Source organism: Candidatus Methanomethylophilus sp. 1R26 (assembly GCF_001481295.1).
Classification (GTDB): Archaea; Thermoplasmatota; Thermoplasmata; order Methanomassiliicoccales; family Methanomethylophilaceae; genus Methanomethylophilus.
In genome coordinates, this window is sequence record NZ_LOPS01000037.1 from 1 (window position 1) to 53,675 (window position 53,675).

62 protein-coding genes and 10 pseudogenes (1 of these 72 running past the window's edge) are annotated in these 53,675 nt (G+C 60.0%); 31 read left to right on the plus strand and 41 right to left on the minus strand.

The annotated features are described in order from the left end of the window. Positions 1-227: 227 nt before the first annotated feature. Entirely contained in the window at positions 228-542 is a 315-nt protein-coding gene (locus tag AUQ37_RS06425; protein WP_058747893.1) for a hypothetical protein, read from the minus strand. A 113-nt stretch (positions 543-655) separates the two neighbouring features. Between AUQ37_RS06425 and AUQ37_RS06430 the strand changes: the two genes are divergently transcribed. After that, positions 656-1,381, plus strand: a complete 726-nt coding sequence (locus tag AUQ37_RS06430) for an RNA methyltransferase (protein ID WP_058747894.1) — start codon at positions 656-658, stop codon at positions 1,379-1,381. Here the strand turns inward: AUQ37_RS06430 and AUQ37_RS06435 are convergent. The 5 genes from AUQ37_RS06435 to AUQ37_RS06455 all read right to left on the minus strand — a co-directional run bounded on the left by AUQ37_RS06435 (position 1,344) and on the right by AUQ37_RS06455 (position 4,525). Further along, positions 1,344-2,186, minus strand: coding sequence for a hypothetical protein (locus AUQ37_RS06435; protein WP_058747895.1), 843 nt, complete (start codon positions 2,184-2,186; stop codon positions 1,344-1,346). The two genes, AUQ37_RS06430 and AUQ37_RS06435, sit on opposite strands and share 38 nt — an antisense overlap. After that, positions 2,183-2,458: a ribbon-helix-helix domain-containing protein gene (locus tag AUQ37_RS06440; protein WP_157844323.1), complete on the minus strand. Its 276-nt coding sequence runs from the start codon at positions 2,456-2,458 to the stop codon at positions 2,183-2,185. The genes AUQ37_RS06435 and AUQ37_RS06440 overlap by 4 nt, the downstream gene beginning before the upstream one ends. Before the next feature lie 83 nt (positions 2,459-2,541). Beyond that, on the minus strand, positions 2,542-2,853 hold the full coding sequence (rpl12p, locus tag AUQ37_RS06445; protein ID WP_058747897.1) for a 50S ribosomal protein P1: 312 nt from the start codon (positions 2,851-2,853) through the stop codon (positions 2,542-2,544). Positions 2,854-2,868: 15 nt separating this feature from the next. Continuing rightward, complete coding sequence (locus AUQ37_RS06450) at positions 2,869-3,873, minus strand: 50S ribosomal protein L10 (RefSeq protein ID WP_058747898.1); 1,005 nt, start codon at positions 3,871-3,873, stop codon at positions 2,869-2,871. A gap of 13 nt (positions 3,874-3,886) precedes the next feature. Next, on the minus strand, positions 3,887-4,525 hold the full coding sequence (locus tag AUQ37_RS06455) for a 50S ribosomal protein L1 (protein WP_058747899.1): 639 nt from the start codon (positions 4,523-4,525) through the stop codon (positions 3,887-3,889). A 30-nt stretch (positions 4,526-4,555) separates the two neighbouring features. Between AUQ37_RS06455 and AUQ37_RS10035 the strand changes: the two genes are divergently transcribed. Then, the gene (locus AUQ37_RS10035; RefSeq protein ID WP_157844325.1) at positions 4,556-4,729 is read left to right on the plus strand and encodes a hypothetical protein; all 174 of its coding nucleotides are present in this window, start codon (positions 4,556-4,558) and stop codon (positions 4,727-4,729) included. 158 nt (positions 4,730-4,887) lie between these two features. After that, the gene (locus AUQ37_RS06460) at positions 4,888-6,246 is read left to right on the plus strand and encodes an ATP-binding protein (protein WP_058747900.1); all 1,359 of its coding nucleotides are present in this window, start codon (positions 4,888-4,890) and stop codon (positions 6,244-6,246) included. Between the two features lie 217 nt (positions 6,247-6,463). Here AUQ37_RS06460 and AUQ37_RS06465 read toward each other — a convergent pair whose 3' ends face one another. The 5 genes and pseudogenes from AUQ37_RS06465 to AUQ37_RS06475 form a co-directional block, all read right to left on the minus strand. Continuing rightward, entirely contained in the window at positions 6,464-6,940 is a 477-nt protein-coding gene (locus AUQ37_RS06465; RefSeq protein WP_058747901.1) for a 50S ribosomal protein L11, read from the minus strand. A gap of 2 nt (positions 6,941-6,942) precedes the next feature. Next, positions 6,943-7,143, minus strand: coding sequence for a transcription elongation factor Spt5 (locus AUQ37_RS13685; protein WP_201013822.1), 201 nt, complete (start codon positions 7,141-7,143; stop codon positions 6,943-6,945). Positions 7,144-7,244: 101 nt separating this feature from the next. After that, positions 7,245-7,376, minus strand: a pseudogene (locus tag AUQ37_RS13690) (transcription elongation factor Spt5); the annotation flags it as partial. After that, positions 7,373-7,762: a hypothetical protein gene (locus tag AUQ37_RS11320; protein WP_201013823.1), complete on the minus strand. Its 390-nt coding sequence runs from the start codon at positions 7,760-7,762 to the stop codon at positions 7,373-7,375. The pseudogene AUQ37_RS13690 and the gene AUQ37_RS11320, both read right to left, overlap by 4 nt. A gap of 14 nt (positions 7,763-7,776) precedes the next feature. Beyond that, a complete protein-coding gene (locus AUQ37_RS06475) occupies positions 7,777-8,007 on the minus strand; it encodes a protein translocase SEC61 complex subunit gamma (RefSeq protein ID WP_058747902.1) in 231 nt (76 codons plus the stop codon). A 230-nt stretch (positions 8,008-8,237) separates the two neighbouring features. On the opposite strand from AUQ37_RS06475, the gene AUQ37_RS11325 reads away from it, so the two are divergent. After that, positions 8,238-8,402, plus strand: a complete 165-nt coding sequence (locus tag AUQ37_RS11325) for a hypothetical protein (protein ID WP_201013824.1) — start codon at positions 8,238-8,240, stop codon at positions 8,400-8,402. A 15-nt stretch (positions 8,403-8,417) separates the two neighbouring features. Further along, a complete protein-coding gene (locus AUQ37_RS06480; protein WP_058747903.1) occupies positions 8,418-8,693 on the plus strand; it encodes a UPF0147 family protein in 276 nt (91 codons plus the stop codon). 113 nt (positions 8,694-8,806) lie between these two features. On the opposite strand, the gene AUQ37_RS06485 is transcribed toward AUQ37_RS06480, so the two are convergent. Beyond that, positions 8,807-9,373 (minus strand): GMP synthase subunit A, encoded by a 567-nt coding sequence (locus AUQ37_RS06485; protein WP_058747904.1) that lies wholly within the window; start codon positions 9,371-9,373, stop codon positions 8,807-8,809. Between the two features lie 135 nt (positions 9,374-9,508). On the opposite strand from AUQ37_RS06485, the pseudogene AUQ37_RS13695 reads away from it, so the two are divergent. Further along, positions 9,509-9,802 (plus strand): annotated as a pseudogene (locus AUQ37_RS13695) (carboxymuconolactone decarboxylase family protein); the annotation flags it as partial. Positions 9,803-9,910: 108 nt separating this feature from the next. Beyond that, complete coding sequence (locus AUQ37_RS13700; protein WP_058747975.1) at positions 9,911-10,495, plus strand: sugar O-acetyltransferase; 585 nt, start codon at positions 9,911-9,913, stop codon at positions 10,493-10,495. Between the two features lie 88 nt (positions 10,496-10,583). Here the strand turns inward: AUQ37_RS13700 and guaA are convergent. From guaA to AUQ37_RS06520, 6 genes and pseudogenes are all read right to left on the minus strand, one after another. Continuing rightward, positions 10,584-11,545: pseudogene (gene guaA / locus AUQ37_RS13705) on the minus strand (glutamine-hydrolyzing GMP synthase). Then, the gene (gene purE / locus AUQ37_RS06500) at positions 11,545-12,030 is read right to left on the minus strand and encodes a 5-(carboxyamino)imidazole ribonucleotide mutase (protein WP_058747905.1); all 486 of its coding nucleotides are present in this window, start codon (positions 12,028-12,030) and stop codon (positions 11,545-11,547) included. The pseudogene guaA and the gene purE overlap by 1 nt, the downstream one beginning before the upstream one ends. Positions 12,031-12,087: 57 nt before the next feature. Then, positions 12,088-12,927, minus strand: coding sequence for a class I SAM-dependent methyltransferase (locus AUQ37_RS06505; RefSeq protein ID WP_058747906.1), 840 nt, complete (start codon positions 12,925-12,927; stop codon positions 12,088-12,090). Positions 12,928-13,124: 197 nt separating this feature from the next. Beyond that, positions 13,125-13,913, minus strand: a complete 789-nt coding sequence (locus AUQ37_RS12500; RefSeq protein WP_058747907.1) for an ATP-binding protein — start codon at positions 13,911-13,913, stop codon at positions 13,125-13,127. Between the two features lie 18 nt (positions 13,914-13,931). After that, positions 13,932-14,380 (minus strand): annotated as a pseudogene (locus AUQ37_RS11340) (AAA family ATPase); the annotation flags it as partial. Between the two features lie 318 nt (positions 14,381-14,698). Next, the gene (locus AUQ37_RS06520; RefSeq protein WP_058747909.1) at positions 14,699-15,007 is read right to left on the minus strand and encodes a hypothetical protein; all 309 of its coding nucleotides are present in this window, start codon (positions 15,005-15,007) and stop codon (positions 14,699-14,701) included. 567 nt (positions 15,008-15,574) lie between these two features. On the opposite strand from AUQ37_RS06520, the gene AUQ37_RS06525 reads away from it, so the two are divergent. The 5 genes from AUQ37_RS06525 to AUQ37_RS10040 all read left to right on the plus strand — a co-directional run bounded on the left by AUQ37_RS06525 (position 15,575) and on the right by AUQ37_RS10040 (position 18,327). Continuing rightward, positions 15,575-16,507, plus strand: coding sequence for a transcription initiation factor IIB (locus tag AUQ37_RS06525; protein ID WP_102134605.1), 933 nt, complete (start codon positions 15,575-15,577; stop codon positions 16,505-16,507). Positions 16,508-16,598: 91 nt separating this feature from the next. Beyond that, the gene (locus AUQ37_RS06530; protein WP_058747911.1) at positions 16,599-17,342 is read left to right on the plus strand and encodes a DUF5714 domain-containing protein; all 744 of its coding nucleotides are present in this window, start codon (positions 16,599-16,601) and stop codon (positions 17,340-17,342) included. 30 nt (positions 17,343-17,372) lie between these two features. After that, the gene (locus tag AUQ37_RS06535) at positions 17,373-17,792 is read left to right on the plus strand and encodes a cyclin family protein (protein WP_058747912.1); all 420 of its coding nucleotides are present in this window, start codon (positions 17,373-17,375) and stop codon (positions 17,790-17,792) included. 53 nt (positions 17,793-17,845) lie between these two features. Further along, positions 17,846-17,968, plus strand: coding sequence for a hypothetical protein (locus AUQ37_RS13045; protein WP_255354897.1), 123 nt, complete (start codon positions 17,846-17,848; stop codon positions 17,966-17,968). Beyond that, entirely contained in the window at positions 17,950-18,327 is a 378-nt protein-coding gene (locus AUQ37_RS10040; RefSeq protein ID WP_157844326.1) for an HpaII family restriction endonuclease, read from the plus strand. The genes AUQ37_RS13045 and AUQ37_RS10040 overlap by 19 nt, the downstream gene beginning before the upstream one ends. Here the strand turns inward: AUQ37_RS10040 and endA are convergent. Together endA and AUQ37_RS06545 are read right to left on the minus strand one after the other, a co-directional pair. After that, on the minus strand, positions 18,243-19,526 hold the full coding sequence (endA, locus tag AUQ37_RS06540; RefSeq protein ID WP_058747913.1) for a tRNA-intron lyase: 1,284 nt from the start codon (positions 19,524-19,526) through the stop codon (positions 18,243-18,245). The two genes, AUQ37_RS10040 and endA, sit on opposite strands and share 85 nt — an antisense overlap. Before the next feature lie 166 nt (positions 19,527-19,692). Further along, positions 19,693-21,017: pseudogene (locus AUQ37_RS06545) on the minus strand (TrpB-like pyridoxal phosphate-dependent enzyme). Between the two features lie 330 nt (positions 21,018-21,347). On the opposite strand from AUQ37_RS06545, the gene AUQ37_RS06550 reads away from it, so the two are divergent. The 8 genes and pseudogenes from AUQ37_RS06550 to AUQ37_RS06580 all read left to right on the plus strand — a co-directional run bounded on the left by AUQ37_RS06550 (position 21,348) and on the right by AUQ37_RS06580 (position 28,104). Next, the gene (locus AUQ37_RS06550; RefSeq protein WP_058747914.1) at positions 21,348-21,989 is read left to right on the plus strand and encodes an ArsR family transcriptional regulator; all 642 of its coding nucleotides are present in this window, start codon (positions 21,348-21,350) and stop codon (positions 21,987-21,989) included. Between the two features lie 5 nt (positions 21,990-21,994). Continuing rightward, positions 21,995-24,185, plus strand: a pseudogene (locus AUQ37_RS13710) (CDC48 family AAA ATPase). An 81-nt stretch (positions 24,186-24,266) separates the two neighbouring features. After that, a complete protein-coding gene (locus tag AUQ37_RS06560; RefSeq protein ID WP_058747915.1) occupies positions 24,267-24,785 on the plus strand; it encodes an Hsp20/alpha crystallin family protein in 519 nt (172 codons plus the stop codon). Between the two features lie 128 nt (positions 24,786-24,913). Further along, the gene (locus AUQ37_RS06565; RefSeq protein WP_058747916.1) at positions 24,914-25,195 is read left to right on the plus strand and encodes a hypothetical protein; all 282 of its coding nucleotides are present in this window, start codon (positions 24,914-24,916) and stop codon (positions 25,193-25,195) included. 11 nt (positions 25,196-25,206) lie between these two features. Continuing rightward, positions 25,207-25,335: a hypothetical protein gene (locus AUQ37_RS13050; RefSeq protein WP_255354898.1), complete on the plus strand. Its 129-nt coding sequence runs from the start codon at positions 25,207-25,209 to the stop codon at positions 25,333-25,335. Positions 25,336-25,387: 52 nt separating this feature from the next. Next, the gene (locus AUQ37_RS06570; RefSeq protein WP_235584991.1) at positions 25,388-26,344 is read left to right on the plus strand and encodes a transcriptional regulator; all 957 of its coding nucleotides are present in this window, start codon (positions 25,388-25,390) and stop codon (positions 26,342-26,344) included. Next, the gene (locus tag AUQ37_RS06575) at positions 26,341-26,976 is read left to right on the plus strand and encodes a hypothetical protein (RefSeq protein ID WP_058747917.1); all 636 of its coding nucleotides are present in this window, start codon (positions 26,341-26,343) and stop codon (positions 26,974-26,976) included. The genes AUQ37_RS06570 and AUQ37_RS06575 overlap by 4 nt, the downstream gene beginning before the upstream one ends. Before the next feature lie 87 nt (positions 26,977-27,063). Then, the gene (locus tag AUQ37_RS06580; RefSeq protein WP_157844330.1) at positions 27,064-28,104 is read left to right on the plus strand and encodes a CPBP family intramembrane glutamic endopeptidase; all 1,041 of its coding nucleotides are present in this window, start codon (positions 27,064-27,066) and stop codon (positions 28,102-28,104) included. A gap of 127 nt (positions 28,105-28,231) precedes the next feature. Here AUQ37_RS06580 and AUQ37_RS06585 read toward each other — a convergent pair whose 3' ends face one another. Beyond that, on the minus strand, positions 28,232-28,732 hold the full coding sequence (locus tag AUQ37_RS06585) for a TIM barrel protein (RefSeq protein ID WP_058747919.1): 501 nt from the start codon (positions 28,730-28,732) through the stop codon (positions 28,232-28,234). A gap of 158 nt (positions 28,733-28,890) precedes the next feature. Beyond that, positions 28,891-29,283, minus strand: a complete 393-nt coding sequence (locus AUQ37_RS06590) for an RNA-binding domain-containing protein (protein ID WP_058747920.1) — start codon at positions 29,281-29,283, stop codon at positions 28,891-28,893. A 124-nt stretch (positions 29,284-29,407) separates the two neighbouring features. Here AUQ37_RS06590 and AUQ37_RS06595 point away from each other — a divergent pair, with 124 nt between their 5' ends. Beyond that, positions 29,408-30,970 carry a DNA-directed DNA polymerase II small subunit gene (locus AUQ37_RS06595; protein ID WP_201013826.1) on the plus strand — a complete coding sequence of 521 codons (1,563 nt, stop codon included), beginning with the start codon at positions 29,408-29,410 and terminating at the stop codon, positions 30,968-30,970. 85 nt (positions 30,971-31,055) lie between these two features. Here the strand turns inward: AUQ37_RS06595 and AUQ37_RS06600 are convergent, their stop codons facing one another. From AUQ37_RS06600 to AUQ37_RS06645, 11 genes are all read right to left on the minus strand, one after another. Next, a complete protein-coding gene (locus AUQ37_RS06600) occupies positions 31,056-31,676 on the minus strand; it encodes a V-type ATP synthase subunit D (RefSeq protein WP_058747921.1) in 621 nt (206 codons plus the stop codon). Positions 31,677-31,679: 3 nt separating this feature from the next. After that, entirely contained in the window at positions 31,680-33,062 is a 1,383-nt protein-coding gene (locus AUQ37_RS06605; RefSeq protein WP_058747922.1) for a V-type ATP synthase subunit B, read from the minus strand. A gap of 2 nt (positions 33,063-33,064) precedes the next feature. Beyond that, complete coding sequence (locus tag AUQ37_RS06610) at positions 33,065-34,795, minus strand: V-type ATP synthase subunit A (protein ID WP_058747923.1); 1,731 nt, start codon at positions 34,793-34,795, stop codon at positions 33,065-33,067. Continuing rightward, complete coding sequence (locus AUQ37_RS06615) at positions 34,795-35,100, minus strand: V-type ATP synthase subunit F (protein WP_058747924.1); 306 nt, start codon at positions 35,098-35,100, stop codon at positions 34,795-34,797. The genes AUQ37_RS06610 and AUQ37_RS06615 overlap by 1 nt, the downstream gene beginning before the upstream one ends. A 1-nt stretch (position 35,101) precedes the next feature. Continuing rightward, entirely contained in the window at positions 35,102-36,151 is a 1,050-nt protein-coding gene (gene ahaC, locus AUQ37_RS06620) for an ATP synthase A1 subunit C (RefSeq protein ID WP_058747925.1), read from the minus strand. Positions 36,152-36,155: 4 nt separating this feature from the next. Then, entirely contained in the window at positions 36,156-36,713 is a 558-nt protein-coding gene (locus AUQ37_RS06625) for a V-type ATP synthase subunit E (protein ID WP_058747926.1), read from the minus strand. Between the two features lie 16 nt (positions 36,714-36,729). Then, positions 36,730-36,972, minus strand: a complete 243-nt coding sequence (locus AUQ37_RS06630; RefSeq protein WP_058747927.1) for an ATPase — start codon at positions 36,970-36,972, stop codon at positions 36,730-36,732. Between the two features lie 4 nt (positions 36,973-36,976). Next, a complete protein-coding gene (locus AUQ37_RS06635) occupies positions 36,977-38,935 on the minus strand; it encodes a V-type ATP synthase subunit I (RefSeq protein WP_201013827.1) in 1,959 nt (652 codons plus the stop codon). A 62-nt stretch (positions 38,936-38,997) separates the two neighbouring features. Further along, entirely contained in the window at positions 38,998-39,162 is a 165-nt protein-coding gene (locus tag AUQ37_RS11355) for a hypothetical protein (RefSeq protein WP_201013828.1), read from the minus strand. A gap of 4 nt (positions 39,163-39,166) precedes the next feature. Continuing rightward, entirely contained in the window at positions 39,167-39,328 is a 162-nt protein-coding gene (locus tag AUQ37_RS10255) for a hypothetical protein (protein WP_162262205.1), read from the minus strand. A gap of 350 nt (positions 39,329-39,678) precedes the next feature. Beyond that, positions 39,679-40,155 (minus strand): dCMP deaminase family protein, encoded by a 477-nt coding sequence (locus tag AUQ37_RS06645; protein WP_058747929.1) that lies wholly within the window; start codon positions 40,153-40,155, stop codon positions 39,679-39,681. 59 nt (positions 40,156-40,214) lie between these two features. Between AUQ37_RS06645 and AUQ37_RS06650 the strand changes: the two genes are divergently transcribed. Further along, positions 40,215-41,024, plus strand: coding sequence for a hypothetical protein (locus AUQ37_RS06650; RefSeq protein ID WP_058747930.1), 810 nt, complete (start codon positions 40,215-40,217; stop codon positions 41,022-41,024). A 163-nt stretch (positions 41,025-41,187) separates the two neighbouring features. On the opposite strand, the gene AUQ37_RS06655 is transcribed toward AUQ37_RS06650, so the two are convergent. Then, positions 41,188-42,438 (minus strand): Cdc6/Cdc18 family protein, encoded by a 1,251-nt coding sequence (locus tag AUQ37_RS06655; RefSeq protein WP_058747931.1) that lies wholly within the window; start codon positions 42,436-42,438, stop codon positions 41,188-41,190. Positions 42,439-42,517: 79 nt separating this feature from the next. Continuing rightward, positions 42,518-42,784, minus strand: a complete 267-nt coding sequence (locus AUQ37_RS10055) for a hypothetical protein (RefSeq protein WP_157844334.1) — start codon at positions 42,782-42,784, stop codon at positions 42,518-42,520. Positions 42,785-42,944: 160 nt separating this feature from the next. Between AUQ37_RS10055 and AUQ37_RS06660 the strand changes: the two genes are divergently transcribed. From AUQ37_RS06660 to AUQ37_RS06675, 6 genes and pseudogenes are all read left to right on the plus strand, one after another. Further along, positions 42,945-43,250: a hypothetical protein gene (locus tag AUQ37_RS06660; protein ID WP_058747932.1), complete on the plus strand. Its 306-nt coding sequence runs from the start codon at positions 42,945-42,947 to the stop codon at positions 43,248-43,250. A gap of 32 nt (positions 43,251-43,282) precedes the next feature. Then, a pseudogene (locus AUQ37_RS13715) lies at positions 43,283-44,080 on the plus strand (DUF1743 domain-containing protein); the annotation flags it as partial. Between the two features lie 63 nt (positions 44,081-44,143). Then, positions 44,144-44,623: an OB-fold nucleic acid binding domain-containing protein gene (locus AUQ37_RS13720; protein WP_394325624.1), complete on the plus strand. Its 480-nt coding sequence runs from the start codon at positions 44,144-44,146 to the stop codon at positions 44,621-44,623. Between the two features lie 62 nt (positions 44,624-44,685). After that, a pseudogene (locus AUQ37_RS06670) lies at positions 44,686-45,863 on the plus strand (thiolase family protein). A gap of 142 nt (positions 45,864-46,005) precedes the next feature. Then, positions 46,006-46,143 carry a hypothetical protein gene (locus tag AUQ37_RS11365; protein WP_201013831.1) on the plus strand — a complete coding sequence of 46 codons (138 nt, stop codon included), beginning with the start codon at positions 46,006-46,008 and terminating at the stop codon, positions 46,141-46,143. Beyond that, positions 46,143-47,231 (plus strand): M20 family metallo-hydrolase, encoded by a 1,089-nt coding sequence (locus AUQ37_RS06675; RefSeq protein ID WP_201013832.1) that lies wholly within the window; start codon positions 46,143-46,145, stop codon positions 47,229-47,231. The genes AUQ37_RS11365 and AUQ37_RS06675 overlap by 1 nt, the downstream gene beginning before the upstream one ends. Before the next feature lie 44 nt (positions 47,232-47,275). On the opposite strand, the gene ftsY is transcribed toward AUQ37_RS06675, so the two are convergent. The 5 genes from ftsY to AUQ37_RS09795 all read right to left on the minus strand — a co-directional run bounded on the left by ftsY (position 47,276) and on the right by AUQ37_RS09795 (position 50,450). Next, positions 47,276-48,427 carry a signal recognition particle-docking protein FtsY gene (ftsY, locus tag AUQ37_RS06680; protein WP_058747933.1) on the minus strand — a complete coding sequence of 384 codons (1,152 nt, stop codon included), beginning with the start codon at positions 48,425-48,427 and terminating at the stop codon, positions 47,276-47,278. A 6-nt stretch (positions 48,428-48,433) separates the two neighbouring features. After that, entirely contained in the window at positions 48,434-48,871 is a 438-nt protein-coding gene (pfdA, locus tag AUQ37_RS06685; protein ID WP_058747934.1) for a prefoldin subunit alpha, read from the minus strand. Position 48,872: 1 nt separating this feature from the next. Further along, positions 48,873-49,097, minus strand: a complete 225-nt coding sequence (gene rpl18a, locus AUQ37_RS06690; protein ID WP_058747935.1) for a 50S ribosomal protein L18Ae — start codon at positions 49,095-49,097, stop codon at positions 48,873-48,875. Positions 49,098-49,221: 124 nt separating this feature from the next. After that, complete coding sequence (locus AUQ37_RS06695) at positions 49,222-50,130, minus strand: DNA primase small subunit domain-containing protein (protein ID WP_058747936.1); 909 nt, start codon at positions 50,128-50,130, stop codon at positions 49,222-49,224. Beyond that, positions 50,127-50,450 carry a hypothetical protein gene (locus AUQ37_RS09795; protein WP_157844336.1) on the minus strand — a complete coding sequence of 108 codons (324 nt, stop codon included), beginning with the start codon at positions 50,448-50,450 and terminating at the stop codon, positions 50,127-50,129. Before AUQ37_RS09795 ends, AUQ37_RS06695 begins: the two co-directional genes overlap by 4 nt. A gap of 129 nt (positions 50,451-50,579) precedes the next feature. Here AUQ37_RS09795 and AUQ37_RS09645 point away from each other — a divergent pair. From AUQ37_RS09645 to AUQ37_RS06715, 3 genes and pseudogenes are all read left to right on the plus strand, one after another. Then, a pseudogene (locus tag AUQ37_RS09645) lies at positions 50,580-51,311 on the plus strand (TatD family hydrolase); the annotation flags it as partial. 121 nt (positions 51,312-51,432) lie between these two features. Then, positions 51,433-52,197, plus strand: a complete 765-nt coding sequence (locus AUQ37_RS06710; RefSeq protein ID WP_058747939.1) for an MBL fold metallo-hydrolase — start codon at positions 51,433-51,435, stop codon at positions 52,195-52,197. Positions 52,198-52,281: 84 nt separating this feature from the next. Continuing rightward, entirely contained in the window at positions 52,282-53,235 is a 954-nt protein-coding gene (locus AUQ37_RS06715) for a zinc metalloprotease HtpX (protein ID WP_058747940.1), read from the plus strand. Positions 53,236-53,357: 122 nt separating this feature from the next. Here AUQ37_RS06715 and hxlA read toward each other — a convergent pair. Beyond that, a pseudogene (gene hxlA, locus AUQ37_RS13725) lies at positions 53,358-53,675 on the minus strand (3-hexulose-6-phosphate synthase); its annotated part runs 968 nt beyond the window's last position; the annotation flags it as partial.

Genomic DNA, 53,675 nt, shown 5'->3' on the forward strand with positions numbered 1-53,675 from the left:
CGGGGCGCATCCTTCGCCCTTCGGCGAAGGTGCCTTACAGCTCCTTTTGGCGCACACAGGTGCGTATGCGCATGATCGATTATGAGCCTGCTCCTCTGCCCGATTCCACACGAAATGTTATAGAACCTATTATTATACGTTATGTTGGACGTTATTGAAAAATATCTTAACAATCTTTAAATGAAGAAAAATGCCCCGAAGCGCAGGGCCTATGCAGACGCTGGGCATCATTTGCATTCGTCGATCGTCCCTTCCACATAGGGAACGTCCTGAGGAAGGTATCCGCCGGTCACAGCGTCCCAGAGGCCGTCCACTATGCTGTCGATCACCCTGTCGCGCAGCTCCCGGTAAGTGTCCGGATCGGATTTCTTCAGGGCCGCCGCCGAACGGTACACGGTGCCGTCCTCGGAAGTGAACCCTCCCCTCTCGGTCAGGATGGCATCCAGGTCGGAGACCCCGAAGCCCCCGTCGATCTCCAGCCTGACAGCTTTCATGAGGCGCTCGATGTCCTCGTACCTCTCACCTCTGAACCAGTATGCCATATGAGGCGGCCTACCGCCGTCGCAGGTTTATCTAGTTGACGGCCCCGGCATTCCGCCCTTTGTCCGTCCCCGTAAAAATCCTTATACTCCCCGCATATGGGATTCCGATTCAAATGGTAGATATCCGCGTCGTAGTCGTCGGCCCCAAGTTCGAGGGCAACGTCGGGGCCATAGCCAGGTGCATGGCTAACTTCGGCGTGAAGGAGCTTTATCTTGTTAATCCCTGCGAGATCGGCGACACCGCCATCGCCCGCTCCAAGCACGGGGACTACATCCTGAAGGACGCCGTCATATGCACCTCCCTGGAAGAGGCCGTCGACGGATGCTTCCTGGTCGTCGGGACCTCCGGCACCGTCACCAAGGGCGACAGCAACTACACCAGGATCCCGGTCGACGTGAGGACCTTCGCATCCATGTGCCGCGGATACCACGAGAAAATAGCGCTGGTCTTCGGCAGGGAAGACATCGGCCTGCTGCAGACCGAGCTCAACAGGTGCGACGTCCTCGTCACCATACCTGCCGACGACGAGTATCCGGTCATGAACCTCTCCCATTCGGTCGGGGTCGTTCTGTACGAGATGTTCCAGGCGGTCCGCAAACCTGAGCACTGCAAACCCTGCAACAGCCACGAGAAGGAGCTCATGTACAAGTTCTTCGGCGATCTTCTGGAGGAGATCGACTACACCGAGCCGAGGAGGGAGGCGACCACCGTCATGTTCAGGAGGATGATGGGAAGGTCCGTGCCCACCGGTTACGAGTTCAACACCATCATGGGCGTCTTCGGCGATGCCGCGAAGGTCATCAGGAACCTTCAGAAAAGCGGAAAGAAATGGGAATGAAGACGAACGCGCCGGTGCTGCCCTGCATCGTCCCCTCGACGACCTCCGGGACCGACCCGGTCAGGTCCGCCGTCCGCCTCACCAGCATCTCGCGCTCCTGAGGGCCCAGCGGAGAATCGGTGAGGACCACCGCGCGCTTGCCCATGATATCCGTCCGGTAAAGCGGGAACGCCAGCGCGCCTTCCGCTGAGAACGCAGGGGACGCCCCGTTCCCGTACCCCAGAGTGTAGAACCTCCCGCCGAATATCAGTTCATACCTGCCGTCGCCCGCCAATGAGGCTATGCTCTCGACGGCGTGCTTGCGGAGGACCGCGAACTCGTCGATCAGAGGCGCGAAGTCCAAGGCCGACGAGTCCTCCCTGAACGCGGTATCGAGGTCCATCACGAAGATCCTGCAGTCCGGCACCGATTGTGCCAGGCTCTCGACCAGGGGCTCGAAGCGGGAGCGGGTGTCATCCGCCCTGAAAGGGACGGAGAGGACGTAGGTGACCCGTATCCCTGCGGAGGAGGCCACCTGCCCGAAGGCGAGAGCGGCGCTGTCCGCGGTCTGACCTCCGACGAATAATGAGACAACTGCGGCCGTGCGGCCGCTGAGATGCTCCAGGATGTCCCCGTCATGGATGAACATGGCGCGGAAGTAGCTCCCGTCCATATCGCCGGGGGCATCCCCCGAAGGGCCGTCCGAGAGGCATATGTCGGCATCCTCGCGGTCGATGGTCAAAAGCGGGAGCCCGCAGTCGGCGGCGGCCGCTCTTGCGGTCCTGCAGCCGTCGGTCCCGCACCCTACGATGACTACTCCCGTCATCCCTTCCTCTCCAGGCTCTCCCGGTACGCGGACGCGAGCTCGGAGGCGGGATCGCCGTCTGAGAACTCCTCGATCCCGTGGGACTCGGCCTCGGCGGCCGCTTCGAGGATACTCTCCCTCTCGGACGGGGACAGGCATTCGGCCAGAAGACGCGATACGGCCTCCAGCAGGAAATCGCTGCGCGATGCGAAGCGGTGCGAGCTCACGAGGGAATCCATCAGGACGAGCTCGTCGGAGGGGATTCTCGCAGTGAGCTTCATTGAACCGTCCATATGACCAGAACTTCAAAAGTGAGCGGGGGGAAACCCCCGCATGGATGAAAGGCGTTTCAGTTATTGCCGGTAAACGGGGATGCTCATCCGAAGAGAGCGGAGAGACCAGCGGCGGCTTCGTCCTCGCTGACCTTCTCTTCCTCGGCCTCGGCCTTCTTGTCTTCCTTGGGGGCCTCGGCGGCGGCTGCGGGAGCAGCTGCGGCGGCTGCGGGAGCGGCGACAGAGGCGTTAGCGATTGCCTCTTTGATGTCGACTCCCTCGAGGGAGGCAACGAGTGCCTTGACTTTCGCGGCATCAACTTCTACGCCTGCTGCGGTGAGAATGGCCGTGATGGCATCTTCGGTGATCTCTTTCCCAGCAGAGTAGAGGACCATTGCGCTGTAAATATACTGCATAATTCTTCAACTCCTTTATCCGAACAGAGCGCCGAGTCCTGCGGAAACCTCTTCCTCAGTTTCCTCTTCGCTCTTTTCTTCTTCTGCTTTCTGCTCCGCCGGTGCGGCGGGCTCTGCTGCGGCGCTAGCGGCAACAGGCGCGGAGGCGAGCCTCGCGGCGATGTCGTCGTTAGTGAATCCGGACGCAGAAGCAAGGGCAAGCATCTGCCTGTCTGCCTTCGCAAAAAGCGCTCCGATAGTATCTTTGGTCGGTATCGCGGCCTCAACAGACAGCGCAACTGCGCTCCTGTATGCCTTGGCGATAAGGGCAGGCATCGTCTCCTTCGCAGGGTATGCGATCTCGACAGCGAGCGCCATAGCGTCGTGGGCGGCCGTAGCGAACATAGATGTGTAATAATCATCAGGAATGTCGAGGACGTCCCTAGTGTAGACGATCCCATCGCCGAAAATCGCGTAAGCGTTCATTCCGACTTCCATGGGAAGAATCTCGAGCTTGGGAAGCATCGCGGCGATCTCGGGGGAGATGGCCTCACCCTGTTTGACGAGGGTGGTCTTCTTCTTGATGGTTATTTTCCCGTTCATGATCTGAGCGGGAAGGCCCAGTTTCTGAAGTTCACCGATGATGGGCCCGGGCCCGAAGGGGGTGGGTCCCTCAGGAACGACGATGTCGATGGGCGCGATCTGACCCGCTTTCGCGGGAGCCGGAGTGCTCGTCGCCTTCAGCTTCTTGAAGAGCTGGAAAGCGTTGATGTCCGTGGTAACGATCGCACACTGCCCGCCGACGTACTCCTTCAGCTTCTCCACGCCGGGCCTGACGGACGCGGCCTGCTCAAGAGCCAGATGAATAAGGTTGTTCTTAGTCATCTTGATCTTGGCATGCTGCCTCATGCCTGCCCTCATGGACTGGATCTGGGGAGCCGGGATCTCCTGCATGTCCACGATCGCTACGACCGGGTACTGCTGGATATCGGCGACGATCTCGTTCACGATGTCCTTCTTCCAACTTGCGACGTGTGCCATACTTGGACCTCCCTCACATCAGCCTCTCGGACGGTCCCATGGTGGTCTTGATGTAGGCGGAGTCGATGTTGTGCTTACCCTTTTCGAGCTTGTTCTCAACACGCTTCATGATGACATCGACGTTTTCGGCGATGTCATCCGCGGACATCTCAACGGTCCCGACGGGAACGTGGAAAGTCTTTCTGTCTTTTGTCCTGACGGTAACAGACTTGCGGAGGTTTGCGATCATCGGGGCCGGATCAACTCCGGGAGCGATGGGCTTAGGCATCTTTCCGCGGGGACCGAGAACGGTACCGAGCCTCTTACCGACGACCGCCATAAGGGGGGCCTCGGCGATGAAGTAATCGATGTCGTTCGCGATCTTCTTCGCCTGTTTCTTGTTGCCAGCGAGGGTCCCGAGTTCGTCGGGAGAGATCACTAGGTCAGCAACGTCCTTGGCTTTCAAGGCTAGTTCGCCACCGCCAATGACAGCGATCTTGATCGACTTTCCGCGGCCTTTCGGGAGGATGATCTCCTCCTGGATACGGTTCTTCGGAATGGTCAGGTCAACATCCCTGAGATTGACGGCCAACTCAACCGTTTCTACGAATTTGCGCTTCTTGGCGCTTTCGAGCGCCTTCTGCACAGCCATTACGGTTGGTTTTTCTGCCAATACAATTCCTCCTCGTAGTGATAGCGGACCGTGAGGCCCTTCTACGAGCGATTCATGCTCATTCTCTTTCCATATTTAAAGAAAACTATCATAAAGCATCCTCACGAGAAGAGGGCACGTGCGCTCATGTACGACGTGTACCTTAAAGAGCCGGAGCAGCTCTCTGACAGGACTGCCGGGGCACTTGCAGCCGTCACAGTCTAAAACACCAAAGATTCCGAAGAATCGGTTAAACTGTGTTTAATATGGATAGAAATGGGAATTTAAGTTGTGTTTAATATGGATAGAAATGGGAATTTAAGTGGTGTTTAATATGGATAGAAAAGGAATTTTTGATATACGTTTAAAGCATCTGGCTATTGATGACGCTGCCTTCCAGAATTTTCAAGAGAAAGATATACGGCTCCCTTCTCAAGTGGAAGAGCGAATCCAACGGAAGCTCGGCACTTCTCATACAGGGCGCCAGACGCATAGGGAAAAGTACAATCGCCGAAGAATTCGCCAAAAACGAATATGAATCGTATCTGTTGATCGATTTCAACAATCCTGGACCAAATCTTATCCATTACTTTGAAAACTATCAAACAGACCTGGACCGCCTATTTTTCCTGCTGCAGACGGAATACGGAGTAAACCTGACCCGCAGGAAAAGCCTAGTCATCTTTGATGAAATTCAGCTATTTCCCTTGGCCAGGAAGATGATCAAATATCTCGTGGCAGACGGACGTTACGATTACATCGAGACCGGGTCGCTGATATCTATCATGAACAGCATGAAAGGTTTCACTATCCCTTCCGAGGAAGAGGACCTCTGCATGTACCCCATGGATTTCGAGGAGTTCTGCTGGGCGTGCGACATGGAATTCATCCCGCAGGAAATCCGCAAGCACTACGCAAACAGAACACCGCTCGGTAGGGATGTACATGACACTCTCATGAACAAGTTCAGAGAGTACATGCTGATAGGAGGAATGCCGCAATCTGTTGCGACTTTCATCGAAACAAACGACTTAAACGAAGTTGAACGTACCAAAAGCCTCATCATATCGCTTTACCGTAAGGACATAACCCGCGAATCCGCTCTCAGTGGCAGAGCCGCCGAGATATTCGACCATGTTCCGTCGTTCCTTTCCGACAGCAGAAAACTGTTCAGGCCCGGAAAAATAGCTAAAGGAACGAGAATGGAGGATTACAGCAGAAGCATCTTGTGGCTTTCGGATGCGATGATCTGCAATGTCTGCTACAATGTGAATGATCCAGATGTTTCTCTCGACCTCACATTGGATAGGAACACGTTCAAATGCTACCTGTCCGATACCGGACTTCTCATCACGCTCTCCTTCAGCCGGGACATCCTTTCGAAAAAAGAGTTCTTCGCCTCGTTCACAAGAGGCAGCATTTCGATGAACGAGGGGATGATATTCGAGAATGCAGTCGCCCAGGCGCTGAAGGCAGGCGGGCACGAGCTCCGTTACTGCGAGTTCTATAACAAAGGTTCAACCCACATCCATGAAATCGATTTCCTTCTCCCGTGCGGCGCGGAGAAGATGTGCCCAATCGAGGCCAAATCAGGGAAAATATCCGACCGCCACATATCGCTGGACCGTTTCTGCGAAAAGTACCGTGACAGGATTGCGGGACCGATCGTGATCCACACCAAGGACCTACGCGAGGAAAAGGGGATCCTCTATATCCCTATCTATATGGCCTGGCTCTTATAATCGGCTCTGGTCCCGCCGTACCCATGGCCCTTCGGCATGACCGGCAGGGCCTCAGATATCGAGAACTTCATGATCTGATTAGCAGAATCCGATATGGTGCATGCAGAAACAACAAACTGCCGAATCTTGGCAACGGAATCGTGCCGTTCCGAATCTGTTTGCAAAAAGAACGGAAACAGAGATGAGCGGGGGAAGGCCCCCGCGGTGAAGTTTGAGATCAGTGAGCGATCTGGGCGTCGTAGACGCCGGCCTTCAGGTCCTTCTGGAAGACCTTGGGGTCCTTGCCGTCCACGGTGACGCCGCAGCTGACGCAGTTTCCGGCGACCTCGGAGACGCGGGCCCTCTCGGTTGCGCCGAGGAGGGAGTCCTGCTTCATCTCCGCGATCTTCTTGATCTGCTCGACGGTCAGGTTGCCCACGACGGTGGTCTTGGGGTTCCCGGACGCGGTCTCGAGGCCGAGCTCGTTCTTGATGAGCGCGGACACGGGAGGGGTTCCGACCTTGATGTCGAACGATTTGTCGGGGTTGATGAGGATCTTGACGGGGACCTTCATTCCCTCGAACGCCTTGGTCTTCTCATTGATCTTAGCGATGATCTGACCGATGTTAACTCCTTTAGGACCAAGTGCAGGGCCCAGAGGCGGACCTGCGGTGGCCTTGCCCCCGTCAACCAATGCCTCAACAGTATCTACCATGTTCAATTCTCCTTTTCAACGACCCTGACGCTGTCAGCCTTGACAGTTACAGGTATGGGGACCATCGCATCGACAAGCTCCACGGTGATCTCCTCTTTGTTCTCGTCGATCTTCTGGACGCGCGCCTTCTCACCCTTGAACGGGCCGGTGACGAGCTCCACCAGATCTCCTTCTTCAATACCGACGACGGCCGATACGGGCACCAGGTAGTGGCTGATCTCCTCGATGGAGGTCTCGCGTCGATGAATGAATATGCTTTCTTGATGTCGCGGACCTTGACCCTGAGCTGGTCGGTGTTCATGCCCTCGACGAACACGTACCCCCTGAGCCCGATGGGGCTGAGGACGGCGTAGACGTCGCGCTCCCCCTTGTCGGCCCTGGCCATGAGGGCATCGACGACCTCCTTCTCGTGGTCCATCTGGGTCTTGAGGATCATGATGGACTGCCTGGCGACGGCGGTGAACAAGGCGGACGCCTCGCCGGCGTCGGAGGCGATGTGCACCTCGACGTGACGGCATCCCCGTACCTCGCTCCCTTGGGGCAGATGATCTCGAGCTTGAGGATCTTGGCGGTCTTGCCCGGGAAGTCCACGGTCACGGAGTTCTTGGAACGGTAGTTCTCCCAGAGCTCGTTGCCCACAGAGTCGTACAGGGTAACGTTCCATTCGGGCGCGTCCTCGGCATCGGTCGTCACGCTGAACGACAGCTCGGCCTTGGGAGCGCCGGAAATCGCCTGGAAGTCCCAGTAGACCGTACCGCCGGCATGGACATCTTTCGATCCCGTCTCGCCGGTGAAGTTGGGGCCGCTGACTTCGTCTGACATTTTTCGCTCACCGCTCAGAAATAATCCGGAAGATAGGTCATCAGCCACATGATGAAGAAACCAAGCGCACCCAGGACTATGATCCCGATTGCCGAGATCTTGGAGGTCTTGAGGTACTCGTCCCTGTCCGGCGTGTGCGCCATCTGGAGGATCCTCCCGTACTTCCCCTTGCCGAGGTTTCTGATCTTCGACTCGAGGTCGTCCTGGATCTCCTGGGACCTGGTATCTGCATCGATGTCCGACATTCAAATCATCCTCGGGCCGTAAACGGCCGCGGCACTCTTTCGTTATCACTAGAACAACGATTAAGCAAACCCCTAACAAAGGACGCTTGTATTAAAGGTTTCGTCAGGGTTTCTTTTATAATAGAAAAGGCCCGCGGAACGGGAGGCTGGATGCTCTGCGTCCGCGCCAATCTAATAATGCTTTTATAGGGAACGCAGATGTACCTTCAAAAAACCCTTGAGGTGTTACCATGGAAGACGTTTTGTGCAACATCGAACTGGTCAAGGACAACAACTACTTCATCGCCAGGATCCAGAGCGAGTACAACGGCACCCGCGAGTACAAATCCTCGAACATCGAGGAGGTCCTCGAGCAGATGACGATGGACCTGCAGGAAGAGTTCGACTCCGCCTGATGGGGAGGGAATCTTATGGCGAACGAGATCAAGATGGTATGCGACGAAATGGACATGCTCGCTGAGGACACTACGATCCCCAGGAACATCAGGCGCAGCGCCCAGGAGGCCAAGAACAACCTCCTGAACGAGAAATACGCCCTCGACGTCCGCTGCGCAGGCGCCATGAACGTCCTCAGCGACCTCACCGGCGACAGCAACATGCCGATGCAGGCATACACCCTCATCCTCCAGATCCTCAGCCAGCTTGAGAAGATCTCGAAGGACTACGACGCCTCCAAGGGCAACTGATCGGTCCTGACATAAAGGACCGGCCACCGGCCGCGGCGGGAGACCGCTGCGGCCTTTTTTTTTCTTAATTTTTCCGCGTATGAGCGGGACCGGCCGCAGGGGCCTGCCCGCCCTCACTTCTTGAGGAAACCGAGGAAGTTCTGGAATATCTCGGCCCCGTGCTCGGTGTTCTCCACCTCAGGGTGGAACTGGACGCCGTAGCGCTTCAGGGAGTCGTTGGCGACGCCCTCCACGGGGCAGTTCTCGGAGGACGCAGTGAGCCTGAACCCCTCGGGGACCTGCTTGACCTCGTCGTTGTGAGAGCAGACGACCGTGAACTCGTCCGGGAGGCCAGCGAAGAGATCGGAGTGGTCCTTCACGCTCAGCTTCACCTCCCCGAACTCGGGGACCTTGGCGGGGCCGAGCTCGGAACCGAAATGCTGGCACATGAACTGCATCCCGGCGCATATCCCCAGGATCGGATAGTCCGCCTTGTCGAGGTAATCGCCGTTGAACCCCATCCTGTTGGTGTCGCAGGCGACGCTGGGCGCTCCGCCGGACAGGAGCAGGCCGTCGAGGCCGCGGAGCTCGTCGAACGGGGTGTTGTTGGGGACGATCTTCGTCTCCACGCGCAGGTACTTCAGAACGCGCCATTCGCGGTGGGTCCACTGACCCCCGTTGTCGACGACATACACCTTCATGGGGCGGTGATTCCCCATCTTGGCTTATAATCCTAATGACGGAAGCGGAAGAGCTCTGCAGAAGGATGGTCCCCGCCTCTGTCCGCGGGCAATGTTTTTCACAGTGTCAGGCAATCTCTGTGCTGAGGCTGTAACATGGTCAAGCAGACGGCGGGGAGGGATGCTCTGGGGGATTTCGCCCCCAAATTCGCGGAACTGAACGATGACGTGCTCTTCGGAGAGGCATGGTCGAGGGAGAACAAGCTCTCCCTGCGCGACCGCTCCATCGTCACGGTGACCGCCCTGATGTCCAAGGGTATCCTCGACGAATCCCTGAAGTACCACATCGCCAACGCCAGGAAGAACGGCGTCACCGCCGGCGAGATGGCGGAGATCCTCACGCACGCGGCGTTCTACGCCGGATGGCCGAACGCCTGGGGCGCGTTCAGGTACGCCAAGGAGGTCTACGCCGACGATATCCAGAAGGCCAAGGCCGGGAAGCCCGCCCAGAAGGACTACTCCTATACCCAGGAGGACCTGAGGTACTTCCTGGAGAACATGAAGCCCGGGACGCTGATCAAGCTGAGGTCTCGCATGTGCGTCATCATGAACAGGGTCAGCCGGGAGACCATGGGGCTCTGCATGAAGCTCAACGACGGCTTCAAGACCGCCGACGAGCGCCGCGCCGAGTTCTCCAAGATCGTCGGCTACAAGGTGGACCCCGGGTTCAGGGTCTTCCCGCCGTTCTACTCCGACTTCGGGAAGAACATACACCTCGGGAAGAACGATTTCATCAACACCAGCTGCCACTTCCAGGACCAGGGCGGGATCTACCTCGGCGACCATGTGCTCATCGGCCACTCGGTGACGCTGGCCACCATCAACCATATCCAGGACCCGGCGAAGAGGGGCGACACCGTCTGCTACCCGATCACCATCGGGAACAACGTGTGGATCGGCGCCAACTCCACCGTCGTCGGGGGCGTCACCATCGGCGACGGGGCGATCATCGCCGCCGGCGCGGTGGTCACCAAGGACGTTCCCCCGTACACCGTGTACGGCGGGGTCCCGGCCAAGTTCATCAAGAACGTCGATATGGATGAGGAAGAGCGTCTGCAGCTGAAACCTCAGCCGAAGGATTGAACCGGTCACTGGCCGCCGTCTCTGTATCTTTTCCGATAAAAGGACGATGAACGGGGCCCGCAGAGGGCCCCGGAAATGTTTCCGGACTTCACTCCCACTCGATGGTCGCCGGCGGCTTGCTGGTGATGTCGTAGACCACGCGGTTCACCTGGCTCTTCATCTCGTCGGTGATCCTCGACGAGATCCTCCTGAGGAGGGCTATGGGCAGGGAGGAGAAGTTGGCGGTCATGCCGTCGACAGAGTCCACGGCGCGGACCGCCACGGTGTACCCGTAGGCGCGCCTGTCCCCCTGGACCCCGACCGACCTGGTGGGCAGGAGCACGGCGAAGTACTGCCAGGGGCGGACGGCCTCGCCGCTGCCCACAGACTTCATGATCTCGTCCTCGACGATGAAGCAGGCGTTGCGGACGATCTCCACCTTCTCGGGGGTGACCTCGCCGAGGCACCTGATGGCCAGGGCCGGCCCGGGGAAGGGCTGCCTCTCGGAGGCCTCGACACCGAGCTTCCTGGCCACGGCGCGGACCTCGTCCTTGTAAAGGTCGCGGAGAGGCTCGACGAGGGACATGTTCATGTCCTTCGGGAGACCGCCGACGTGTGGTGGGACTTGATGGTGTCCCTGACCCCGTCGCCGCTCTCGATCCAGTCCGGGGCGATGGTGCCCTGGAGCAGGTGCGTGGCCCCGAAGTTCTTCGCGTACCTCTCGAAGACCCTGATGAACTTCTCGCCGATGATCTTCCTCTTCTGCTCCGGGTCGGTGACCCCTTTCAGGGCGCCGAAGTACTCGTCGGCGGCACGGGCGACAGCGTAGTTGATGCCCATGTGCTTCATCATGGCCTCGACCTCCTCGGTCTCGCCCTTCCTCATGAGCCCGCTGTCCACATAGACCGCCAGCAGGCGGTCCCCGATGGCCTTCGAGGCGAGAGTGGCGGTGACCATGGAGTCGACCCCTCCGGAGCAGGCGATGATCGCCTTCCCGGGTGCCGGGATCTGCTCCTTGATAGAAGCGATGGCCTCGTCGATGAACTCCTGCTCGTCGAAGAATCCCGACATCACTCCACCTTCCTGGCTTCCTCGGCGACGGCCTCGGAGTCCCTCTCGACCTTGGCGGCCATGGCCTCCCTGTCGTCCTTCAGCTTCTGAGCGAGGGCAGGGTCGGAAAGTGCCAGGATCTCCACGGCAAGGGTAGCGGCGTTGTCGCCGCGGTCCATGCCCACGCAGGCCACGGGGATCCCCGGGGGCATCTGCACGATGCTGAGGAGGGCGTCGTAGTTCAGTGCGCCGCTGGCAGGGACACCGATGACGGGCTTGACCGTGAAGCTGGCGATCACTCCCGGCAGGGCGGCGGAGAGCCCGGCGACGGAGATGAAAACATCCGCGTCGGAACCGGTGACGAGCTTCTCCACCCTTGCGGGCGTGCGGTGCGCCGATGCGACAGCGATATCGTAGGCCACGCCGTATTTCTTGAGGACTTTGATCGCCTTCTCCGCTACTGGGAAATCAGACTTGCTCCCGGTGATGATGAAGACCTTTGACATATGCTGAGAGCACCAGCGACGCAATAGTTAATCATTGCGCGCAGCGGCGCATGGCGTTCAGGGCCTGAACTCCAGCCGGCAGATGTTCATATTCATCGCCCTGTCGAAGAACCGGCACATGAGCCTCATGCCTGCAGGGACGCCTTCGGACTTCAGATCAACGTAACCTCCCAGGTACCTCCTGGACGATACCGATATCCTGTCGGACCAGCCGCCGATCTCCGATACCGGGTCGCTGATGCAGAAATACCCGCTGATATCGCTGATGCCCATGTTCTCCAGCGTCTTCTTCATCAGCAGCCTCTGCCCGGTCCTGCCGACGGTGTCGAAGACCAGGCGCCCGCCGGGGAACGCTTCCAGGAGCCTGAGGACGAGGTCCCTGACCTCCCCGGCTCTGAAATAGTGGAAGACCCCGGCAGCGAACAGGAACACGCCTTCCTCCGGCTCGATCTCCTTTATCCAGGAGGGGTCGCTGAGGTCCGCGGCGATGTTCGTCTCCCTCCCCATGGGCGGGAGCAGTTCGTTCCTTATCCCGATGACATCGGGGCGGTCGATGTTGTACAGCCTCATCTTCCCGTTATCGCCGATCAGCGGCGTCTGATCGAGCCCGCACCCCATGTTCACCACGAATGCCCCCGGATGCAGTTCCAGATAGGCCTTCATCTCCTCCAGGATGTCCCTGGGGCGGAGGATCCCCTCCAGGGCGCCGAACCGCCATGCGGCGGTGCGCTTCTTCTTATCGAGTTCGGCGAAATCATAATCCAGACGGCCGGCCGCGGCGGCCGAGTACGGGTCATCGAGTATCCCGGGGTAAAGCTCGCTCCCCAGCTTCCTCCCGTAGAGAGGGATGATCAGGGTCTCCTGCACAGTGTTCTCGGCGATATGGTATCTCTCCATTCGGTTCACCAGTTCCCGCGATCCCTTTCCGTCCCCTCCGGGCCGCGCGGCCTCTGTGCAGGAGGGGGCGGACAGCGCCCTTCCGGCTGCTCCGAAGGATGTGCAAGCATGCGCGCCGCGGACTCGCGGCGCATTGCCTGCCGGCTGAATACCGTTCTGAGTACTATTAGTTTATCCTAAATCTCGAACGGCAGCGATCAGAAGGTCCCCGGATCATCCGCGCCGATGAGCCAGTCCATCACATTGACGATCTCTATCCCGTTTTCCGTCCCGAGACCCAGACGATCCAAGGTCAAGATGGTCTTAGGGAAATTGTCGCCGACAGACGACAGCGGCCTCAGTTCCCTTTCACGAGCCTCCTGCGGCATCATCGATAGGCAGACCTGGTAATATTCCACCCTGCCGTTCCTCATAGCCGTGAAATCGATCTCTCTGTCGCGGTAACTCCCTACATGTACAGTATACCCCCGCCTCAGCAGTTCCAGGTACACAGTGTTCTCCAGCGGGCGGCTGATATCGGTGCCTTCGGCCCCTATGAGAGCGGCATTGCGCAGGCCGAGATCGGAGGCATAGAACTTCGCATTCGTCTTCAGTATCCTCTTGCCGATGATGTCATAACGTTCGGCACGGCGGAACAGGAATGCCTCCTCGAGCTTTCCGACATAACGGTTTACTGTGACCGGCCCAATGCCGATGGCTTTGGCAATCATATCCGTGTTCGTGATATTGCCGATATTGCTGTACAGGAATCTCGCTATGGCGCGGAGAGTGTTGGCATCTCCTGTGCCTAGGCGCGCGAGAACGTCGTCTACAAGCACGGTATTGAATATCCCTGTGAGCTGCGCACGGCAGAATTCCTCGCCGCGGGATGGGTCGACCTCGGGGAGCGCTCCGAAACGCAGGTATTCGGAGAACCTGCGTTCATTGTCGCCAGGATGCAGTTCCAGGTATTCCGGGAACGAAAACGGAAGGATCGCTATTTCCACAAACCTGCCGGCGATGTGCGTGGCGAGTTCGGATGACAGCAGTTTAGAGTTGGAACCTGTTATATACACATCGCAGCGGCCGGTGTTGATCAGATGGGATACGGACTTCTCCCACCCCGCGACGTCTGAATCTCATCGAGGAATACGTATTTCCTGCCGCTCTTGCCGATCCTTTCCAAAAGCGCACGGTCCAATTCATCTGAGGTGCCTACATCTCTGAATTCGAAAGTCTCGAAGTTCATCTTGATGATGTCCTTCGGATCGGTACCGCCGGAGATCAGATCGGAGATATACTGGTCCAGCAGCGTAGATTTGCCGACGCGCCTCATGCCTGTGACGACCTTGACGACATCGGTCAGGTCCTTTCCTGACCTGAGCCTGTCCAGATATCTTTCCCTGATGACCTCCTTCTGCATACGGGGGTATGATGCGATTTCAATTGAAAAAGTTTTCATTGATGAAAACATTTCCGATGAATTTGAATTTGTTTTATTGATGAAAGAATTTTACGTGAAATATGTCTTCTGCAATGCCCTTCCGGAAGAAATGGGATGCATGCATACGCTCCGAAAATTCACAGCCCGAACGCTGCGAAATCAGAGCGCTCAGTCATCAAGACCCAGACATCTAGCAGGCGGACATTTGCAGCAAGAATCCGTTCCCATTCATGGGCTGCATAGTCCGACAGAGCCGGACCCGCGATGAAGAGCAGAACGCTCGAGAACAGGAGAAAAATTCAAAGAAGGAAGGGGACCGGCCCGGAGGCCGGGCCCCGCTGAATCGGTTCAGCTTTTGAGAAGTGCGACCAGGAAGATCCCGACAGCGATCAGCGCGCCGATGAGGATTCCGATCAGGTTGACAAGGGCATCGTAGAAGACATCCCAAGCCGCCACATCGCAGAAGGGCTCGACATCGCTCCAAGCAATCATGTAGAGCCATGCGAAGCCGATGATGAGGCCCGCAAGGGTGAGGATGATGCCGTACGCCTTGTTCTTGCCTTTCCCGAAGTACGCGGAGAAGATGCCCGCCGCAATGGCCACCACGGCGAACGCGATGACGATCACCGTGATGAATTCCCAGATGGTCCAATCCATAATTCAGCCTCCGATTCAGAGGATGCCCGCGGGCACCCGAATGTACGGATGATGCAGGTTTACCATAAAAAGGTTTATGGGTTTGTCCAACAGACCAGCCTGACAGTCTGACAGGGCCCGCACGTATGCCTCCGGCAGCGCCGGACGGGAGCGGGACAGCCCCTGCTGGATGGTCATGGATTACCCATCCCAGTCGCTCTTCGAATTTCGAAGAAATTGGATTTGCTTAATATATCGGAAGAGTGTTCATAATTAAACGAATCCGATATATTCAAATAGAAGGGCATCATATGCCTAAATATAGGGTTTTTGGAGGTTTCATGAATTTTTCGGGCACAGTCCAAGGCGTGAACTCCGAGGGGCGCATCATCGCCAGATGCGAGGAAGCTCCCGACATCGGCTCCCGCGTGACGGATTCCCGGAAGAGGATAGTGGGGACGGTCAAACGCGTGTTCGGCCCGGTCGACGGGCCGTACGCATCGATCGCTCCTGCGGCCGACATACCCAGAGAAACATTCGCCGAGGGCGCCAAGCTGTACTTCGGCGGCACAGATCCGAGGAGAAGAAATGCCAAAAAACAGAGAAGAGACCGAGGAAATCAAAGTCTGTCCCGAGTGCGGAAGCCACCATCTGGTGCGCGACTACGAGAGGGGAGAACTGGTATGCGAGGACTGCGGTCTCGTGCTCGATGACCAGTTCATCGACCAGGGGCCCGAGTGGAGGGCCTTCGACGTGGAGCAGGGAGAGAAAAGGGCCCGTACCGGGTCCCCCATGACCTACACCATCCACGACAAGGGTCTGTCGACTGAGATCTCCTGGAAGAACAAGGACAGTTACGGCAAGAGCATCCCCACCAGGAACCGTGCCCAGCTGTACAGGCTGAGGAAATGGCAGCGCAGGATCCGCGTCTCGAACGCGACCGAGAGGAACCTCGCTTACGCCCTCTCCGAGCTCGACAGGATGGCGTCCGCCATGGGCCTCCCCAGGAACGTCAGGGAGACCGCCGCCATGATCTACAGGAAAGCGGTCAACAAGAACCTCATCAGGGGAAGGTCCATCGAGGGCGTCGTCGCAGCATCCCTCTACGCCGCCTGCAGGCAGTGCGGGGTCCCCAGGACGCTCGACGAGGTCGCCGGCTCCTCCAGGGTCGGAAGGAAGGAGATCGGGAGGACCTACAGGTTCATGACCAGGGAGCTCAAGCTCAAGCTCATGCCCACCAAGCCCCAGGACTATGTCCAGAGGTTCTGCTCCGAGCTCAAGCTGAGCGGAGAAGTGCAGACCAAGGCCGCCGATATCCTCAAGGACGCCTCCGAGAAGGAGCTCACCTCCGGGAGAGGACCGACCGGGGTCGCCGCCGCGGCCATCTACATCTCCTCGATCCTGTGCAACGAGCGCAGGACCCAGAGGGAGGTGGCCGATGTCGCCGGCGTGACCGAGGTCACCATCAGGAACAGGTACAAGGAGCTCACCGAGAAGCTCGGCATCGAGATCCAGCTCTGAAACCCCTCCCCCCTCAGCCCAGAGGGGCTCCGGCCGCTGTGCCAGCAGTTCAGCGGCATCCGGCCGGGCATCGTTTTCTATCCCTTCCGCCATGGCGCACGCATGCACGGGGGAAGGCTGCATCATCTGTGGGAAGGAGCTCATTTATTCGACGGAGGAGAGGGACGCCGTCTGCTCGATATGCGGGAAGAAGACGAGAACGTCCATATGGTGCCCGGAAGGCCATTATGTGTGCGACGACTGCTGCCGCGCACCTTCCCGGGCGGCCGTCGTCAGGGCCTGCCTGGAATCGGAAGAGAAGGACCCGGTAAAGCTGGCGGAGTCGATCATGCACAATCCGTCGGTCTGCATGCACGGGCCGGAGCACCACATACTGGACGCCTGCGCCCTAGCGGCCGCCTACAGGAACTGCGGAGGGAAGATAGACCTGGAGAGCGCGCTCAGGGAGCTGGTATCCAGGATGTCGGCCGTCCCGGGAGGGGTCTGCGGGAGGTACGGCTGCTGCGGGTCCGCCGTCGCCTGCGGCGCGTTCGTCAGCACCGTCACCGGCACCACCCCTCTCAGCGGGAGCACCTGGGCGCTGGCCAACCGCATGACGTCGGAATGCCTCGCGGCGGTCGGAAGCATCGGAGGACCCAGATGCTGCAAGAGGGACTCCTTCCTCAGCCTCGGCGCGGCCGCCCGCTTCATCACGGAGAACATGGGGGTCCCCATGCCCTCGTCGGTCCCCGTATGCATGTTCAGCGCGAGGAACGCCCAGTGCCTGGGCGAGGCCTGCCCGTTCAATCCGGGGCACGGACGCAGGCGAACGAACCCGCAGGTGGGTTTTATCTAGATACCCAGATATTAGGAGGGCAGTGATACCATGGGACTGAGTGACAAGTTCAAAAGCGCTCTGAACAAGACCGTGGATAAGCTCGACGACACCATCGAACGCGCCGGCGAGGACGACAAGGCCCACATCGACAGGTACGTCAAGGACCTGGGGCTCTCGAACAAGACGAAGGACGCCGCCCAGGACCTCCTCGCCAAGGCCTCCGCGAAGGACGCCGACGGCAAGGAGCTCGTGTACAGCGGCAGGAACAGGGCCGGCGCCTGCGTCTACATCGCCGCCAAGCAGAACGGCGAAGCGAAATCCCTCGAGGACGTCGCCCGCGTAGCCCACACCGTCCAGTCCGAGCTCAGGAAGTACTGTCTCGACGTCAAGGACAAGCTGAAGATCGATGTCGAGATCGAGGCCGAGTCCTCCGCCGCGAAGACGGAAGAGAAGAAGGAGCGAGACTAAACCATTTCCCGGGGCCTTCGGGCCCTGTTTTTCTCAGCCAAGAGGCATATCGCATGAAGGGGGCGCCTGTGCGCATCATCGAACCGTCCGAGAGGACCGCTTTCGCGTACCGCATAGAGGGAGGCATGGACGCCCGCGACTCGACGAGATCGAGGCCATGGACTCCGGGTACGTGACCGGCGAGAACTGGCCGTCGATCGTCTCGGAATCGGTGGACGTCAGGCACCGCATGAGGTACATGCGCGGCCGCTCGCTCGGCTTCCGCTACCTGGGGACCGTGGATCCGGATTACTGGAGGTTCCTGCGGGGCATCGACCCCGACCTGCCGCCCATCGCAGCATGGATGTGCTCTGAGTTCTACCTCAACGGCACCGAGAGGGTGTCCGATATCCTGGATAACCTGGAGCAGGTCAACCCTCTGAGGTACCCCAAGCCGCGCGCGAACGGGACTTACCGCAGGAAAGTCCGGGACATGATGGAACGTTCCGCCGGGGGATGCGGGCCTCGGGCAGGTGGCGGGGGACGGCCTCCTTGACGACCTCGCCCTCGAGCGCGTGCCGGTGGGCAGGTTCGGATCCACGGAGATCGAGGAGATCGGCGGAGGGGCATACTCGATGAGGTTGGTCCTCTCGGTTCGCTACATCGGCCGTCTGAAGCCGCCGGGGACGGTCTGACATCATACCCGCGGTCAAGGTTTGAACCATTTGAACTGAAGGTAGCGACGACATCCCCGACCCTGCAGAAGAGGATCTCCTTCCTCACACCGCCCGAGAGGCGAACAGTCCTGGAAATCTCCGGCCACATGGCCACCTTGGAATCCTGGAAAGCGTGGACGAGATAACGCGCATGGCATTCGTCCGGGGACCCCTCATAGACGCGGAAATGCGTCCCGTACTTGAACCCGGTCTTCACGATCAGCCCGCGGGACCGGAGGTCCTCGTAGGCCCTCAGGCGCAGCCCGAACTCGTTCTGGCTCTTGCGGCCGATGGACTTGATGTCATCGGCTGAGAGGACCTCCCCCTTGCGGTCGCGGACCGTCAGGCCGCCGTTCTTAACGAGATAGCATCCCTCGATAAGGGAGAGCTGCAGGACCCCCTGCATGCCCTTCCCATAGAATGAATCAGCATAGAGCGCAGCCCCCTGTTCCGTGTCGAAGACGAATATCCTGTCCCCGACGATAGTCCCGGATACCCCGGGAGCGGGCTTCCCGAGGACCTTCCCGCGGGGGTCCGTCTCCGACATCTTGTAGTAGGTAACGTCGCCCTCTTCGTCGACGACCCCGTAGAGGAGCTCCTTGCCGCGGTCCTTGGTCTGCTCCGCCTCGTCGGCGGAGAGACCGAAATCGACGGCATCCCTCTCCGATACTGCGCAGACGAGGTAAGCGGGAGACGCTGCCGACGGCTGCTCCCCGCGGGCGTAGACGCGGAGGTCGAAGCCGCCGGACTCGGGCTTCACGATGAACCCCCTCTCCCTGAGGTCTTTGTAAACCTGGTACTTGGCCACGAAACCGGGAGTGTGCGCGGAGGCGTACTCGAAGAGCTTCGGGAAATCGACCTTCCTCTTCCCAGATACGACCTCCAGCCTCTCCGCCTGCACCAGGAAGGCGGCCTCGACCAGGTCGAGTTCGAGGAACCCTCCGCTCATCGGGTAGCCGAAGCAGCCCTTGGAGTAGGTCTGGCTCGCTTCCCTGACGTCGCGGATGAAAACAGAACACCCTTCGAGAACGCCCGGCATGATGCGGCCCCATGATGTCCGGCGGATAAAGTTTGTTCGATTGAAGTCTCGGACAATCGCCTGAACAGCCTGTTATGAACGATCGCGGCCATCGGATGCGTATGGAATATGCATCCGCTTTCCCGGAAGGAATGGAACCGGGAGGGGAAACCCCTCCCGAAAAGTATCACTCCATCCCAGACTTCGGGAGGGTCCCCTCGAGGGCCTGCTCATAGCCGTAAAGGTCGAGGAGGCCGTGCCCGGAGAGGTTGAAGACGATGGTCTTGGCCTCGTTCTTCTCCTTGCATTCGAGCGCCTTGTCGATGGCGCACTTGACCGCATGGCAGGATTCCGGCGCGGGGATGATGCCCTCGGTCCTGGCGAAGGTTATGCCGGCCGCGAAGGTCTCGGTCTGGTCGTAAGATACCGCGGAGATCCTGTGCTGGTCGAAGGCCGCGGAGACCAGCGGCGACATGCCGTGGTACCTCAGGCCGCCGGCGTGGATCGCGGGCGGGATGTACTGGCTGCCCAGGGTGTACATCATCATCATGGGGGTCAGGCCGGCGGTGTCCCCGTAGTCGTACTTGAACTCCCCGCGGGTGAGGGACGGGGCCGCTTTGGGTTCGACGGCGATGATCTCGCAGTCCTTGTGCTTGCCCTGCATCTTCTCGCGCAGGAACGGGAAGGTGAAACCGGCGAAGTTGCTTCCGCCGCCGACGCAGGCGATCATGTAGTCCGGCTCGATCTCGCCGATGGCGAACTGCTGCAGGGCCTCCTCGCCGATGACGGTCTGGTGGAGCATGACATGGTTCATGACGCTGCCCAGGGCATAGCAGGTGTGCTCGTCCTTGGCGGCCATCTCGCAGGCCTCGGAGATGGCGATGCCCAGGGACCCGGAGGTCTCGGGGTGCTCCTTGAGGACCTTCCTCCCGAACTCGGTATACTCCGAGGGAGAAGCGTAGACCGTCGCGCCGTAGGTGTTGATGATGGTCTTTCTCAGCGGTTTCGCCATGTAGCTCCCTTTCACCATGAAGATGGTGCTCTTGATGTCGAAGAGGTTGGACACCATGGCGAGGGCGGTCCCCCACTGGCCCGCACCGGTCTCGGTGGTGAGGGTGTGTATCCCCGACTCGGCATTGTAATATGCCTGAGCGAGGGCAGTGTTCCCCTTGTGGGACCCCAGAGGGCTCATGTCCTCTCTTTTGAAGTAAATCTTAGCAGGAGTCTTGAGGTATTTCTCCAGCCGGTATGCGCGCTGGAGGGGGGAGGGGCGGTTGAGGGAGATCAGGCGTCCCTTACCTCCTCAGGGATGTCGATGTACCTCTCCTTGGAGAGCTCCTGCTTGATGATGGGGTCGCAGAAGATCGCTTTGAACTCCTCGGCCTTGACCGGTTCTTTCGTGACCGGGTTGATCATCGGCTTGAGGTTTGGCAGGTCCGCTGCCATGTTGTACCATTTCTTCGGGATGTCCTCAGGATTGAGGCCGATTCTCGCGTCCTTGGGAATTGCCATGGTGCACCCGAGTGCGCTGATTATGTTTAATGATTCGCCTCAAAACTGCAATAGTGTATGTAAACATACATCAAAGTACTGATGTTCATCTCATCGTATCGGAAAGGCAGGAAGGCACGGACGTCCGCGGAGAACGGACGGCGGCCCGGAGACCGGACCCTGCAAAAATCCCATTATAATGAACTAAAATGGTTATTTGTTATCGTTTTCAATCATTTATGAACAGAAGAAGAACCGGAAATAAACAAAGTTATTTATAGAAGTTCTGTACTATACAACCATTAGTTGTAAACCGAGAGAGAACAACTAGGAACAGAGCGAGTGATTGAAATGGCCGACATGGACACCATCCTTTCCATCGTGGAGAACCCGACCCGGAGGAAGATACTTCAGGCTGTGGTCAGGGAACCCCATTACCCCCTGCAGCTTTCCAAAGAACTTGGAATAAGCCAGCAGGCGGTCGTGAAGAACCTCAACCTGATGGAGAGGGAAGGCCTCGTCGAGAGCTATCATCAGAGCAGCGACAGAGGGCCGGACAGGATCTTCTACAGACCCAGTTCGGAATTCAGCATCACCATAGACATGCGCAACAGCATGTTCGAGGTGAGGATGATCCCGACCGGGAACACGAAGAGCCAGGCATCAAAGGATAAGGCCCCTGCTCAGCCGGCGAAGACTCATGACGAGAGGCGCCTGGAATCGGTCCGTGCGGACATCTCGGCCATCGACAGGCAGCTCAACGAGTTCGACAGGAAAAGGTGCCAGCTGGTCCAGCAGAGGAACGACCTCATAGATTCGTTCCTGGCCGAGACCGACATACGGAACCTCGACTACGAGCACCGGCAGCTGCTCTACGATATGCTGAACAGGCCTAACTGGAGCGCCGGGGACATCTCCCGGAACCTCGGTTTCAATGAGAGCACAGTGTCCGAGATGATCTCGGACATCATGAAAATGGTAAGAATGGAGTGATTGAAATGGCAGCTAACGACAGGGCGATCAAGGTCGCCGAGCTGAAGCCCGGTGAAGCGGGCAAAGGCGTCGCGCGGCTAGATCCGGCCCTGATGGGCATACTGGGCATCAAGGTCGGCGACATAGCCATCGTTACCGGAACGAAGAGGACGGCGGTGAAGATCCTCAGGGGAGCCCCCGAGGACGAGAACCGCGGCATCATCAGGCTGGACGGCTCGACCCGCAGGAACGCGGGCGTGTCGATCGACGAGAGGGTCGATGTCAAGAAGGCGGAGACCAAAGAGGCCGAGAAGATCACCTTCGCCCCCACCGACGAGCTCAGGCTCCAGGGCGGGGAGGAGTACCTTGCGCAGGTGCTCGAGGGCAGGGCGTTCGCCAAAGGCGATGTGCTGTCCCTGAACATCATGGGCAACAAGATGGACCTCGTGGTCACGTCCTTCGGCCCGGCCGCCGAGGCAGCCCTGATGGGCCCCTCGACCAAGGTGAAGATCAGCGACAAGCCGGTCTCCAAGGAGAGCATGGACATCCCGAAGGTGTCCTACGATGATGTCGGAGGCCTCGGCCCGGCCATCGCCCAGATAAGGGAGATGATCGAGCTGCCGCTCAAGCATCCTGAGCTCTTCAAGAGGCTGGGCGTCGAAGCGCCCAAAGGCGTGCTCCTGCACGGTCCGCCCGGAACCGGGAAGACCATGCTGGCAAAGGCAGTGGCCGGCGAGACGAGCTCCAACTTCATCTCGCTCAGCGGCCCTGAGATCATGAGCAAGTTCTACGGCGAGTCCGAGGGCAAGCTCAGGGAGATCTTCAAGAACGCCGAGGAGAACGCGCCGAGCATCATCTTCATCGATGAGATCGACTCGATCGCTCCGAAGAGGAGCGAGGTCCAGGGCGAGGAGGAGAGGCGTATAGTCGCCCAGCTCCTGACCGTCATGGACGGGCTGAACTCCCGCGGCAAGGTGGTGGTCATCGGTGCGACCAACAGGCCGAACGCGATCGACGAGGCGCTCAGGCGTCCCGGCAGGTTCGACCGTGAGATCGAGATCGGCGTGCCCGACGAGCACGGAAGGCTGGAGATCCTCCAGATCCATACCCGCGGCATGCCTCTCGACAAGACGGTCGACCTCAAGGAGATCGCCGAGAAGACCCACGGATACGTGGGCGCTGACCTGGCAGCGCTCTGCAGGGAGGCCGCCATGGCCGCCCTAAGGAGGGTGCTGCCCGACGTCACGTCGAGGAGGAGACCATCCCCACCGAGGTGCTCAACAAGATCAACGTCACCCGCGACGACTTCATGAACGCGATGAAGGGCCTGCAGCCCTCCACCATGAGGGAGGTCCTCATCGAGAAGCCGAACGTGAGGTGGGAGGACATAGGAGCGCTGGATGACGCGAAGCAGGAGCTGAAGGAAGCGGTCGAATGGCCGCTGAAGTACGGCAAGGTGTTCGCTCACATGAACGCCAAGCCTCCGAAGGGCATCCTGCTCTACGGCCCGCCCGGCACCGGGAAGACCATGCTGGCAAAGGCCGTCGCCACCGAGTCCGAGGCGAACTTCATCTCCGTGAAGGGACCCGAGTTCCTCAACAAGTGGGTCGGCGAGTCCGAGAAGGCCGTGAGGGAGACGTTCAGGAAGGCCAGGCAGGCCTCCCCGTGCGTCATCTTCATGGACGAGATCGACTCGATCGTGCCCGTGAGAGGGACCGGAGGGGACTCGAACGTCACCGAGCGCGTGGTGTCCCAGATGCTGACCGAGATGGACGGGCTGGAACCGATGAACGACGTCGTCGTGATCGCCGCCACCAACAGGCCGGACATGATAGATCCGGCCCTGCTGAGGCCCGGCAGATTCGACAAGTCGATCTACGTCGGACCGCCCGACAAGGCCTCCAGGAAGGCCATCTTCGGCATCCACACCCGCGGCAAGCCCCTCGCCGACGACGTCGACCTCGACGCCTGGCCGAGCAGACCGAAGGCTGCACCGGAGCCGATATCGGCGCGATCTGCAACGAGGCGGTCATGACCGCCGTGAGGCGCCTTGTCTCCAAGGGCAAGGAGCCGACCGACGATGACATCGCCGCCTGCAAGGTCACGCAGGACGACTTCGTCAAGGCCGTCGGGAAGTTCGGCCCCAAGGCGGCCGAGCGCCTGAAGGCGTACGGCGACCTCGGGAAGGTCCCCCGGGACCGATCCCCGGGCGAATAAACAATTTAAAACAGCCCCGGCCCCCTGTGCAGGGGGGCCAAGACATCAGAATACCCAGACAGGAGAATTGAGGTGATTAGAATGACAGACTATGATGACAATATGAATGACATGTGGGCTGACTTCGGCCGCCTCTTCGAGAACGACTTCGAGGACATGAACAGAAGGCTCAACAGGATGTTCGACTCCCTGAAGAGCGCCCCCGGCGTCAAGACCTACGGGTACACGATGTACCAGGGGCCCGACGGGGTGCCCCACTACCAGGAGTTCGGCAACACCTCCGGGGACCGCGGGCTGATCGGCAGCACGCCCTTCGGAATGATAGCCGAGCCTCTCACCGACGTCGTAGAGGACAACGGGGTGGTACGCGCCACTGCGGAGATCCCCGGCGTCGACAAGAAGGACATCAAGCTCGACGGGACCGCGAACAGCCTGACTATATCGGTGGACACCCCCAAGAGGAAGTTCACCAAGACCCTCGCCATGCCGTGCGACGTGGACATCGCGTCCGCGAAGGCGACGTACAACAACGGCATCCTGGAGGTCGAGCTCAAGCCGGTGAAGCCGGCGGAGATCACGCGGCATATCGAAGTCCAGTGATCGCAGTCGGGGCCCGAATAAGGCCCCGTTTAATGCCGGGAAGGCGGCCGTCCGTACCTCCATCGGCCGCCCCCGTTCCCCAGGCTCCCGGCATCATTGTTTTATTGCCGCATCTGCGTCAAGGACGCGTGCTCGGCATCAGAAGGAACAAGGACCAATCGCAGTGCCCTGCAGACCAAGGTTTCACGGTCCCGGGGCTGGTTTCCCTCTCCAGGCAGGAATATTCGGACAGCAGCGGGCGCCATGTGCGCTACCGCATGCGGATATCATCGGTCAGCGGCACGACCAACGACCGTCCGGGCTCCGCCAGGGCGATCCTCGGCGGGGACCTCGTCATGGTCGACATGGTCCTCCAGAGGTCCGGCCGCCTGGGTATCATGATCGACATCTCCCCCGGCGCGTCCGCATAACCTCCGATTCGATGCTCAAGAGCATAGCGGAGACCGTCCCGCTCCCGGTCAGGGTGCGGCCGGAGCCCGTGTCCCTGAGGATCGCCGAGGGCACGCTGTCCCTCGCTCTCAGAGCGGAAGGGCCCCTGGATCAACAATGAACCTCTCCGACTGAACAATCGCTTTATAGAAGGATAAACATCGTTTTATATCATGAACAGAGAGGACATGATCAACACGACGCGCGCCATCCTGGCGAAGGCCGGGTTCGACGTGTCGTCCGCAATCAGCATCAGGAGCATCTGCTTCGACGTAGTCGGACGCAGGGGCAGCACCCTCCTGATCATCAAGGTCCTCAGCAACGTCGACGCGTTCTCCCGCGAGAACGCGAACGAGATGAAGATCATGTCGAACGCTCTCGACGCCTCCCCCATGATCATCGGGGAGACCTCCAGCTCGGGGAAGCTGGAGAAGGGCATCATCTACACGAGGTTCAAGATCCCCATCATCTCCAACGAGACCCTCGCGGACCAGCTCCTCGAGGAGGTGCCCCCGTTTATATTCGCCGCCCCCGGCGGGCTGTACGTGAAGATAGACAGCGACACCCTGAGGGAGCTGCGCGAGGAGCGGGGCATATCCCTGGGGACCCTGGCCGAGACCGCCGGAGTGTCCAGGCGCACGATCCAGATGTACGAGAACGGGATGGGCGCCATGATCGATGCGGCCCTCCGCCTGGAGGAGTTCCTCGGCACCGACATCATCGAGCCTCTGGACCCCTTCACCTACGCCAAGGACGAGAAGGTCGAGGCCAAGGAGGTCAAGGGGACCGGCAGCAAGACCGGTTCCGACCAGCTCGACCGGCTCGTCAACATCGGGTTCTCCATCACCCCGATCGTCAGGGGGCCGTTCGATGCCATCACCCGCGACTCGGACAGCAACACCGTCCTCCTCACGGGCGTCGGCGACGAAGAGAGCAAGCTGATCCAGAAGGCCCTTATCGTGTCGGAGCTCTCGAACCTCTCGCACAGGCATTCGGTCGTCATCGTCCGCAAGAAGCCGGAGCACGAGAGGATCCGCAGCACCGCCCTGGTCACCGACGACGAGCTCAAGAAGATAGACGACAAGGACCAGCTGACCGACATCGTCCTCAGCCGGAGCACCAAGAAATGAACTCGCCTCTGCGCCTGAGCATCGGGAACTGCACGGTGGACGTCCTGCCTGTCGTCAACGGCCTCCTCTCCGAGGCCGATGTCGTCAGGGCCAACTACCCGGGGCATGAGGCATACGGGGCCTCGATGAGCATCGAAGGATTGGACGCCCTCGCCAAAAGGAAGGAGATCGGCACCGACGAGGTCCCGGTGTCCGAGCTCGACATCGTCTATGCGAAGAAGATGTCCCGCTTCGGGGAGATACAGGTGCCGTCGCCCGCCTTCTGCGAGCTCGTGGACCTCTGCAGGTCGGACGGCAAGACCGTTATCCCCCTCGACATGAGCGATTACGATTACGATACCGCGTACATGCAGTGCGTCAGGGTGACCGAGTTCACCTCCGAGCACCGCCTGGCCAAGAATGGGATGAAGAAGGCCATGGACGCCCCCGACCCGCACGCCCTCGCGGCCATGTGGGACGACCACATCTCGTCCATAAGGGGATATTCGAAGCTCAGCCACAGGCGGGAGGAGCACATCGCCCGCGAGATCGCCGACACCGCGAACTACCGCAGGAGCCTGCTGGCCGTGGTGGAGACGGAACGCGCAGAAGGGGTCGTTTCCCTGCTGAGGTCCGATTATGGAGCAAAATAACTGCAGATACTGCAATTATTATGCGTCCAAAGGCGCTAAATACTGCCCGAGATGCGGGAGGGATCTTTCCGGCATGAGCAGTTCCGGATGTCCCAGATGCGCCGATCAGGCGCGGCGGGCGCCAGATACTGCAGGTACTGCGGGAACTACCTCGGAGAAGGAAGAACACAGCCGTACCCGTCCGGGATGCAGGATGGGCCGGAGCACCCGTTCATGAGGGGCACCGTCACCGCGGTGACCCTCCTTTTCATCCTGCTCTGCACGGCGTCCCTGATCGTCTACACCGTCCACGTAGGAGACGTCCTGGGCATAGCCGACCGCTACTCGTACAGCATCTACGTCCCCCTCGGCCTCGTGAATGCCTTCTCGATCCCCCTCAGAGGGAACGCCTTCAGGGCGTACATCCTGATCGCCTACGTCTTATTCGCCCTGTTCCTGGCATATGCGGTCATATCCTATCAGAGGACAGCCGGGAAGTACGGCACGTCGTCCGACCGCACGGAGCACAGCGGGCTCTCGGCCGCCGCTTCCTGCCTGAGCGTCTCCCTCTTCCTGTCGATAGTCTACCTCTTGCTCATGTCCTCGGCGGGAGCGGACGCGGACTCGTCATGGATGGACGATTTCCGCGTCTGGGACCTCAACGCCCTGCTGTTCATGGCCGGGCTGAACGAGGAGCTGGCGTTCAGGCTCGTATGGATCGGGATCCCGATGGCGCTGCTCGGGTTCCTGTGGAAGAAGGACCGCCGTTCCCTGCAGTACCTCATGGGCGGGTTCGGCATGTCCAAGGCGGCCCTGGTCTTCATCATAATATCATCGATCATATTCGGTCTGGCACATTACGACGGATGGGGCTGGGTGAAGATCATCGATGCCGCGGCCGGCGGGATCATCTTCGGATACCTGTACACGGAATACGGCCTTTACGCAAGCGTGCTCGCCCATTTCCTGAACGATACGGTCACCGTCTTCGCAGGCGGCGTACTCGGAGAACTGGCACTCATGGCGGCAGGAGCCGTCATCCTCGTCTACTGGCTCGTGAAGCCTAACAAGGAGCTGCTCGACCTGAAGGGCATGCCGGACATGACGGAGAGCCTTCCCCCGATGAAGGACCAATGGGGAAGGCACTGACCCAGATAAGCAAACCGGGATCAGAACGCCTTGGTGATCATGTCCCTGAGGCGCTTCTGGGACTCCACGGCCGACTCCAGGTTCCTGGACTCGATGATGTACCTTCCCTTGTAGAACGACAGCTTCTTCATGACCGCCGGGAAATCGATGGAACCGTCGCCGATGGTGAGGTGCTCGTCCCTCTTCCCGTTGTTGTCGTGGATGTGGACGTAACTATCCTGTCCCTGAAAGCATCGATCATGGCGTCCAGCTGGCCCGAGGTGTTGGCATGCCCGACGTCCAGGCATATCCCCAGGTCCGTCCCGGCCACGATCTCCTCGAGCTCCGACGCCTTCACGCCCAGCATAACCGGCACATCCGGCATGTTCTCGATGGCCAGGCGCACGCCGTACTCTGTCTGGGCGCGGTCGAGGAGGCGCATGGTATCCTTGGACGCCCGGATCGATTTCTCGCGCATGTCCGTCATGGCGAGGTTGACGATCCCCGGATGGACGGTTATGCATTGGGCCCCGAACTCCACGGCGGCCTCCATCTCCGACATGAACTCCATGCATGATGCTTCCCTCATGCGGTCGTTGAGGGCGGCGGCGTTGGTATCCGCTATCGCCGAGTGAACGGTGAAGGTCATGCCGTTCGCCTCCCCTGTGCCCAGAAGGCCGGATATCTTCTGGACGGCGTGCTTGTACTCCGAGAATATCTCCCAGTGGGAGAACTCCGCCGATATCTTGGCCAGGCAGGGCTGGAAATCCTCCTTGCCGAAGTCAGGGCAGGAAACTCCTATGACGGTCAGCAGCTCACCTCCTCACCGTTGACGGTAACAGGCGCCACCCGGTCGATGAGCGCATCGAGGTCCTCGTCCTCCACCGTGACGTCGATGGTGCCGAGGACGGTGCGATAGTCCACGAAGGACACCTTGCCGACGGTGGCGACCTGCTTGTTCAGCCTGATGGTCGCAACGGTATGCCCCCTGCGCTCGCCTTTGAGGAACTGGGAACGGGCGGTATCGAGGATCCTCTGCTCGCGGATCTTCTGGGAGAAGCGCACCAGGTCGGCAGGGCCCGAGAGGACCCCGTCGGCGAGGGCCAGCTCGGCCGTGGGGAAGAGGTTGAGCACAGCGGCCCTGACCTTATCAGGGTCCTCGCTCGGATAGACAGGGCAGGATACCGTCACTCTAGCCATGGTCTCGGAATCGGCGGGCAGGTATTAATTGGATTTGCAGAATAAGTGCCAGAATCAGCCCGCTGCAATGTTCCGCTGGTCGCAACCCCATCACTATATAACCCCGTTGCGATAGCCTCGGTCAATGAAGGACGATATACTCGACGCGGCATCTAGGAGGAAACTGTTCCTCTCGCCCGACGCTCTCGAGATAATCGATTCGAACGGCTACCCCATGGAGATGGTCAACACCATGCTCAATGCGATGGCCGGGAACAAGATGTTCGTCACCAAGGAGGATGTCATCGACTTCCTGAACGGCGACAAGGCCCTCTTCGAGAAGGAGAAGACCGCCAAGCCCCGCAACAAACGGGACCTGGACATAGAGATCGTGCCCGGATCGGACATCACCGGGAACTCGACCTGCGAAGGGACCATCCAGGATTTCACGGCCTACTTCCGCAGCAGGTACAACCTGCTCAAGCGCATAATATCGAGCCACAAGGACTTCACGATGTCCACCAGCATCGCCCATGCGATGCAGTTCGACCGCCAGGTCAACATCGTCGGGATGGTTTACGAGGTGCGCCAGAGCCAGAAAGGCCATACTATCCTGACGGTCGAGGACGAGACCGGGACCTGCAACGTCCTCATAAAGAAGGACTCCCCCTACGCCGATAACATCTACATCAACGACGAGGTCATCGGGATAACCGGGAAGAAGATGGAGCGCGGCACCCTCTTCGTCGCCGACAAGGTCGTCCGCCCGGACATCTCCAAGAGGCACACCTGGGAGGTCAGCGATTCCACGTCGTCGGTGGCCTTCCTCAGCGATATCCACATCGGCTCGAAGGAGTTCCTGAAAACAAGCTGGGAGAGGATGATTTCCTGGCTCAAAGCGAACGCTTACGACATGGGCCTGAACTACATCGTGATGCCCGGCGACGTCGTGGACGGCATAGGCGCATATCCGGGGCAGGAGGCGGACCTGGAGATAGACGATATCTACCGCCAGTACGAGACCCTCGCCGAGTATGTGAAGGAGATACCTGATGACATCAAGATCATCCTCCACCCCGGCAACCATGACGCCTGCAGGCTCGCCGAGCCCCAGCCGGCGATATCGGAGATGTACGCCCACGGGTTCGATTCCAATGTCACCCTCACCGGCAACCCCATAAGGCTGAAGATCGAGGGCAGGAAGGTCACTTCCTACCACGGCAAGAGCATCGATGATTTCATCTCCGCCGTGCGCGGGATGTCCTACGACGACCCCCTCGCCGTCATGAGGGAGATGGCCCTGAGAAGGCACCTTGCGCCCATGTACGGCATGAGGAACGCCCTTGCGCCCGAGAAGAAGGACTACCTCGTTATGGAGGAGGAGCCCGATATCTTCGTGTCCGGGCATGTCCACGGCGCCGGCACCATGGAGTACCACGGGGTCAAGATGATCAATGCCAGCACATGGCAGGCCCAGACGGATTACCAGGCCATGCACAACTTCAACCCCCGACCCCTGCATCATGCCGATCGTCGACCTGGGCACCGGCAGGGTCGTCATGAAGAACTTCATGAAGTGATTGCTGCTGCGGCCTGGCAATCTAAAATGAAAGAATGGGGCCGAAGGCCCCGAAAGGGGTTTCAGAAGAGCAGCTGTTCTGCGAGGATCCAGATGATGATGAAGGCCCCCAAGATGAGCATGCCGTAGGCGATGACCCAGATAGCCGTGAACGTGCGCCGCAGCTTTACTGGGTCCTCTTTAATCTCATCCAGGCGGTCTTCAAGAGATTTCATCAGCTTTTGCCCTTGATGTGCTTGAGGCGGGTGGTGTTCTCCCTCTCCATCTCTTCGAGGCGGAACTTGACGAAGTGCTCCGAGTCCTTGAGGTCGGGGATGATCTTGAACTCAAGCGCGTTGACACGGCGCTTGGTCTTCTCGATCTCATCGAGGAGCTTCTTCATGGTGGTCTCGACCTCGGCGGCCCTGACGAGGGTCTCGAGGAGCTTCTCGAAGGCGGCCGAGGCCTCCTCCACGTAGGCCGAGGTGTCCAGGACACCGAACCCCTTGTTCAGGAGATCGGTGTGGATGGACGTGGCCTCGACCTTCGGGACCATCATTCCCATGATGGACTTGCTGCCAAGCTTGACCTCGGGGCGGGCGTTCAGAGCGTACGCGGCGCTCCTCACGGCCACCTCTCCGTCGATGGCGCGGGCGATGGTGATCTTCTTCATCGCCTGCTGGAAGTCGGAGCTGACACCGGCGCGCATCTGCCTCGCCTTCTCCAGGACCTCGAAGAACTCGATGATGAGGCCGTCCCTCTTCATCTTGAGGATCTTGTGCCCCGACTGGGACAGCTTGATCCTCCTCTTGAGGTCGAGGAGCACGGAGCGGGTAGGTACGACATCCTGAGGCATCGCTCATTCCTTCTTGGGGAGGTACTTCTGGATGTACTTCTTGTCGATCCTGGTGAGCTGGTCGATGTCGAGCTCCTTCAGGATGTCCCAGGCGATGTCGAGGGTCGTCTCGATGGAGCGGTCCTCGTCGATGCCCTGGCGGACGATGCGGTCCTCGAAGATGTCGGCGAAGTCGAGGAGCTTCCTGTCCTTAGCGTTCAGGGAGTCCTTTCCGACGATGGCGACAAGCCCGCGGAGGTCCTTACCCTCGGCGTAGGAGGCGTACAGCTGGTCCGAGACGGCCTTGTGGTCGTCGCGGGTCTTGCCGGCTCCGATACCGTTGTTCATCAGCCTCGACAGGGAGCTGCTGACGTTCACGGGCGGGTAGATACCGGCCCTGTACAGGTCCATCGACAGCACGATCTGGCCCTCGGTGATGTAACCGGAGAGGTCGGGGATCGGGTGGGTGATATCGGACCCGGGCATGGTCAGGATGGGGATCTGGGTGATGGAACCCTTCTTCCCTTTGATCTTACCTGCACGCTCGTAGAGCTGAGCGAGGTCGGTGTACATGTAACCGGGGTAGCCACGCCTTCCGGGGACTTCCTCACGGGCGGCTCCGACCTGACGGAGCGCCTCGCAGTAGTTCGTGATGTCGGTCATGATGACCAGCACCTGCATCCCGAGGTCGAACGCCATGTACTCCGCGGTGGTGAGTCCCAGACGCGGGGTGGCGATACGCTCGACGGCGGGGTCGTCGGCGAGGTTCAGGAAGACGACGGCGTTCTTCAGGGCGCCGGTCCTCTCGAACTCGTTCATGAACTTCTGCTTCTCCTCGTTGGTGATACCCAGAGCGATGAACACGACAGCGAACTCCTCGTTCTCGCCGCGGACCTTGGCCTGCCTGGCGATCTGGAGAGCGATATCGTTGTGGGGAAGACCGGATGCGGAGAAGATAGGGAGCTTCTGACCCCTGACGAGGGTGTTCATCCCGTCGATGGTCGAGATACCGGTCTCGATGAAGTCGGCGGGGGAGTCCCTGGCCCACGGGTTGATAGCTGCTCCGGCGATGTCGAGCTCCTTCTCGGGAACGATCTTGGCGCCGCCGTCCAGCGGGTCTCCGGCTCCGTTCAGGACACGTCCGAGCATGTCCTTGGAGACGGGCATCTTCATGGTCTCGCCCAGGAACCTCACGGATGCGGCCCTGTCGATACCGTCGGTGCCCTCGAAGATCTGAACGACGACCATGTCGTCGGAGGAATCGAGGACCTCTCCTCTCTTGATGGACCCATCGGAGAGCCTGACGGAGACGAGCTCCTTGTAGCCGACGGGCTCGGTGTTCTTCACGAACACGAGGGGGCCGGCGATCTCATCGATGGTCTTGTACTCTTTTGCAACCTCTGCCATGTTCAGGCCTCCAGTTTGGCGAACTGCTCGTCCATGTCCTTGTCGACAGCCACGAGCTCCTCGTCGATCTTCTCTTCGAACTTGGCCTGCTGGAACCTCTGCCTGACGGGGATGTAGATGATCTTGTCCACCGCGACGCCTGCCTTGAGGGCCTTGTCGGCGAGGTCGGAGAACTTCTTGATCATGCTGAGCATCTTGTACTGCCTGGAAAGCGGGCAGTAGCAGTCCACGGGGTGGAAGGAGTTCTGCTGCAGGTAGATCTCACGGATCATCTTGGCGATCTCGAGGGTGATCTTCTGTTCATCGGGCAGGGAGTCGGAACCGACCATCTGCACGATCTCCTGAAGCTCGGCCTCTTTCTGCAGGACCTTCATGGCCCACTGCTTGAGGGCGGGGAAGTCATCGCCGACGTTCTTCTGGAACCAGGGCGCCAGCTGGGCGTCGTACATGGAGTACGAGGTCAGCCAGTTGATGGTCGGGAAGTGACGCCTCTCCCTGAGCTTGGTGTCGAGCGCCCAGAAGACGCGGACGATACGCAGGGTGTTCTGGGTAACAGGCTCGGAAAGGTCTCCTCCGGGAGGGGAGACGGCTCCGATGACGGAGATGGACCCGTCGTCGCCGCAGAGGGCCTTGGCGCGGCAGGCACGCTCGTAGAACTCGGAGAGCCTTCCGGAAAGGTACGCAGGGTATCCTTCCTCGCCGGGCATCTCCTCGAGCCTGGACGAGATCTCACGCATGGCCTCGGCCCACCTGGAGGTGGAGTCGGCCATGAGCGCGACATTATATCCCATGTCCCTGAAGTACTCAGCGATGGTCATGCCGGTGTAGACGGACGCCTCACGGGCGGCGACAGGCATGTTCGAGGTGTTCGCGATCAGGATGGTCCTCTTCATGAGGGACTCGCCGGTCCTCGGATCCTTCAGGTTCGGGAACTCGGTGAGAACCTCGGTCATCTCGTTCCCGCGCTCTCCGCATCCGATGTAGACGACGATGTCCGCATCGGAGTACTTCGCGAGAGACTGCTGGGTGACGGTCTTCCCGGTACCGAACGCACCGGGGATGGCCGCCGCTCCTCCCTTCGCGAGGGGGAACAGGGTGTCGAGCACGCGGAGCCCGGTGATCAGGGGAACATCGGGGTTGTACTTCTCCGCGACAGGCCTGGCGGAACGGACGGGCCATTTCTGCATCATGGGGTAGCTGACGCCGTCGACGGTAACGACGGGCTCCTCCACGGTGAAGGACCCGGCCTCGATCTTCTCGACCTTCCCCTTCTTAGCGTTGGGGGGGAGCATGATCTTGTGCAGTATGGGGCCTTCCTGGACGGTTCCGACGACGCTGCCGGCTCCGACCTCGTCTCCGACCGCGACGGTAGGAGTGAAGTCCCATTTGGTCTCTCTGTTGAGTCCAGGTGCGGTCGCTCCGCGGCCGATGAAGTCGCCGGTCATCTCACGGAGGACGGGCAGGGGCCTCTGGATTCCGTCGTAAACGGAGGTCAGAAGCCCGGGTCCGAGCTCGACTGCCAGGGGCAGGCCGGTGTTGGTGACGGGCTCACCGGGTTTGACTCCGGTGGTGTCTTCGTAAACCTGGATGATTGAACGGTCGCCGACGATCTTGATGACCTCTCCCATCAGCTGCTCGTTCCCGACATGCACGACATCGTGCATTTTGGGGGAGATGCCGGTGGCGGTCACGACAGGACCAGCGACCCTGTAAATTACACCCTCAGTGCTCATCATTCATCCTCTGTCTTGTATAGATCAACGCCAATGACTCTCTTAACCTTCTCGCGAAGGTCGCTCTGGTCCCCGCCGACGGGGACGACGACCGGCTTGATCGAGTCAAGCACTTTCGTCCTGTAGGCGTTGGGTAGGTACTGCAGGTCGTTCGCGTTCACCGCGAGGATTCCGACATTGGCATCGGACATCGCTTCCTGCATTTTCTCCTGATAGTTTTCCTTGCCGGCGACGTACACCAGCCTGACCCCCGCAAGGCGGAAGCCCAGGGTGAACTCGTCGCTGCCGATAACCGCGATCTCCATCTCAGATCACCAGCAGTCCTTTCATGGTCTCCCTGTCGAGCCCGGAATCGGTCCCGTGGGCGATCATCCTGATGTTCCTGACCTCGTTCTCCTTGTGGATCATGTAGTCCACGACCGGGATGACGGACAGGGGGTACATGTGGCCGACCTTGTTGGCGAGCTTGGCCTTGTAGCGGGCCATGGCCGCGACGACGTCCAGGATGCTGGAGTCGTCCGACAGCTCGTCCTTGATGTCCGCGTACATCCTGAGGTTCTGCATCTCGTTCAGCGCCGATTTCACATCGGGCGCGGCGGCGATCTGCGCCATGACCTTCTCGTCGATCTCCGCGCCGCCGGGGATCCAGAACTGGGCCACGGTGTCGCCGGATATGCGGTCGGCCTTGAACTTCATGACGGTCTCGACGTTCTTGATGTCGATGCAGTCCTTGATGTAGGTGCGGAAGATGTCGGTGGGGCGGTCCTGCTTCGAGATCGAAGCAAGCAGCTTCCTGTAGTAGCTCTTCACCATCGCGTCCTCGATGGGCTGGAGGTTGTTGTTCTCCTTGAGGGCCGTGACAGCATCGTCAGGGACGGTGATGTTGGTCTTCTTGGCGAACTGGGCCAGCGCATCTTCCGGCGTGTTGGCTGCGATGAGCTTCTCCAGGTCCTCGGCGGAGAGGTTCCCCGCGGGGACCATGTCCTCGCGGATCTGGTCGGCCGAGAGGCCGTACTTCTTCCCGCGGAGGATGGATTTGAAGTTCTCGAAGTCCCACTTCGCCAAGTAGGCATCGACCATGTTGCTGAGCTCGCCGGTGGACGACTTCAGGATGCTGCGGAAGGCCTTCGACATGTTGGCGTAAGTCGCGTACTCGAGCAGGGTGAGGCCGCTGTAGCGGCCCGCGTAATCGGCCATCTCCTTGGAGTAGCCGGCCTCGGAGATGTACTGGGACATCTCCGGGACGGACATCATCAGGAGCTTGTTGTAGTCCTCCTCCTTGAGGAGCTTGGACTTCTTGGCCTTGACCCTTGCCGAGGTGTACGAGAAGTTGCCTTTGCCGCTGCGTGCGAACATCGTATCACCCGAACAGGATGTCCGAGATCTTCTTCAGGTTCTTGTCCCAGATGCCCTGGAGGATGACGCGGTACTGCATGTCGGCCTCGAAGGACCCGTCCTCGCTCCTGAGGATGAGCCCCGAAGCGACGAGCGCGTCGGTCTCGACCGATCTGACGCCGAGCTCCGTCGCGGTGAAGTCCTCCTTGGGGGACATGACCGCGATGGGGTCGGGGATGACGGTCTTGGCGGAAGCGACCATCGCCTTGTAGTCGGCGAGCCTCTTCGACCTGGGGGCGTTCTCGAGCTCCGCAAGCGCGGAGTCGAAAGCCTGGCCGAGGACCTCCTTCTGCTTGGCGAGGACGATCTTCTTGCTCTCCAGCTCGGCGCTGGAGCGCTCCTGGCGGCCGAGCATCTCCTTGGCCGCGGCGACCTTCTTCTCCTGGGCCTCTTTCATCTTGGCGATCTGGGCGTCCGTCTGCTCCTTGATGGCGGCTATCTCCTTCGCCTGATCCTCGCGGATCTTGGCGACGGAGGCCTCGGCGGATGCCTGGATCTCCTTCGTCACGCTGTCTAGCGCCATCTGCAGGCCTCTAGACTCACAGGACGAACATTGCCATGACGGCGACGACGAGACCGAAGATGACGATAGTCTCAGGCAGGACGGTGAAGATCATTGCCCTTCCGAAGAGGGAGGCGTCCTCGGTGATCGCACCGACTGCCGCGGCACCGATGTCTTTCTCACCGAGACCGGTTCCGATTCCGGCGAGTCCGACCGCAAGGCCGGCTCCGATAGCGATAAGTCCTGCTCCGTTGTCCGAAACTCCATCAACAATTGCCATTTATTCAAATCTCCTTGGTGTTGAGTTTAATCTGTTTGCCGAAATAGGTTTTGACACGCTTCTCGGAGAGAGGCGCGAACTTCTTCCCTCCTCCGTCGAAGAACCTCATCATGAGCTCGACGTACTGCAGCCTTAGGGCGTGCAGACCTGCCGAGAGGATTCCGAGGGTCCAGACAACGAGGTGCAGGAAGCCGAACATGAGTATCGCGATGATGAGGAACGCGATGTTGGCAGTCCAATCGAGTCCGGCGATGTTGTACGTGACGCCGTCCAAGACCTGCTGCCCCATAACGTCCCCCTTGGGGATAATCATGAGGAAGATGATGTAGTTGAATGCCAGGGCCATACCTGCCTTCGACATGGCGATAGCCGCCAGACGGGTGTAGGAAAGGATCTGACCGATAAGCTCGGGAACTGCCATGACTGCGGTCATGGCGCCCTCCGCCTTCGTGTTGATCACAAGGCCGACGATCAGCAGCACTATGCCGATGACCAGAGTGTACATGGCGATGCCTTCCGTCAGGGAAGCATCGTTGAACATGTAGTCGGTGAGGGCATAGCACAGGAAGATCATTCCGAAGAACATCATTATGAGGCCGCCCTTGTGTATGAAGGCGGTCTTGCCTCCGTGCTGCATGCTGATGTTGTAGTACCCGGTCATGTGCCCGATGAACAGGTGGACGATACCGATGTACACAGACATCTTCAGCAGGAAGCCGACGTCCTCGAGCTTGGAAACTCCTTCTCCGGTGAACATCGCGTGAGCGTGGCCCACATTGGGCAGCATGTCGTAGAACCACTCGGGGAAATGCACTCCGAGAATCCAGTCCCAGGTGATGTTCGTTCCTCTGCTGCCGGCCTCGTCGGTCAGCGCGGCGCTGTCCTCGTACCAATACCACTGGCCGTCGGAGTATCCTCCGCCGATGAAATGCATACCCAGCATCTCGCCGTAGTAGAAGGTTCCGAAGATAGCTCCCCAGATTCCTCCGAAGAACAGGACGAGCCCGATGGACCTCCAGTCCTTGTTCTTTGCGTATTTGAGGCCGTAGGCCCCGATGATTATGAACGGGATCGAGTAGCCGAGGTCTCCGATCATGTAGCCGAAGAACAGGGGCAGGAAGATGGCGATCAGGACGGTCGGGTCGACCTCCTGGTACTTGGGCACGTCGACCATGGAGGTCGCATACTCGAACTCGCTGACTATGGCTCCGTTGTTCTGCTTGGTCGGGACCTTCTGGAAGCGGGGTTCCGCTTTCTCGGTCTCATCCAGGGACCTTCCGCGGGTCTCCTGGAACTCCACATAGATGTCATCCCCGAGCTTCTGCTCGAGGTCGGCCTTGACAGAATCCACCTTCTTGGTGGGGACCCAGGCATCCATGACGTAGGCGTATTTGCTCACCGCGATCCTGAGAGGGACGGACCCTTTCTCGACCTCGATGGACAGTTCTTCGTCGCTTCCTTTGAGGAACGACATGTATTTCGATTTGAGGGCTTCGAGCTCCTTGCCCGCCTCCTCGACCTTGGCGGTCTTGTCGGCGATCTCGGAGTCGATCTCCGCGACGGCGTCGGCGGGGGAAACCTTCCCGGCCTGAGCAGGGACGGACACTTCCGCGAAACCGAAGGGTGCCAGGGCCTCAGCGGCCTCGGCCTTGCGTCCGGCCTTGAGGAACACCGCCACGACGCCGCCGGTCTTCTTGTCGTAGGACGAGAAGATCTCGGAGTCCGCGATCTCCAGCTTGGCCGGGTTCTCGCTGACGGTCCCGACGACGACATCCAGCGATTTGTAGCCGGAATACTGGTCGAGGGTCAGCGGAAGCCTCTGCAAAATCTCGTAGGTTTTCTTTTTGGCGTTTAATTCAGCGATTGACTGGGTAAGATCATTCCTGGCGTCGACGGTCTTGAGAACCTCGTCTTCGACGCTTTCAACATCCCCGGCGGCGATGCGCTCCTGCACATCCTCCACGGCGATGTTTTCCGTCTTCGTCTTCTTTTTGATCCCGAGCTCTTTCTCCAGGGCTTTGACCTTCAGCAGCCTCTCGGATGCTTGGACGTCCCCTCGATGGGGGTGCCGATGGAGAGCCCGTCGTCGCCGGTGGCATGATCGATAACGTGGAGGGCCTTCTCGTCATAGAACGCGTTGATAGCGTCGGCGAGGCGGGCCTTGGTGCCCACAATCACGATCCTACTCATCGACTCAGGAAGAAGCATTAATCGCACTCTCGAATTCTTTCGCGAGGAAATCATTGACTTCCTTGATCTTATCCTGGGCAGACGCTCCGATGGAATCGGCTTCGGCGCGGCCTTTGGCGAGCACCTCGGCTTTCTCCTTATCAAGGGCAGCCTGCTCCTCCGCCATCGCGGACTCATAGGCAGAGGACTCTGCAGAGTTCTCGGCCTGGATCCTTGCGACGGAATCCCTGCGGGCCTGAGCCACAGCGGCTTTTTTCTCAGATTCGGCCTTGGCGACCGTCTCATCCGCTCTGGACTCAGCCTCCTTTATTTCCGAAAGTATGTCAGTTCGGCTCAAATTACACTCCCCGACTTATTCGTGGGGTGACGTAACCGACTGAAAATATATAAGACAGCGGGTTGGATTCGTTATTATAAAGGAAAAACACCGCCTGGCTGGCATTATCGGGCCTGTACCGGTCAGTGAAAATGTTTTTAAATGATAAGCAGGAGGGAACGCCCTCCCGGCAGTGATCTTCAGGCTTTCTTGGACAAGGTCTCGATCTCGTCGCCCTCGACATGGCGGATCTTCATCTGGGTCTCTGAGAGTATCTCCTTCGACAGGTCGTCCATGTACCCTTCGTCGTACACGATCTCGGCGATGCCGGCGTTAACGAGTATCTTGGCGCAGAGGGAGCAGGGGAAGGTGGTCGTGTAGATGGTCGCCCCTTTGACGCTGGTGCCGAAATAGGCCGCCTGGGCGACCGCGTTCTGCTCCGCATGTACGCCGCGGCAGAGCTCGTGGCGGGTACCCGACGGGACGTTCAGCTCGATGCGGAGGCAGCCGGTCTCCTCGCAATGCCTGGCACCTCTGGGGGCGCCGTTGTACCCGGTGGACAGGACGTGCTTGTCCTTCACTATCACGGCCCCGACATGCCTGCGGAGGCAGGTGGAGCGCGTAGCGACTAGTTCGGCCATATCCATGAAATACCTGTCGGGGGAGGGCCTTTCCATGCCCGTACCATGCCCTACGGCGGATAATTAGTTTATCATCCCCTGCGTTAAGGGGTCCGATGAGGAAGAACGCCGTGCTTATCGTCGCGGTGATAGCGATCATCGCCGCCGTGGTCGGGATCAAGGTGGCGGTGGATGAAGCGTCGGGCGTGAGCCCGCCCTTCACCGTTGTCGATTCGCAGTCGATGCAGCATTCCCACGATTCGGAAGTGGGGATAATCGATACCGGGGACATGATACTGCTCAGGGACACTTCCAAGCATGAGCCGGTCACGTACGTCGAGGGATATGCATCTGGCTACAGGATGTTCGGGGAGTACGGGGACGTGATCATCTATGAGAGGACTAACCAGAACCAGGTCATCCATCGTGCGATCCTCTACCTGGAATCTAACGGCGACGGCACATTCTCCGGAAGGGGGCTGGAATATTACACGGATGCAGACGGGAATCCTCTGTGGTACTGCGACGGCAGCACCGATTCGTCGAAACTGTCCGGCATACTGTCCCTGTACGACGTCGGGTACGGCGGGAAGACCGCAGAGATCAACCTCTCGAGACTCTCGGGCAGCGGATATCTCACCATGGGGGACAATGCCGATACGAACACGAACTTCGATCAGGCCTTGGGGATCGTCTCCGGCCTGGTGACGGAAGACTCCATAAAGGCAACCGCATGGATGGAGCTCCCTTGGGCCGGGTCCGTGAAGCTGATCATGAACGGCAACGACAGCGCGCTGAACTCCTGGGCCCCCAGCAGCATCTGGTACCTGATCTCGGCCGTGACGACCGTTTTCCTGTCTGTCATCGGCGTCGGTTTCGCCCTCGATACGCTGCATCTGAGGAAGGCCGTGAAAGGCGGGCACTGATGCCGGGCGGCGGCACCCCCACCCCATCATTTCCACTGGAACTCGCAGGAACGATATGCTGGGAAAACGGGACCTAGCACCCATACCCCCACCCCTTCATTTCCACTGGAAACTGAAAAAGGATATGGGGGTGGAAAAAGGTTTTGAGAACTCCGAGAACCGATCAGGAATCGACGTTGAACTGCGTCTGCTTCCCTTTCCTGAAGGCATTGAAATTGGTGTTATTGAAGATCTCGTCCCTCTCGAGGATGTCCACGATGTTCTCGGAGACCTTCTCGATCTCCTTGGTCCTGCCCTGACGGCCGAACGATTTGACCCTGGCGGTTATGATGCCGAGCATATCGAGCTCTGAGATGAAATTGGCGACCATCCTCTGGGTCAGCACGTTGTATCCCATGGCGGAGCTGATCTTGACATAGGTCGAGTAGACGTTCCCGGTGGTGACGCTGCCGCTATCTGATCCGGATTCTGTCTTGATGATGCTCATCAGGACCAATTTCGACTGCTCGGTGAGGTTCTTGACCACTTCATAGACAGCATCGAGCTCGAGCTTCTGCCTTGCGTAATCGACATGGGCGGTGGTCACCTTGAGATCGTCGTTCCTCTCGGCGGCATCGGCGGAGACACGGAGGACGTCGAGGGCCTTCCTCGCATCTCCCGAGGCCTGCGCGGCGATGGCGGCGCAGTAAGGTATGACGGCCTCGTCGAGCGCGTCAGGATAGAAAGCGTATTTCGCCCTGTCGCGGAGGATATCGATGAGCTGCTCCGGAGTGTAGGGGGGGAAGACGATCTTCTCCTCTCCGAGCCTGCTGCGGATCTTCGGAGTTAGCATCTTCTCGGCGAACATCGAGTTGTTGGTGATGCCGATGATCGATACCCTCGATTTCTTCAGCATCTCGTTGATCGTCGTCAGGTAGTAGAAGATGTCGTCGCCGTTCTTCCTGAACGACATATCGATCTCGTCGAGGACGATGAGGAAGATCTTGTCCTCTTCGTCGATGTAGACGGAGAGCTCGTTGAATATCTTCTCGAGCGACCATCCGGTGAACGGGATCTTCCTGTTCGGGTCGGTGATGATCTGGTTGGCGATGTTGTAGAGTATGGAGTAGGGAGTGTCGACGACTTCGCAGTTGACATAGATGCTCCTGCAGTTGTTCCCCTTGTCCGCTTTCTCCAGTTCTTTGCCGATATATTTCACGACCGCAGTTTTCCCGGTCCCGGTCTGGCCGATGATGAGGATGTTCGAAGGTTTGTTCCTGCCGAGCGAAGGTGCGATGATGTCGACGATCTCTCCGATCTCATTATCCCTGTGGAGAAGCTGGTCCGGAAGATACTCTTTGTCGAGGATCTTCCTGTCCTTGATCAGCCTGTTCTTCTTCTCAAGATACTTTTTGAAAAGCGAATCTGCCGTCACTCGAAAATCCACCCTTTCCCGTGGAACCCTTTACTTCGGGTCGAAGATATAAGGATTGTTTTTCCCAACCGCCGGCAGGTTATTTTCGCCGTTCCTTCAGATGAACGATTTTATAATGGGAAGGGTATAATCGCCCGTCTGACAGGAGACTTCCAAAATGAAAGGCTACCTCACCATCGTCGGCTGCATCGCGGCCGTCTGCGTCGCCATCGTCTGCTTCTGGGCGATCGGCGAGTTCATGTGAAACAATTTCATCTGACGCGCGGCCGTACGCCGGCGTCCTTTCTCTCTTTCGGCTTTTCAGCCGTTCGGCTGACAGCTTTTCATCATCGATCTTCATCATCATCGCTCGGGCAGGCATTCCGCCGCCTGTTTTCGCAGTTCCGCAGAGGCTGTTTTTTCACACCCATATCCTTTTTCAGTTTCCAGTGGAAATGAAGGGGTGGGGGTGTTCCGCTGCATGCAGCATGCTGCTCTCAAGAACCCCTGCCGATTATCTGCTATAGATGAACATCCTGAGGGACAGATATTTCCTGATCTGCGTGGCGGCGGCCTTCATCCTCATTGCATCTTCGTTCTTCTGGGACAGCGGAGAAGGAGAGGGCGGGGTCGCAGGAATAGCCAGGGATGTGAAGGAGACGGAAAACGGGTTCGTCTTCTCCCTCGAGGATGCTTCCGGGGAGGAGACGAGATGCTTTTTCAAAGACCGCCCGGAACCGGGCGCGGCCTACAGGGCCGAAGGGAGCCTGTCGGACGACGGGACGATGCTCTTCGTCAGCTCGCTGGAGCTCCTGCTTCCGGCGCGGGAATGATTTAAACATCCCCTGCCGATAGCGGAGCGATCATGTTCGTAGCTGCGGACGATACCGATTCGATGAGGGGCAACTGCACCACATATCTCGCGACCGAGATCATCCGCGTACTGGTCTACGAAGATGGGCTGGACCTCATCGGCTACCCGAGGCTGGTCCGCCTCAACCCGGCCATCCCTTGGAAGACCCGCGGCAACGGCGCCCTCGTCATGCGTTTCGGGAAAGGGACCGGGAAGTAGACGTTCATCGGGAACATCGAAGGCAGGGAGCTTTATTGCTGTGAGTCCCAGACGGAATGGGAGCCGGACCCTGAGGCCCTCGCCGGACGCATCCGTCCCATAGTGGAGGAATACCACGATCCGGTCGATTCCGATCCGGGGATCGTCATAAGCCGCGTCTGCCCGGACCCGTCCTTCTACCGGCGGGGCGTGACCCGCGTCATGAAGCGCTCCGATATCGAAGCGGAGATAGAGCGCATCGGCGCCGCGAAGATCGAGCTCGGCTGCGGGCGCGGGATCATAGGGTGCGTCTGCGGCATGGCCTGGGTCCCTGAGGACCACACCTACGAGCTCCTGTCGTACCGTCCCCGTTCCAGGTGGGGGACGGAGAGGATCTTCGATCCCTCCACCGTGGCGCGCGCGGAGCATGAGATCCCAACCTCCTTCAACAGCTGGGACGACCGTCTGGCACAGTGCGCAATGGTCCCCGGGACCCCCTGCCCGGTCATGTACGGATTCCGCGGCGACGTGCCGGAGGACCTCATCCGCGGGCATGATATCATCAAGACCGAGCCTCAGAGCAGATGGGTCATATTCGAGAGCAACCAGGGCACGGACGACCATATCATCCGCAGTTTCACGCCGGAGGAGTTCATCCCGAACAGCTCCTACCTCATCCGCGGGACGGTCGTGTCCGAGCAGAGGATCCGCGGCGGCCACACCTTCCTCTCAATCGATACCGAATGCGGGAGGGTGGTCTGTGCGGCCTACGAGCCCTCCGGTCCTTTCCGCTATCTCCTCGACTGGCTCGACCCGGGGGACACCGTGGAGGTCATGGGGGAGCTCAGGGACAGCCCGAGGACCCTGAACCTCGAGAAGGTGCATGTGATCTCCCTCGTGGATGAATGGGAGAAGGTCTCCAACCCCGTATGCCCGAACTGCGGAACCACGATGTCGTCCGCCGGCAGGGGCAAAGGCTACCGCTGCCGCAAATGCGGGGCCCAGGCGGCGCAGGCCGTCATGAGGAGGAAGGCCCGCCCGGTGGTCTCGGGATGGTACGAGCCCCCCACGGAGGCCCGCAGGCATCTTTCCAAGCCCCTCAAGCGCATGGGAGAGGTACAGCCCGTGGAATTCGTCGATTGCCGTAATCACTGAACGGCATCGTTATATACTGATGAATGGGAATCTGCCATCGCTATACACGGAAGGGACATTCCATGGATGAAGCAGTAATCATAAGCGCATGCAGGACCGCAGTCGGAAAGTACGGCAAGACGCTCAGCGGGATCAAAGCGACCGATCTCGGGGCCCATTGCGTGAAAGAGGCCGTCAGGAGGGCCGGTATCGAGGCCTCCGACGTCCAGGAATGCATAATGGGGAACGTCCTGTCCGCAGGTCTGGGACAGAACCCCGCGAGGCAGGCCGCCGTCGCGCCGGGCTCCCTGTGGAGATCGGGTCGTTCACCGTCAACGCCGTCTGCGGATCGGCCCTCAAGGCCGTGATGCTCGCCGCCGATGCCATCAAAGCAGGCGAGTACGAGTGCATCGCGGCAGGCGGCATGGAGAGCATGTCCAATGCCCCGTACCTGCTCACCGGCGCCCGCTGGGGATACAGGATGAACGACCAGACCGTCGTCGACTCGATGGTCCACGACGGGCTCTGGGACATCTTCAACAACCAGCACATGGGATTCACCGGCGAGATCGTCGCCGAGAGGTTCAACGTCACCAGGGAGGATGCCGACCAGCTCTCCGTCGACAGCCACAGGAAGGCCCATGAGGCGCAGGTCTCCGGGAAGTTCGACAAGGAGATCGTCCCCTTCACCATCCACAGCAAGAAAGGGGACATCGTGTTCGACAAGGACGAGGGCATCAGGCCCGACTCCACCCTCGAGTCCCTCGGGAAGCTCAAGCCCGTGTTCAAGAAGGACGGCATCGTGACCGCGGGGAACTCCTCGCAGCTCTCCGACGGCGGGTCCGCCGTCATCGTCGCCTCCAGGAAATGGGCGGAGGAGCACGGTATCAAGCCGATGGCCTCCATCGTCGCCTACGGCGAGAGGGGAGTCCTCCCCGAGAGGATCATGGAGGCCCCCATACCGACGACCCAGTACGTCCTGAAGAAGGCCGGCATGACCATCGACGACATCGGGCTCTTCGAGCACAACGAGGCCTTCGCGTCCGCTTCCTGCGCCGTGAAGAAGACCCTCAACGTGCCGGACGAGATCTTCAACGTCAACGGCGGCGCCGTGGCCCTCGGCCACCCCATCGGGTGCTCCGGGACCAGGGTGCTGACCACCCTGCTCTACGCCATGCAGGACAGGCAGAAGGACACCGGCCTCGCCACCCTCTGCTACGGCGGCGGCAACGCTGTATCCATGATCGTCCGCAGGGAGTGAAACCCGATCGAGCGGGGGCGCGCGGATACGCCCCCGCATGTGCCAGCAGGGCGAGTTTCCATCCATCCGGCCGGGGGTTTCCCTGCTGCGGCGCATCTGAGCACTGCAAATGATTTTACCCCCGGCCGACGATACGCCCGGCATGCAGCTGAGCGAGATCCTGGAGCGCATCGACGCATCGAAGGATGAGATCGCCGATATCATGGTCTCGATGGTGTCCATCCCCTCCATATCCCCCGAGGACGGAGGGGAGGGAGAATCGCGCGCGCCGATTACCTGATGACCCTTCTGAAGGGCTTCGATTCCGTGGAGAGGGTGGACGTCCCCTTCGGCCCGTCCGGCATACCCCGCTCTAATATCCTGGCGAAGAAGAACGGCAGGGTGAAAGGAACCGTCTGGCTCATTGCCCACATCGACACTGTGCCGGCCGGCGACCTGAAAGCATGGGAGACCGACCCGTTCAAAGGGGTCCGCAAGGGGGATCGCGTCTACGGGCGCGGCACCGAGGATAACGGCCAGTCCGTGATCTCGTCCCTTTTCGCCACCAAGTTCATCGAGAAGGGCACTCTCGACGGCCACTCGATAGGGATCGCGTGGGTCGCCGATGAGGAGATGGCCAGCGAATACGGGTGCGTCTGGCTCATCGAACACGGCTACTTCTCGCCCGACGACATCTTCCTGGTCCCGGACTGGGGGAGCCCTAACGGGAGCATGATCGAGGTCAATGAGAAGAACGTCCTCTGGCTAAAGTTCGATGTCATCGGGAAGTCCGTCCACGCGTCCACCCCCCAGAAGGGGGTCAATGCCTTCGCCGCAGGCGCAGAGCTGATACATGAGCTCCGCAGGGATTTCACCGAGAAGTACGGGAAGAGCGACCCGATGTTCATCCCCCCTGTATCCACCTTCGAGCCCACCAAAGCGGACTCGACCGTCCTGAACGTCAACACCATCCCCGGCGTATGGTCGTTCTGCATGGACTGCAGGATGCTCACCGATTTCTCCGCGGACACCGTGAAGGCGGAGGCGGAGAGGGTCGCGGCCGATACGGCCGCCCGCACCGGCGCCGAGATCAGGGTGACCGAGCTCGTGAGGCACGTTTCCGGCGGGGCCTCCTCTACAGAGACCCAGGCGTACAAAGCGCTGTCCGATGCCGTCCTGTCGGTCACGGGAACGAGGCCGAAGGCCGTCGGGGTCGGAGGCGGGACCTGCGCCAACTTCTTCAGGCTCAGGGGGTACAACGCTTATGTTTGGCAGTGCGGCGGCGGGACACTCCACGGGCCAAACGAGTATGTGGAGCTCAGCAACCTCATCACCGATGCCAAAGTGTTCGCGACGCTGTTCTACAGCATCTGCGTGAAGAACTGCTGATCTGCAGAAAAATCCGGCGGCCCTGAGGGGCCGCCCCTGGGGGATCATTCATCCGAGGATTCGAAAAGTCTCCGGAGCATCCAATCGGCATCGAACTTCTCGATGTCGTCATACTCCTGGCCGTCGCAGACGAAGGCGATCGGCTTGCCGATGGTCTTCGCGATGGAAAGCGCTGCGCCGCCTTTGGCATCGGTGTCGATCTTCGTGAGGATGATCGCGTCGACCCCTATGGCCTCATCGAAGACCTTGGCCTGCTCGATCGCGTCATTGCCGGCGAGGGCATCGCCGACGAAGACCTTCAGGTCGGGCTTGGCGATCTTCGCTATCTTCTTCATCTCGGCGATGAGGTTGCTGTTGGTCTGCATCCTTCCGGCCGTGTCGATGAGGACGACGTCCCTCATCTTGGACTTGGCATGCTCGATGGCATCGTAGGCGACGGATGCAGGGTCGGCCTCCTGCTGGGACTTCACTATCTTGACGCCGAGCCGGTCGGCGTGTATCGAGAGCTGCTCGATCGCTCCGGCCCTGAACGTGTCGCAGGCCGCGAGCACGACGCTCTTGCCCTCTTTCTTCAGGCGGTTCGCGATCTTCGCGATGGCGGTGGTCTTCCCGGTACCGTTTATGCCGACGAACATGATGACGGTCGGCTTGCTCTCGGCCTGCTTCTTCTCGAGCCAGGCGTCGAAATCGAACTGGTTGACCTTCAGGACGTCCGACACGGCCTCCCTGACGGCGATCTCCACGACCTGCTCAAGAGAGTACTCTCTGCTGTACTTCTTCCCGGTCAGGTTGTTCCTCACGCCGATGATGATCTCCTGGACGACGTCGTAGGCGACGTCCGACTCGAGGAGGGTGACCTCGAGTTCGTCGAGGATGTCGTCCATCGGGTCGTCCTTGATCTTCTTCGCCAGGAAGGAGTCGCTGAGCATGTCGGAAGCGCGTCCGCTCTTCCTCTCTTTCTTAGAAATGTCGCCGTGCTCTTTGGCCGGTGCCGCAGGAGCCTTGATGTGCTCCTCGCGGGAAGCAGTTTCGGGTGCCGGGGCTGCGGGCGCAGGGGATGCCGGAGGGGCCGGAGCGGTTTCCGGCTTCTCCTCAACGGGCTTCTCGGGCGCGGGTTCCTCGTATACGGTTTCTTCCTTCAGGTCCTTGCCTTTGCTGAAGATGCTCTTGAGCTTGGACTTGAGGGAATCGAACATGATGGATCACTGCTGCGGCGCGCCCTGCTGCAGCCTTCTCCTGCGGTACTCGTCCTGGACCTCGGCGGCCAGCTGCTCCGTGTACTGCTGGACTTCCTGCATGGCGGCGAGCGCTTTCTCGAGGGCGTCCTGGACCTCGGCGCCGCTGCGCATGAGGTACTCCTTGGTGTCCTCGAAGCTCTTCTCGACGGAAACGCGGTTGCCGATGCCGACGACCGCGGATTTCCTGCCGGTTACTTTGACGGAAACGAACGAGGACGCTCCGATGGGGATCATGATCTCATCGCCCTCCTTCGCTTTGGACAGGGCGTCGATGGTCCTTACCGCTCTGATGTTGTCATCGCGGGAGGACTGAAGGATCCTGATCTGGCGGGTGATGGCCTCGAGCTGCTGGTTGTAGCTGTCGAGCGTCCTGGCCGCCTCGCGGAGCTCCTCGTCGTTCATCTCATGCACCGATCTGGTACTTCACGACGTGGCTCTGGACCTGGTCGGCGGGGATCTCCTCGACCTTGTCGATCTTGATCTGCCACCTCTTCATCTTGTGCTTGGAGCCGATGGTGGAGAGGGCCTTCTCCCTGACTGCTGCTTCGTCGTCTGCGGCCATCTCGATGGAGAAGGGCTGCTCTTTCCTGGGGTCCGCGAAAGAACCGGTCACGAGGAATGCTTTCATGATATTACCTGCCGTGCCCAACCTTTATTCTATAAATAAAGGTTTGGAGGGCATGCAGCGGAGGCTGCTGAAAGGCCGCCTGCCGCCCGGTCCGCAGGGAGTTTTCAAAGTCGTGTTAACCCGGTCAGCCGAAGAGCTTCTCCCCGGCCTCGCTCGCCCATCCCCATCCGGCGTATCTCCTGCCGACCAGGAACACGGCGCAGTACTCGGGGACCTCGGTCTCCCCCCTGAGGACGAAATGCTGCCCGAGCATGTCCAGTTCCATGTCCTTCTTCATCGTCACTTTGACAGGCTCGTCGGTGTAGGCGTCCGGCACTGCGTACTTCAGGGGGTCGTAATCGGTCAGCTGGTTGCGCGTCAGGTGCGATACGCGCAGGCCGGTCTTCCCGTGGACGGACCCCGGGAGGCGGATCAGCCTCTTGATGTCAGGGGTGACGGGCTTGTCCACCTCGCTCGCCATCCTCGGCGCTGCATCCTTCAGCATGCTCATGATGAACTCCTGCTCGAAGTTAGTCAGCCCCTGCATGGTGCCGCGCTCGAGCATGGTCTGTTCCAGCATGCCGATGTGCTCCGCGTACTTCGCCACGGTCTCCCTGTCCTTCTTCGCGATCGAGGGATATTTCTTCCTCAGGTCGCGGAGGTCCATGGAGCGGACGTCGTCCATGGCCTCGACCATCAGCTTCCTGGTCTTCGCGTACCATCCGCCCTGTTCCGCGGAAGGTATGCGGCGGAACGTCTGCGTCCCGCCGTAAGTGCTGTTCCCGTACTGCCTGGTCCCTGTCGAGGCCTTCTCCACGCGGAAGATCCGGTCGAGGTCGAGCCCCTGGCATGATACGTAGTCGACGATCTCCCTGCGCTCCCTCGTGCCGAGGGTGTAGATATCGTCGGTCCTGAGGTGCGCATGGTACCCCCTGCCGCCGGAGAAGCAGATGTGCACCTGGTCCTCCGTGAAGCCGAGGTCGCTGTACAGGTAATCGTCGCAGAGGGAGATCATCTCCCGGCGGATCTCGACCATCATTTCCGAATAGGTCATATCGTCGCGCCCGCCAGATGGTCGGCGTCGAGGTCGAATATGAGCTCCGCGCCCAGCCACTCCTTGAGGTCCATCTCGGGCTTGGCCGGGTATCTGTAGTATGATGTGGAGTAGTAGCTGTGGCGGGGGACCCTGGTGGCCATGAAGAACTTCAGGTCCTCGGGCGACTGGAAGGCCATGTGCCTTCTCATGGTCCCGCCGAAGGGGATGAAGCCGAACTCCTTCCTGGCGAAACGGTGGGGCATTTCGGGGGTGAAGGAGCGGTAGTACCTCCTGAACACCCTGAAAAGGAACCTGCTGTCTGCATCCAGCAGGCCCATGTCCTGACGTTCCTGTGTCTGATTCGGCCCCTCCATACCCGTTCGAAGTTATCATTGCGCCCTGTTTTATAAAACGATGGCGATGGATGCAGCATGAACCGCGTCCCGGCGTACGACAACCACCTCCATATGAGCCCCGGCGGGCGCAACATCGATGCCCTGAAGGAGTTCGAGGCCGCCGGGGGGACGGGCCTGACGCTGGTTACGCTTCCCTATCCTGAGGTGCCCGTTTCGAAGGGAGAGGATTTCGCACGCTCCTATGACATAACCTACAGGATGGCGCAGACGGCGCGGGAGGAGACGGGCCTGGAGGTCAACGTGGCCGTGGGGCCGTACCCGGTCCTGCTCATAGGCCTGGCGGAGAGGTACGGGCTCCCGGCGGCCGAGGACATGCTCATGCGCGGCATGGAGGACGCCGGGAAGGCAGTCGAGGAAGGCAGGGCGGCCGCGATCGGGGAGATCGGAAGGCCCCACTTCCCCTGTTCCCAGGAGATCTGGGACAGTTCCAACCGCATCCTCGGCAGGGGGATGGAGATCGCCCGGGAGGCCGGCGTCCCCGTCATAATCCACTGCGAGTCCGGCACGGCGGAGACCAATCGGAGCCTCGCGGAGATCGCCCGCGCCGCCGGCCTGGACCCGGGGATGGTGATAAAGCACTCCTCCCCTCCCCTTGTCACCCCGGAGGAGACCTTCGGCGTCATGCCCTCGATGCCCGCTTCCAAGACGAACATAAAGGAAGCGCTGTCGAAGGGATCCGACCGCTTCATGCTCGAGACGGACTACATCGACGATCCCTCCAAGCCGGGGGCGGTGATGTCCGTGACCACCGTCCCGAACAAGGTCCGCTGGATGCTGGCCTCCGGCATCGCCGACGAGGACCTGGTATGCCGCATCTGCAGGGACATCCCGGACAGGTACTACCGGCGCCGAAGGCCCCGCATATTTTGCAAGCGTTATTATCCCAGACAGGGGATTACTGAGCATGAAGGCCAAGATCACCTGCGTCTACGACGAGGGCGCTCTGCCGAACACGCACCTCATCGGGGCAATCGGGATGTCCATCATGATCGATGCGGACGGGAAGCGCTTCCTGTTCGGCCTCGGGCACCGCCCGAGGTATCTGGAGAACAACATGGGCGAGCTCGGCATCGAACCCGACTCCGTCGACGCGGTGGTCGTGTCCCACAACCACATGGACCACCGCGGGGCGCTCGACGGGTTCATGAGGGAGCGGACGAAGCCGATCGACTTCTACGCCCCCGCGTCCTGCTTTGCCGAGGAGAGGAAGCGCTTCGGCCGCACCGACGGCATGTACCCTCCCGAGGGGAAGGAGGGGCTGATGTACAGGAACGACGTCGCCGGATGGACCGACCTGTCGGAGCACGTGCACATATCCCCGCCCATGACCCAGAACGGCGCGGACGAATGCTTCCTGGTCGTAAGCACCAAGGTCGGGCCCGTCCTGATAGTCGGATGCTGCCACATGGGCCTGGACCATGCAGTGGACGCCGTGAAGGAGAGGTTCGGCAGGATCCCGGCCGCCGTCATCGGAGGGCTGCACATCGGGAAGAAGAACGACAGGCTGGCCGACGTGTACGCCGGGTACCTGAAGGACCTCGGGATCAAGAGGCTCTACCTCAACCACTGCACCAACGAGAGGGGGATAGACCGCATGCGCGTGACCCTCGGGATCGACGGGGTGAAGGACTTCTTCGGGGGCCAGACCCTGGAGTTCGACCTGCTCTGATGCGGACCCGTTGCAGCCCGCACTAATGCTTTTTATAGAAGGACAATCAATCCATTAGCCAACCAATCCAACAGGGGTAATGAAATGAAAGCGGCATACAGGCTCAGGACGCTCTCGATATTCGTCATCCTGACACTGTTCATGATGCTGATCGGCTTCGTGATCGGCTGGTTCTTCGGCTACGGGCTCTACGGGCTCGTGCTGATGCTGGCCGTCTCGGTGCTGATAAGCTTCTTCTCGTACTGGTTCTCCAAGCAGTCCGCCCTCAGGGCGAACCGTGTGCACCTGGTCACGCGCGAAGAGGAGCCGAGGCTGTACGGCATCGTCGAGAAGGTCGCGAAGGAGGCCGGGCTGCCTATGCCCGAGGTGGGCGTATGCGAGGCCCCCATGCCCAATGCCTTCGCCACCGGCAGGAACCCGAAGAACGCGGCCGTCGTGGCCACCAGGGGCATCCTGAGGGCGCTCAACGACGACGAGCTGGAGGCCGTCATCGGCCACGAGTTGTCCCACGTGAAGAACCGCGACATCCTCGTGATGTCGGTGGCCTCCTGCATGGTCGCCATCCTCACGTACGCAGCCAGGATGCTCTTCTACGGTGCCGTCTTCTCGGGCGGGGACAGGGACAACAGGAACAGCGCCCTGATGCTGGTCGTCGCGGCCGTCTGCGTGATATTCGTGCCGATCGCCGGCCTCATCCTGCAGCTGGCCGTCTCCCGCAACCGCGAGTACCTGGCGGACGAGACCGGGGCGAGGATCACCCATAAGCCCCGCGAGCTGGCCAGCGCCCTGATGAAGCTCGAGCGCGGATGCAGCTCCCCGAACAACGACTACTCCGACACCGCTCATGCCAACATGTGGATCAGCGAGCCCTGCCGGAAGGGGTTCGCCAGGAACCTCTTCTCCACCCACCCGTCCACCCAGGACAGGGTCGAGAAGCTGGAGAAGCTCGCCGCCGCCATGGACGGCGGGAGGGTCAGGGAATACACTCCCGGAGAGGACTCCTCGAAGAGCGTCATGAAGACCATGACCTCCCGCTGAGGCGGGGAAAACCTTTTCCGTTCCGCCGTCAGCGGGGCCGCTGGGTCATTTTCCCGGCGGCCCCGGCGGAGCGCTTGCAAATTATTATCTGAGCGGCGGAGGGGGTCGAAGCTCCCTCGCTGCACAGGCTCCCATTTGGATATCTCGTTGACCTTGGAGAGAGTGGAGCCCTTCCTGATCTCCGCGCGGACGCGGGTCTCGTGCTCATGGACGTCGAGGGCGCGGTTGGCCACCTCCACGGCCTCCTCCTTGGCGATGACGATGAGGCCGCTCTCATCGCCGACGATCCAATCGCCGGTGCGGACCCTCTGCCCCCCGATGACGATCTCGGTCCCTATGACCCCGGCGCCCTTGGCCTCTCCGGCGCAGGGGACCGCCGTGCGGGCGAAGGCCGGGAACTTCAGGTTCTCGATGTCGTCGATGTCCCTTATCGCGCCGTC

Bases quoted from the DNA above. Each gene is read 5' to 3' on its own strand.
- endA (WP_058747913.1), bottom strand. From the start codon at position 19,526: ATGCCGGGCGTTCTCGAAGGGTGTTCTGTTTTCATCCGCGACGTCAGG.
- AUQ37_RS06460 (WP_058747900.1), top strand. From the start codon at position 4,888: ATGACGCTGCCTTCCAGAATTTTCAAGAGAAAGATATACGGCTCCCTT.
- AUQ37_RS06440 (WP_157844323.1), bottom strand. From the start codon at position 2,458: ATGGACGGTTCAATGAAGCTCACTGCGAGAATCCCCTCCGACGAGCTC.
- AUQ37_RS06580 (WP_157844330.1), top strand. From the start codon at position 27,064: ATGTCCCAGATGCGCCGATCAGGCGCGGCGGGCGCCAGATACTGCAGG.
- AUQ37_RS06475 (WP_058747902.1), bottom strand. From the start codon at position 8,007: ATGTCGGACATCGATGCAGATACCAGGTCCCAGGAGATCCAGGACGAC.
- AUQ37_RS06595 (WP_201013826.1), top strand. From the start codon at position 29,408: ATGAAGGACGATATACTCGACGCGGCATCTAGGAGGAAACTGTTCCTC.
- AUQ37_RS06530 (WP_058747911.1), top strand. From the start codon at position 16,599: ATGGCGCACGCATGCACGGGGGAAGGCTGCATCATCTGTGGGAAGGAG.
- AUQ37_RS06715 (WP_058747940.1), top strand. From the start codon at position 52,282: ATGAAAGCGGCATACAGGCTCAGGACGCTCTCGATATTCGTCATCCTG.
- rpl18a (WP_058747935.1), bottom strand. From the start codon at position 49,097: ATGAAAGCATTCCTCGTGACCGGTTCTTTCGCGGACCCCAGGAAAGAG.
- AUQ37_RS06675 (WP_201013832.1), top strand. From the start codon at position 46,143: ATGACCCTTCTGAAGGGCTTCGATTCCGTGGAGAGGGTGGACGTCCCC.
- AUQ37_RS06710 (WP_058747939.1), top strand. From the start codon at position 51,433: ATGAAGGCCAAGATCACCTGCGTCTACGACGAGGGCGCTCTGCCGAAC.
- AUQ37_RS06600 (WP_058747921.1), bottom strand. From the start codon at position 31,676: ATGCCTCAGGATGTCGTACCTACCCGCTCCGTGCTCCTCGACCTCAAG.
- AUQ37_RS06425 (WP_058747893.1), bottom strand. From the start codon at position 542: ATGGCATACTGGTTCAGAGGTGAGAGGTACGAGGACATCGAGCGCCTC.
- AUQ37_RS10255 (WP_162262205.1), bottom strand. From the start codon at position 39,328: ATGGCGGAGGAGCAGGCTGCCCTTGATAAGGAGAAAGCCGAGGTGCTC.
- AUQ37_RS06570 (WP_235584991.1), top strand. From the start codon at position 25,388: ATGAACAGAGAGGACATGATCAACACGACGCGCGCCATCCTGGCGAAG.
- AUQ37_RS11320 (WP_201013823.1), bottom strand. From the start codon at position 7,762: ATGTCAGACGAAGTCAGCGGCCCCAACTTCACCGGCGAGACGGGATCG.
- rpl12p (WP_058747897.1), bottom strand. From the start codon at position 2,853: ATGCAGTATATTTACAGCGCAATGGTCCTCTACTCTGCTGGGAAAGAG.
- AUQ37_RS09795 (WP_157844336.1), bottom strand. From the start codon at position 50,450: ATGGGCCTGCTGGATGCAGACAGCAGGTTCCTTTTCAGGGTGTTCAGG.
- ahaC (WP_058747925.1), bottom strand. From the start codon at position 36,151: ATGTTCGCACGCAGCGGCAAAGGCAACTTCTCGTACACCTCGGCAAGG.
- AUQ37_RS13045 (WP_255354897.1), top strand. From the start codon at position 17,846: ATGAAGGGGGCGCCTGTGCGCATCATCGAACCGTCCGAGAGGACCGCT.
- purE (WP_058747905.1), bottom strand. From the start codon at position 12,030: ATGTCAAAGGTCTTCATCATCACCGGGAGCAAGTCTGATTTCCCAGTA.
- AUQ37_RS06450 (WP_058747898.1), bottom strand. From the start codon at position 3,873: ATGGCACACGTCGCAAGTTGGAAGAAGGACATCGTGAACGAGATCGTC.
- AUQ37_RS06550 (WP_058747914.1), top strand. From the start codon at position 21,348: ATGGCCGACATGGACACCATCCTTTCCATCGTGGAGAACCCGACCCGG.
- AUQ37_RS06560 (WP_058747915.1), top strand. From the start codon at position 24,267: ATGACAGACTATGATGACAATATGAATGACATGTGGGCTGACTTCGGC.
- AUQ37_RS06630 (WP_058747927.1), bottom strand. From the start codon at position 36,972: ATGGCAATTGTTGATGGAGTTTCGGACAACGGAGCAGGACTTATCGCT.
- AUQ37_RS10055 (WP_157844334.1), bottom strand. From the start codon at position 42,784: ATGATGATGAAGATCGATGATGAAAAGCTGTCAGCCGAACGGCTGAAA.
- AUQ37_RS06610 (WP_058747923.1), bottom strand. From the start codon at position 34,795: ATGAGCACTGAGGGTGTAATTTACAGGGTCGCTGGTCCTGTCGTGACC.
- ftsY (WP_058747933.1), bottom strand. From the start codon at position 48,427: ATGTTCGATTCCCTCAAGTCCAAGCTCAAGAGCATCTTCAGCAAAGGC.
- AUQ37_RS06645 (WP_058747929.1), bottom strand. From the start codon at position 40,155: ATGGAAAGGCCCTCCCCCGACAGGTATTTCATGGATATGGCCGAACTA.
- AUQ37_RS06525 (WP_102134605.1), top strand. From the start codon at position 15,575: ATGCCAAAAAACAGAGAAGAGACCGAGGAAATCAAAGTCTGTCCCGAG.
- AUQ37_RS06615 (WP_058747924.1), bottom strand. From the start codon at position 35,100: ATGGAGATCGCGGTTATCGGCAGCGACGAGTTCACCCTGGGCTTCCGC.
- AUQ37_RS06465 (WP_058747901.1), bottom strand. From the start codon at position 6,940: ATGGTAGATACTGTTGAGGCATTGGTTGACGGGGGCAAGGCCACCGCA.
- AUQ37_RS06430 (WP_058747894.1), top strand. From the start codon at position 656: ATGGTAGATATCCGCGTCGTAGTCGTCGGCCCCAAGTTCGAGGGCAAC.
- AUQ37_RS11325 (WP_201013824.1), top strand. From the start codon at position 8,238: ATGGAAGACGTTTTGTGCAACATCGAACTGGTCAAGGACAACAACTAC.
- AUQ37_RS13050 (WP_255354898.1), top strand. From the start codon at position 25,207: ATGCTCAAGAGCATAGCGGAGACCGTCCCGCTCCCGGTCAGGGTGCGG.
- AUQ37_RS13700 (WP_058747975.1), top strand. From the start codon at position 9,911: ATGAAGCCCGGGACGCTGATCAAGCTGAGGTCTCGCATGTGCGTCATC.
- AUQ37_RS06590 (WP_058747920.1), bottom strand. From the start codon at position 29,283: ATGGCTAGAGTGACGGTATCCTGCCCTGTCTATCCGAGCGAGGACCCT.
- AUQ37_RS06625 (WP_058747926.1), bottom strand. From the start codon at position 36,713: ATGGCGCTAGACAGCGTGACGAAGGAGATCCAGGCATCCGCCGAGGCC.
- AUQ37_RS06485 (WP_058747904.1), bottom strand. From the start codon at position 9,373: ATGAAGGTGTATGTCGTCGACAACGGGGGTCAGTGGACCCACCGCGAA.
- AUQ37_RS06480 (WP_058747903.1), top strand. From the start codon at position 8,418: ATGGCGAACGAGATCAAGATGGTATGCGACGAAATGGACATGCTCGCT.
- AUQ37_RS06605 (WP_058747922.1), bottom strand. From the start codon at position 33,062: ATGGCAGAGGTTGCAAAAGAGTACAAGACCATCGATGAGATCGCCGGC.
- AUQ37_RS06575 (WP_058747917.1), top strand. From the start codon at position 26,341: ATGAACTCGCCTCTGCGCCTGAGCATCGGGAACTGCACGGTGGACGTC.
- AUQ37_RS06650 (WP_058747930.1), top strand. From the start codon at position 40,215: ATGAGGAAGAACGCCGTGCTTATCGTCGCGGTGATAGCGATCATCGCC.
- AUQ37_RS11365 (WP_201013831.1), top strand. From the start codon at position 46,006: ATGCAGCTGAGCGAGATCCTGGAGCGCATCGACGCATCGAAGGATGAG.
- AUQ37_RS11355 (WP_201013828.1), bottom strand. From the start codon at position 39,162: ATGAGTAGGATCGTGATTGTGGGCACCAAGGCCCGCCTCGCCGACGCT.
- AUQ37_RS06505 (WP_058747906.1), bottom strand. From the start codon at position 12,927: ATGGAGAGATACCATATCGCCGAGAACACTGTGCAGGAGACCCTGATC.
- AUQ37_RS06695 (WP_058747936.1), bottom strand. From the start codon at position 50,130: ATGACCTATTCGGAAATGATGGTCGAGATCCGCCGGGAGATGATCTCC.
- AUQ37_RS10040 (WP_157844326.1), top strand. From the start codon at position 17,950: ATGGACTCCGGGTACGTGACCGGCGAGAACTGGCCGTCGATCGTCTCG.
- AUQ37_RS06660 (WP_058747932.1), top strand. From the start codon at position 42,945: ATGAACATCCTGAGGGACAGATATTTCCTGATCTGCGTGGCGGCGGCC.
- AUQ37_RS06435 (WP_058747895.1), bottom strand. From the start codon at position 2,186: ATGACGGGAGTAGTCATCGTAGGGTGCGGGACCGACGGCTGCAGGACC.
- AUQ37_RS06535 (WP_058747912.1), top strand. From the start codon at position 17,373: ATGGGACTGAGTGACAAGTTCAAAAGCGCTCTGAACAAGACCGTGGAT.
- pfdA (WP_058747934.1), bottom strand. From the start codon at position 48,871: ATGAACGACGAGGAGCTCCGCGAGGCGGCCAGGACGCTCGACAGCTAC.
- AUQ37_RS06585 (WP_058747919.1), bottom strand. From the start codon at position 28,732: ATGACCTTCACCGTTCACTCGGCGATAGCGGATACCAACGCCGCCGCC.
- AUQ37_RS06520 (WP_058747909.1), bottom strand. From the start codon at position 15,007: ATGGATTGGACCATCTGGGAATTCATCACGGTGATCGTCATCGCGTTC.